At 42.1% G+C, this 57671-nt stretch carries 56 protein-coding genes and 2 pseudogenes (2 of these 58 only partly in view); 30 read left to right on the top strand and 28 right to left on the bottom strand.

Annotation, left to right across the window (positions count from 1 at the left end; all coding sequences use genetic code 11):
- From rplC to FTU22_RS03330, 3 genes are all read right to left on the bottom strand, one after another.
- Window positions 1-256: the beginning of a 50S ribosomal protein L3 gene (gene rplC / locus FTU22_RS03320; RefSeq protein WP_078189280.1), read on the bottom strand. It extends 383 nt beyond the left edge of the window; 256 of the gene's 639 nt are visible here — the first part of the coding sequence; the start codon lies at window positions 254-256; the stop codon falls past the left edge of the window.
- A 59-nt stretch (window positions 257-315) separates the two neighbouring features.
- A complete protein-coding gene (gene rpsJ / locus FTU22_RS03325; RefSeq protein ID WP_000070912.1) occupies window positions 316-627 on the bottom strand; it encodes a 30S ribosomal protein S10 in 312 nt (103 codons plus the stop codon).
- Between the two features lie 268 nt (window positions 628-895).
- Window positions 896-1633 carry a type 1 glutamine amidotransferase gene (locus tag FTU22_RS03330; protein ID WP_180092984.1) on the bottom strand — a complete coding sequence of 246 codons (738 nt, stop codon included), beginning with the start codon at window positions 1631-1633 and terminating at the stop codon, window positions 896-898.
- Window positions 1634-1791: 158 nt separating this feature from the next.
- Between FTU22_RS03330 and FTU22_RS03335 the strand changes: the two genes are divergently transcribed.
- From FTU22_RS03335 to FTU22_RS03365, 7 genes and pseudogenes are all read left to right on the top strand, one after another.
- Window positions 1792-2994, top strand: a complete 1203-nt coding sequence (locus tag FTU22_RS03335) for a PLP-dependent transferase (RefSeq protein ID WP_180092986.1) — start codon at window positions 1792-1794, stop codon at window positions 2992-2994.
- Window positions 2995-3008: 14 nt separating this feature from the next.
- Window positions 3009-4592: a helicase HerA-like domain-containing protein gene (locus FTU22_RS03340; RefSeq protein WP_180092988.1), complete on the top strand. Its 1584-nt coding sequence runs from the start codon at window positions 3009-3011 to the stop codon at window positions 4590-4592.
- A 150-nt stretch (window positions 4593-4742) separates the two neighbouring features.
- A complete protein-coding gene (hmpA, locus tag FTU22_RS03345) occupies window positions 4743-5951 on the top strand; it encodes an NO-inducible flavohemoprotein (protein WP_078192460.1) in 1209 nt (402 codons plus the stop codon).
- A gap of 86 nt (window positions 5952-6037) precedes the next feature.
- On the top strand, window positions 6038-6481 hold the full coding sequence (locus FTU22_RS03350) for an Rrf2 family transcriptional regulator (protein WP_180092990.1): 444 nt from the start codon (window positions 6038-6040) through the stop codon (window positions 6479-6481).
- A gap of 85 nt (window positions 6482-6566) precedes the next feature.
- Window positions 6567-7427: a ribosome biogenesis GTP-binding protein YihA/YsxC gene (gene yihA, locus FTU22_RS03355; protein WP_180092992.1), complete on the top strand. Its 861-nt coding sequence runs from the start codon at window positions 6567-6569 to the stop codon at window positions 7425-7427.
- Between the two features lie 157 nt (window positions 7428-7584).
- On the top strand, window positions 7585-8529 hold the full coding sequence (locus FTU22_RS03360; protein ID WP_180092994.1) for a metal-dependent hydrolase: 945 nt from the start codon (window positions 7585-7587) through the stop codon (window positions 8527-8529).
- 219 nt (window positions 8530-8748) lie between these two features.
- Window positions 8749-9174, top strand: a pseudogene (locus FTU22_RS03365) (VOC family protein).
- Here FTU22_RS03365 and FTU22_RS03370 read toward each other — a convergent pair.
- Together FTU22_RS03370 and FTU22_RS03375 are read right to left on the bottom strand one after the other, a co-directional pair.
- The gene (locus tag FTU22_RS03370) at window positions 9171-10430 is read right to left on the bottom strand and encodes a dicarboxylate/amino acid:cation symporter (protein WP_171525930.1); all 1260 of its coding nucleotides are present in this window, start codon (window positions 10428-10430) and stop codon (window positions 9171-9173) included. The pseudogene FTU22_RS03365 and the gene FTU22_RS03370 sit on opposite strands and share 4 nt — an antisense overlap.
- 249 nt (window positions 10431-10679) lie before the next feature.
- A complete protein-coding gene (locus tag FTU22_RS03375; RefSeq protein ID WP_180092996.1) occupies window positions 10680-11552 on the bottom strand; it encodes an acyl-CoA thioesterase II in 873 nt (290 codons plus the stop codon).
- A gap of 287 nt (window positions 11553-11839) precedes the next feature.
- Here FTU22_RS03375 and plsB point away from each other — a divergent pair, with 287 nt between their 5' ends.
- Window positions 11840-14413 carry a glycerol-3-phosphate 1-O-acyltransferase PlsB gene (gene plsB, locus FTU22_RS03380; RefSeq protein WP_180092998.1) on the top strand — a complete coding sequence of 858 codons (2574 nt, stop codon included), beginning with the start codon at window positions 11840-11842 and terminating at the stop codon, window positions 14411-14413.
- Between the two features lie 111 nt (window positions 14414-14524).
- On the opposite strand, the pseudogene FTU22_RS03385 reads toward plsB, so the two are convergent.
- Together FTU22_RS03385 and FTU22_RS03390 are read right to left on the bottom strand one after the other, a co-directional pair.
- A pseudogene (locus tag FTU22_RS03385) lies at window positions 14525-15097 on the bottom strand (methyltransferase domain-containing protein); the annotation flags it as partial.
- A gap of 152 nt (window positions 15098-15249) precedes the next feature.
- A complete protein-coding gene (locus FTU22_RS03390; RefSeq protein ID WP_180093002.1) occupies window positions 15250-16029 on the bottom strand; it encodes an NAD-dependent epimerase/dehydratase family protein in 780 nt (259 codons plus the stop codon).
- A gap of 59 nt (window positions 16030-16088) precedes the next feature.
- Between FTU22_RS03390 and recG the strand changes: the two genes are divergently transcribed.
- Both recG and FTU22_RS03400 read left to right on the top strand, forming a co-directional pair.
- Window positions 16089-18134 (top strand): ATP-dependent DNA helicase RecG, encoded by a 2046-nt coding sequence (gene recG / locus FTU22_RS03395; protein WP_180093004.1) that lies wholly within the window; start codon window positions 16089-16091, stop codon window positions 18132-18134.
- Between the two features lie 140 nt (window positions 18135-18274).
- Complete coding sequence (locus FTU22_RS03400) at window positions 18275-18907, top strand: ComF family protein (protein WP_180093006.1); 633 nt, start codon at window positions 18275-18277, stop codon at window positions 18905-18907.
- Window positions 18908-18950: 43 nt separating this feature from the next.
- On the opposite strand, the gene FTU22_RS03405 is transcribed toward FTU22_RS03400, so the two are convergent.
- Window positions 18951-19358, bottom strand: a complete 408-nt coding sequence (locus FTU22_RS03405; RefSeq protein ID WP_180021593.1) for an NUDIX domain-containing protein — start codon at window positions 19356-19358, stop codon at window positions 18951-18953.
- Window positions 19358-19963, bottom strand: a complete 606-nt coding sequence (locus FTU22_RS03410; RefSeq protein ID WP_180093008.1) for a TIGR00730 family Rossman fold protein — start codon at window positions 19961-19963, stop codon at window positions 19358-19360. Before FTU22_RS03410 ends, FTU22_RS03405 begins: the two co-directional genes overlap by 1 nt.
- Before the next feature lie 155 nt (window positions 19964-20118).
- Between FTU22_RS03410 and FTU22_RS03415 the strand changes: the two genes are divergently transcribed.
- Window positions 20119-21132 (top strand): CorA family divalent cation transporter, encoded by a 1014-nt coding sequence (locus FTU22_RS03415; RefSeq protein WP_078189297.1) that lies wholly within the window; start codon window positions 20119-20121, stop codon window positions 21130-21132.
- A 75-nt stretch (window positions 21133-21207) separates the two neighbouring features.
- Here FTU22_RS03415 and FTU22_RS03420 read toward each other — a convergent pair whose 3' ends face one another.
- The 8 genes from FTU22_RS03420 to dxs form a co-directional block, all read right to left on the bottom strand.
- Window positions 21208-21468 carry a lipid asymmetry maintenance protein MlaB gene (locus tag FTU22_RS03420; protein WP_218955000.1) on the bottom strand — a complete coding sequence of 87 codons (261 nt, stop codon included), beginning with the start codon at window positions 21466-21468 and terminating at the stop codon, window positions 21208-21210.
- A 39-nt stretch (window positions 21469-21507) separates the two neighbouring features.
- On the bottom strand, window positions 21508-22143 hold the full coding sequence (locus tag FTU22_RS03425) for a phospholipid-binding protein MlaC (protein WP_078189299.1): 636 nt from the start codon (window positions 22141-22143) through the stop codon (window positions 21508-21510).
- Between the two features lie 17 nt (window positions 22144-22160).
- Complete coding sequence (locus FTU22_RS03430) at window positions 22161-22841, bottom strand: outer membrane lipid asymmetry maintenance protein MlaD (RefSeq protein ID WP_180093012.1); 681 nt, start codon at window positions 22839-22841, stop codon at window positions 22161-22163.
- On the bottom strand, window positions 22841-23620 hold the full coding sequence (gene mlaE / locus FTU22_RS03435) for a lipid asymmetry maintenance ABC transporter permease subunit MlaE (protein ID WP_078189301.1): 780 nt from the start codon (window positions 23618-23620) through the stop codon (window positions 22841-22843). Before mlaE ends, FTU22_RS03430 begins: the two co-directional genes overlap by 1 nt.
- Window positions 23617-24435 (bottom strand): ABC transporter ATP-binding protein, encoded by an 819-nt coding sequence (locus FTU22_RS03440; protein ID WP_111885426.1) that lies wholly within the window; start codon window positions 24433-24435, stop codon window positions 23617-23619. The genes mlaE and FTU22_RS03440 overlap by 4 nt, the downstream gene beginning before the upstream one ends.
- 407 nt (window positions 24436-24842) lie before the next feature.
- Window positions 24843-26654 (bottom strand): DEAD/DEAH box helicase, encoded by a 1812-nt coding sequence (locus FTU22_RS03445; RefSeq protein WP_180093014.1) that lies wholly within the window; start codon window positions 26652-26654, stop codon window positions 24843-24845.
- A 456-nt stretch (window positions 26655-27110) separates the two neighbouring features.
- Window positions 27111-27941 (bottom strand): inositol monophosphatase family protein, encoded by an 831-nt coding sequence (locus FTU22_RS03450; RefSeq protein WP_078189303.1) that lies wholly within the window; start codon window positions 27939-27941, stop codon window positions 27111-27113.
- Window positions 27942-28053: 112 nt separating this feature from the next.
- Entirely contained in the window at window positions 28054-29964 is a 1911-nt protein-coding gene (gene dxs, locus FTU22_RS03455; RefSeq protein WP_180093016.1) for a 1-deoxy-D-xylulose-5-phosphate synthase, read from the bottom strand.
- Window positions 29965-30275: 311 nt separating this feature from the next.
- Here dxs and ribA point away from each other — a divergent pair, with 311 nt between their 5' ends.
- Window positions 30276-30878 carry a GTP cyclohydrolase II gene (ribA, locus tag FTU22_RS03460; protein ID WP_180093018.1) on the top strand — a complete coding sequence of 201 codons (603 nt, stop codon included), beginning with the start codon at window positions 30276-30278 and terminating at the stop codon, window positions 30876-30878.
- A gap of 92 nt (window positions 30879-30970) precedes the next feature.
- Here ribA and hemN read toward each other — a convergent pair whose 3' ends face one another.
- Window positions 30971-32344, bottom strand: coding sequence for an oxygen-independent coproporphyrinogen III oxidase (hemN, locus tag FTU22_RS03465; protein ID WP_180093020.1), 1374 nt, complete (start codon window positions 32342-32344; stop codon window positions 30971-30973).
- Window positions 32345-32621: 277 nt separating this feature from the next.
- Here hemN and hemF point away from each other — a divergent pair, with 277 nt between their 5' ends.
- From hemF to aroE, 3 genes are all read left to right on the top strand, one after another.
- A complete protein-coding gene (hemF, locus tag FTU22_RS03470) occupies window positions 32622-33563 on the top strand; it encodes an oxygen-dependent coproporphyrinogen oxidase (protein ID WP_111884196.1) in 942 nt (313 codons plus the stop codon).
- 231 nt (window positions 33564-33794) lie between these two features.
- Window positions 33795-34016 (top strand): hypothetical protein, encoded by a 222-nt coding sequence (locus FTU22_RS03475; RefSeq protein ID WP_180093022.1) that lies wholly within the window; start codon window positions 33795-33797, stop codon window positions 34014-34016.
- Between the two features lie 102 nt (window positions 34017-34118).
- The gene (aroE, locus tag FTU22_RS03480; protein ID WP_180093024.1) at window positions 34119-34907 is read left to right on the top strand and encodes a shikimate dehydrogenase; all 789 of its coding nucleotides are present in this window, start codon (window positions 34119-34121) and stop codon (window positions 34905-34907) included.
- An 85-nt stretch (window positions 34908-34992) separates the two neighbouring features.
- Here the strand turns inward: aroE and FTU22_RS03485 are convergent, their stop codons facing one another.
- Complete coding sequence (locus FTU22_RS03485; protein ID WP_180093026.1) at window positions 34993-37503, bottom strand: hypothetical protein; 2511 nt, start codon at window positions 37501-37503, stop codon at window positions 34993-34995.
- A gap of 230 nt (window positions 37504-37733) precedes the next feature.
- Here FTU22_RS03485 and FTU22_RS03490 point away from each other — a divergent pair, with 230 nt between their 5' ends.
- The gene (locus FTU22_RS03490; protein ID WP_180093028.1) at window positions 37734-39557 is read left to right on the top strand and encodes an acyl-CoA dehydrogenase C-terminal domain-containing protein; all 1824 of its coding nucleotides are present in this window, start codon (window positions 37734-37736) and stop codon (window positions 39555-39557) included.
- 342 nt (window positions 39558-39899) lie between these two features.
- On the top strand, window positions 39900-40202 hold the full coding sequence (locus FTU22_RS03495) for a hypothetical protein (RefSeq protein WP_180093029.1): 303 nt from the start codon (window positions 39900-39902) through the stop codon (window positions 40200-40202).
- 43 nt (window positions 40203-40245) lie between these two features.
- On the opposite strand, the gene FTU22_RS03500 is transcribed toward FTU22_RS03495, so the two are convergent.
- Entirely contained in the window at window positions 40246-40653 is a 408-nt protein-coding gene (locus FTU22_RS03500; RefSeq protein ID WP_111884191.1) for a hypothetical protein, read from the bottom strand.
- Window positions 40654-40786: 133 nt separating this feature from the next.
- A complete protein-coding gene (gene hemW / locus FTU22_RS03505) occupies window positions 40787-41941 on the bottom strand; it encodes a radical SAM family heme chaperone HemW (RefSeq protein ID WP_180093031.1) in 1155 nt (384 codons plus the stop codon).
- Between the two features lie 125 nt (window positions 41942-42066).
- Between hemW and FTU22_RS03510 the strand changes: the two genes are divergently transcribed.
- From FTU22_RS03510 to FTU22_RS03520, 3 genes are all read left to right on the top strand, one after another.
- On the top strand, window positions 42067-42525 hold the full coding sequence (locus FTU22_RS03510) for a DMT family transporter (protein WP_180093033.1): 459 nt from the start codon (window positions 42067-42069) through the stop codon (window positions 42523-42525).
- 41 nt (window positions 42526-42566) lie between these two features.
- Window positions 42567-43925 (top strand): MATE family efflux transporter, encoded by a 1359-nt coding sequence (locus FTU22_RS03515; RefSeq protein ID WP_373886237.1) that lies wholly within the window; start codon window positions 42567-42569, stop codon window positions 43923-43925.
- 123 nt (window positions 43926-44048) lie between these two features.
- Window positions 44049-44480 carry a hypothetical protein gene (locus tag FTU22_RS03520; RefSeq protein ID WP_180093035.1) on the top strand — a complete coding sequence of 144 codons (432 nt, stop codon included), beginning with the start codon at window positions 44049-44051 and terminating at the stop codon, window positions 44478-44480.
- Here FTU22_RS03520 and FTU22_RS03525 read toward each other — a convergent pair.
- A complete protein-coding gene (locus tag FTU22_RS03525) occupies window positions 44477-44689 on the bottom strand; it encodes a DUF1737 domain-containing protein (protein ID WP_078189319.1) in 213 nt (70 codons plus the stop codon). The two genes, FTU22_RS03520 and FTU22_RS03525, sit on opposite strands and share 4 nt — an antisense overlap.
- Window positions 44690-44890: 201 nt before the next feature.
- On the opposite strand from FTU22_RS03525, the gene FTU22_RS03530 reads away from it, so the two are divergent.
- Window positions 44891-46189: an AarF/ABC1/UbiB kinase family protein gene (locus FTU22_RS03530; RefSeq protein ID WP_078192488.1), complete on the top strand. Its 1299-nt coding sequence runs from the start codon at window positions 44891-44893 to the stop codon at window positions 46187-46189.
- Window positions 46190-46293: 104 nt separating this feature from the next.
- Complete coding sequence (locus tag FTU22_RS03535; protein WP_078189321.1) at window positions 46294-46548, top strand: type B 50S ribosomal protein L31; 255 nt, start codon at window positions 46294-46296, stop codon at window positions 46546-46548.
- A 121-nt stretch (window positions 46549-46669) separates the two neighbouring features.
- Here the strand turns inward: FTU22_RS03535 and crcB are convergent, their stop codons facing one another.
- On the bottom strand, window positions 46670-47053 hold the full coding sequence (gene crcB, locus FTU22_RS03540; protein WP_180093037.1) for a fluoride efflux transporter CrcB: 384 nt from the start codon (window positions 47051-47053) through the stop codon (window positions 46670-46672).
- Between the two features lie 168 nt (window positions 47054-47221).
- On the opposite strand from crcB, the gene FTU22_RS03545 reads away from it, so the two are divergent.
- A complete protein-coding gene (locus FTU22_RS03545) occupies window positions 47222-47554 on the top strand; it encodes a HopJ type III effector protein (RefSeq protein WP_078192490.1) in 333 nt (110 codons plus the stop codon).
- Between the two features lie 89 nt (window positions 47555-47643).
- Here FTU22_RS03545 and FTU22_RS03550 read toward each other — a convergent pair whose 3' ends face one another.
- Together FTU22_RS03550 and FTU22_RS03555 are read right to left on the bottom strand one after the other, a co-directional pair.
- On the bottom strand, window positions 47644-48069 hold the full coding sequence (locus tag FTU22_RS03550) for a protease inhibitor I42 family protein (protein WP_257225876.1): 426 nt from the start codon (window positions 48067-48069) through the stop codon (window positions 47644-47646).
- A 72-nt stretch (window positions 48070-48141) separates the two neighbouring features.
- Window positions 48142-48702, bottom strand: a complete 561-nt coding sequence (locus tag FTU22_RS03555; protein ID WP_078189325.1) for a hypothetical protein — start codon at window positions 48700-48702, stop codon at window positions 48142-48144.
- A 305-nt stretch (window positions 48703-49007) separates the two neighbouring features.
- Between FTU22_RS03555 and FTU22_RS03560 the strand changes: the two genes are divergently transcribed.
- The gene (locus FTU22_RS03560) at window positions 49008-49634 is read left to right on the top strand and encodes a class I SAM-dependent methyltransferase (RefSeq protein WP_168378146.1); all 627 of its coding nucleotides are present in this window, start codon (window positions 49008-49010) and stop codon (window positions 49632-49634) included.
- Window positions 49635-49681: 47 nt separating this feature from the next.
- Here the strand turns inward: FTU22_RS03560 and FTU22_RS03565 are convergent, their stop codons facing one another.
- Window positions 49682-50275: a hypothetical protein gene (locus FTU22_RS03565; protein WP_180093038.1), complete on the bottom strand. Its 594-nt coding sequence runs from the start codon at window positions 50273-50275 to the stop codon at window positions 49682-49684.
- A gap of 55 nt (window positions 50276-50330) precedes the next feature.
- The gene (locus FTU22_RS03570) at window positions 50331-50801 is read right to left on the bottom strand and encodes a Holliday junction resolvase-like protein (RefSeq protein WP_078192492.1); all 471 of its coding nucleotides are present in this window, start codon (window positions 50799-50801) and stop codon (window positions 50331-50333) included.
- A 132-nt stretch (window positions 50802-50933) separates the two neighbouring features.
- On the opposite strand from FTU22_RS03570, the gene FTU22_RS03575 reads away from it, so the two are divergent.
- The 6 genes from FTU22_RS03575 to FTU22_RS03600 all read left to right on the top strand — a co-directional run bounded on the left by FTU22_RS03575 (window position 50934) and on the right by FTU22_RS03600 (window position 56817).
- Window positions 50934-51578 (top strand): ParA family protein, encoded by a 645-nt coding sequence (locus tag FTU22_RS03575; RefSeq protein WP_180093040.1) that lies wholly within the window; start codon window positions 50934-50936, stop codon window positions 51576-51578.
- A 150-nt stretch (window positions 51579-51728) separates the two neighbouring features.
- Window positions 51729-52850, top strand: a complete 1122-nt coding sequence (locus FTU22_RS03580) for an AI-2E family transporter (RefSeq protein ID WP_180093196.1) — start codon at window positions 51729-51731, stop codon at window positions 52848-52850.
- Window positions 52851-52966: 116 nt separating this feature from the next.
- Entirely contained in the window at window positions 52967-53515 is a 549-nt protein-coding gene (gene sodC / locus FTU22_RS03585; RefSeq protein WP_180084590.1) for a superoxide dismutase family protein, read from the top strand.
- Between the two features lie 124 nt (window positions 53516-53639).
- Window positions 53640-55790, top strand: coding sequence for a YccS family putative transporter (gene yccS, locus FTU22_RS03590; protein WP_373886236.1), 2151 nt, complete (start codon window positions 53640-53642; stop codon window positions 55788-55790).
- A 15-nt stretch (window positions 55791-55805) separates the two neighbouring features.
- Window positions 55806-56375 (top strand): hypothetical protein, encoded by a 570-nt coding sequence (locus FTU22_RS03595; protein WP_180093042.1) that lies wholly within the window; start codon window positions 55806-55808, stop codon window positions 56373-56375.
- A gap of 142 nt (window positions 56376-56517) precedes the next feature.
- Complete coding sequence (locus FTU22_RS03600) at window positions 56518-56817, top strand: DUF3817 domain-containing protein (RefSeq protein ID WP_078189335.1); 300 nt, start codon at window positions 56518-56520, stop codon at window positions 56815-56817.
- Window positions 56818-56896: 79 nt separating this feature from the next.
- On the opposite strand, the gene FTU22_RS03605 is transcribed toward FTU22_RS03600, so the two are convergent.
- Window positions 56897-57671, bottom strand: the 3' portion of a protein-coding gene (locus FTU22_RS03605; RefSeq protein ID WP_180093044.1) for an MFS transporter. It continues 455 nt past the right edge of the window; 775 of the gene's 1230 nt are visible here — the last part of the coding sequence; the start codon falls outside the window, past its right edge; its stop codon occupies window positions 56897-56899.

A 57671-nucleotide genomic window follows, 5' to 3' on the forward strand; every position in this document is an offset into this window, starting at 1 on the left:
TAGCGCGAAATTCTTGAACTAGACGACCAGCAGCTACACCAGCTTTCGCAAAGTGACCTTTCTGAGCGTTAGTTACGCGAGATTCGCGACGTTCACCAGTAGTGATTTGAATCGCTTGATAACCATCAGTTTCAAGCGTTTTGATTTGTGTGATGCGGTTAGGATCAACCTCAATCACTGTTACAGGTACAGAAACACCAGCATCTGTAAAGATACGTGTCATACCGCACTTGCGACCGACTAAACCAATAGCCATGTGCATAAACCTCTAAAAAAGCGGCCTAATTAACTTAGAGCGTTAATTAACCGAAAGCCTTAACCCAAAGCGATCTGAACATCAACACCAGCTGCAAGATCTAACTTCATCAATGCATCAACAGTTTTATCTGTAGGTTGAACGATGTCGATCAAACGTTTGTAAGTGCGGATCTCGTATTGGTCACGCGCATCTTTGTTAACGTGTGGTGATGTTAAAACGTTAAAACGTTCGATACGTGTAGGCATCGGGATTGGACCACAAACTTGTGCACCAGTACGTTTTGCTGTTTCTACGATTTCTTGAGCTGATTGATCAATTAGACGGTGATCAAAAGACTTAAGACGGATACGAATTCTCTGGTTAGACATACCAGTTAACTCCAAGCCAAATATATAAAGAATCACCCTTGACGCATCTCACCCCACTTTAAAAGAGGCAAGTGTCAAGAGCAGTGAAATATCACTAAGGTCACGATCGATGCCGTGACTGTCACGATGTTAACTACTTTATTCGTAGCTAACCCCCTTCATCAAAGGGTCGCCCATTATAGCTATTGTTTAATGCATAAGCAAATCCCTTTTGCTGTTTTTCTTATATTTTTCATTTTTTATGCAAGATCAATTGCTTAACTTTTAATCAATAGGCATTTTTTCTTAATACATACTCTATTGCTTGGTTTAGTATTTGATTTCCCTCAATAAATTTGTTTTTTGCGCTTTTCCGCAGATCATGTACTGGCTGTACATGTGTTCCTGAAAAAAATGCCACTTCTTCATCATTTTCCAAAAATAAATCGAGTACTTCAGGGGTAATTTCAGGATGAAATTGAAAGCCCAAAACATTTTGTCCAATTTGATACATTTGATTACGACATGCATCATTTTCCGCCAGTAATACCGCTCCTTTAGGAATTTCAAATGTTTCACTGTGCCACTGCATGACTTTAAACTCTTCAGGTAGTTTAAAACAGCCATGCGGTACGTTAGCGACCTTACGGATGGTCGTCCAACCCAATTCTTGTTGTGCATTTCGACTCACCGCACCACCCAAAGCATTAGCAATCAATTGCCCACCTAAACAAAGCCCGATTGCGGGTTTACCGAGGGCTAAATAGCGTCGCAGCCAACGCTTTTCTATTTTTAACCATGGGAAATTTGCCTCATCATTTACGCTCATGGTTCCACCCATAATGATAAGTAAATCGACATCTTCAACATGTGGCAAAGCCTCGAGATCTAAGGCTTGATCGACAGGTAATGCAAAGAATTCTGTGGCCGTAATTTTGGCCTGATGCTGTTTTAAAAATTCATAACAACTGCCGAACCCTTCGCCAGCAATATGCTGAAAATAATGTACTTTTAAATGCGACTTCATGCGCTAAACCTATTGTTGTTGCTCTGATATCGGTTTTGCAAGAATGAAGCCAACTTTGCTTTTCACTTAATTTTCTATACAAAAGCATCGTAAATCCATGCGTTTTAGTCGTATTCTTTTGAACATTCATTATTATTTTGATCATTTCAGAGCGCCACGTGAAAAAGAATCCTCAAACTGAACTCATTCATGCACCAAGAAAGGCACCGCAATACATCAATAGTGTTCAACCTCCCCTGTTTCGTGCATCCACTATAATTTTCGAAAATACAGATGCGCTATTTAATCGCCATTGGACTGATGATTATGACTATAGCTATGGAACACATGGCACACCCACTACATTTACCCTAGGCGATCAGATTTCTCAGATTGAAGGTGGCTTGTATCACTTACTCGCACCAAGCGGTTTGTCTGCAATTAATTTGGTCAATTCATGTTTTTTAAGTCAGGGGGATGAGGTTTGGGTCGCAGATAATATCTATGGCCCGAATATGGAACATTTACGCAATTTAGAAACCCGCTATGGCATCGTGGTCAAGGTTTATAACCCGATTGATGTGAACTCCTTCACACCTTCAGCGCAAGCCAAGCTCATCTGGTTAGAAGCAGCAGGTTCTGTCACTTTAGAGTTTCCAGATTTAGTCGGCTTGGTCAAAAAAGCTCAAGCGCAGAACATTCTCACTGCACTGGACAATACGTGGGGCGCAGGACTTGCCTTTAATGCTTTTGATTTTAGTGCTGAGCATCTGGGTGTCGATATCAGTGTGCATGCCTTGACCAAATACCCAAGTGGAGGTGGCGATATTTTAATGGGCTCGGTAATTACACGAGATAAAAAGCTTCATCACAAACTGTTTCGTGCGCACGCCATTCAAGGCATTAGCATCTCTGGTGATGATGCCGCGCAAGTACAACGCAGTCTGGCTTCTATGCGCCTGCGCTATGAACACCAGTCACAAAGTGCTTTAACTTTATTAAATTGGCTAAAACAGCAGCCAGCCTTTGTACAGGTTTTACATCCTGCTGATGAAACTTCCGCAGGACATCAGTATTGGAAAGAAATTTGTACAGAACAACACAGTGCCGGCTTGGTCAGCGTGATATTTAATGAAAAATATAGTTTGCAGGATGTACGCCGCTTTTGCGATGCGCTGAAACTCTTTAAGCTCGGTTTTAGCTGGGGTGGTCCAGTCAGTTTAGTCATGCTATATAACTTAAAAGATATGCGTATACTCGAACATTCACATATTCAAACCGGCTTACTGGTTCGCTTTTGTATAGGACTAGAACATCCTGCAGATTTAATACAAGATATAGAAAACGCACTACAACATTTAAATAAACAGCAACTCGAATAAATACAGGAACATCTATGGGTACACCAATAATTATTGGAAAAAAAACACAAGACACCACACAGGATGTGGTGCTTCATTCACAATTTGCAAACCGCCATGGTTTGATTGCTGGGGCCACAGGTACTGGTAAGACGGTGACGTTGAAGGTGTTGGCAGAAAGTTTTTCTCGGCTGGGTGTACCTGTATTTTTAGCTGATGCCAAAGGGGATGTTTCTAGCCTTGCCAAAGCAGGTGAAAGCAATCCTAAGTTTGACGAACGAATTAAAAGTTTAAATATCGAGAGCATTCCTTTTGCTGCCTCCCCTGTGGTGTTTTGGGATTTGTTTGGTGAACAAGGGCATCCCATTCGCACCACCATTTCTGAAATTGGTCCACTGCTCCTTGCCCGAATTCTGAATTTAAACGACACGCAAGAAGGTGTGCTATCTGCGGTCTTTCGTATTGCCGATGATCAGGGCTTATTGCTCATCGATTTTAAAGACTTAAAAGCCATGATCAGCTACGTCAGTGAACATGCATCCGAATTTAAAAATGAATATGGCAATTTATCACCTGCAAGCTTAGGTGCAATTCAACGTAATTTGCTCGCATTAGCCGATCAAGGCGGTGACAAGTTCTTTGGTGAGCCTGCGCTCAATATCATGGATTTCATTCAAACGGATGCGCAAGGTCATGGCAACATCAACCTGCTCGCCGCCGACAAGTTAATGAATACCCCTAAGCTCTATGCGACTTTCTTACTTTGGATGCTGTCAGAACTGTTTGAACAATTGCCCGAAGTTGGAGATATGGATAAACCCAAACTAGTGTTCTTCTTCGATGAAGCGCATTTATTGTTTGATAATGCCAGCCCTGCTTTACAAGAAAAGATTGAGCAAGTGGTTCGTCTGATTCGCTCTAAAGGCGTTGGGATTTACTTTGTAACGCAAAATCCACTTGACCTACCTGAGAGTGTTTTAGGACAACTGGGTAACCGTGTTCAACATGCCCTACGTGCATTTACCCCCAAAGATCAGAAAGCGGTCAAGACGGCAGCAGATACTTTCCGAGCTAATCCTGCGTTTAAAGTCGATCAAGTGATTACGGAGCTGGCTGTAGGTGAAGCATTAATTAGCTGTTTAGATGAACAAGGCACACCACAAATCGTTGAACGTGCTTGGGTGATGCCACCCTACTCATCATTTAGCCCAATTGCTGTAGAAGAACGCAAAGCACTCATGACAAATAGCGTTGTTGCAGGCGTGTATGACACCGAAGCAGACCGTGAAAGTGCCTATGAACTTTTACAAAATAAAGTGGCGGAGCGCCAACAACAAGCCGTCCAAGCGGAACAAGATAAAATACAAGCCAAAGAACAAGAAGCGTTAGCCAAACAACAAGCCAAAGAAGCAGATGCACTCGCCAAACAGCAAGCGCGTGAACAAGAACGACTTGCACGCGAACAACAAAAAGAAGCTGAGCGTTCAGCCAAACAACGTGAAAAACTGATTCAAGACACGGTAGGAACTTTTGCAAAAAGTGCTGCACGCAGCTTGGGTGGGTCGACAGGTCAGAAAATCGTACGCGGTTTGCTAGGTTCACTGTTTGGTAAAAAATAATTCGCCATTACGATTATCTATGCTGAATTTATGGGATATTTTAATATCCCATATTTTTTTTATGGTTTTTACTAAAACATGTATTGCGCGGATGTATTTAAAAATGTATTTTAAATACATCTTATAAATAACAGCCATGAGAGATCAGCTATGACTCCGCAGCAAATTGACCTAGTAAAAGCTACTGTTCCTGTTCTACGTGAAAATGGTGTCGCGCTGACTGGTTACTTCTATAATCGTATGTTGGGCAATAACCCTGACCTCAAAGAAACCTTTAACATGGGACATCAGCGCAGCGGTGCTCAGGCACAAGCTTTGGCGGGTGCTGTATTGGCTTATGCTGAAAATATTGAGGACCCATCTGTACTTTTACCAGTTGTAGAATTAATTGCGCATAAACATGTGAGTCTTAACATTCAAGCTCCAGACTATAATATTGTCGGCGAAAATTTGCTGCACTCGATCAGTGAAGTATTAAGCATTTCAATGGAAGATCCACTGATTGCAGCTTGGGCAGCAGCATATGGACAATTGGCAGACTTGTTTATCAGCACTGAAAAAGCGATTTATGAGCAACATCAGCAAACTAAAGGCAGTTGGTTAGGTTGGCGTAATTTCAAAATCGCGAAAAAAGTGGCTGAAAGTGATGAAATCACCTCATTCTACCTTGAGCCTTCTGATGGTGGTGATTTACCAAAATATGAAGCAGGTCAGTACATCTCTGTACGTGTATTGGTCGATGAGCTGGGTCTAAAACAACCACGTCAATATACACTGTCTACCAGCCCACAAGACAACTACTTACGTATCTCTGTAAAACGTGAAGATCAGAAAGGTGACTTGGTTCCAGGTTGGGTATCAAATACACTGCATGGCTTGGAGATCGGTTCAGAAATCGAAGTGTCTGCACCAACAGGTAATTTCTTCCTGATTGATTCACAAAAACGCAATGTCTTTATCAGTGGTGGTGTAGGTCTAACACCAATGATTGCGATGCTGAATCAGTTGGTGACTTTAGACATGCCACAACCTGTAACCTTTATCCATGCCTGCCGTAGCAAACAAGTGCATGCAATGCATAAACACATTCAGGATTTGGAAGCAAAATACCCACGTCTTAGCACTTTTACAGCGTATGAGTTCCCTCATGCTAATGATAAATTAGGTGAAGATTATGATGCTGCTGGTCGTCTAGACTTAGGCAGCATGGATACTGCACTGTTACCGATCAATGCGGATTATTACCTTTGCGGTCCAATGCCATTTATGGCTGAACAACAGAAAGCTTTAATTGCTCGTGGTATTCCTGCTAGCAATATTCACAGCGAAGCTTTCGGCACTGGTGGTGTAAAACACTAACTAAGCTATTCACCTGAAATACAAAGGGTTAGTTTAGTTATGCTAGACTAGCCCTTATTTATTTCTCTCAGACTCACAGTATTATCATGCAACTCAATAAATTCACCGATTATGCATTACGCATTTTGCTCTATATCGCACGCCCTCGTGATGTGCCTTATAACATTGCTGAAATTGCAGAAGACCTGCATGTTTCGCGTAATCACTTGGTGAAAATTGTGCATTTTATGGCAAAACAAAACTGGTTAATCACCAGCCGCGGCAAAGGTGGCGGCATTCGCTTAAACCCTGAAGCACTTGACGCTCAGCTCGGTCAAATCGTACGAATTCTGCAAGGCCATCACCAGATAGTAGAATGCAATGACCCACCCTGCGTACTACGCAGTCAGTGTGGTCTAAAAAGCATCTTAGACCAAGCTTTAGAACAGTTTTATCAAAGTCTCGATCAGTACAAACTTGCTGACGTCTTGCAACCAAGCAGCGCATCTAAATTTACAACACAATCTCCAATTCAAATGATCAATCTCTAATTTCACTTTGCCTGCGACAAAATTCGCTTGCCTGCCCGACTTCCTTTATAATGCATGTCGTTAAATCAGTTATTGAAGTTGGGTTATGCATCAGCACAGAGGAAAATCACGAAACAGTAAAGCGGCCAATGCGCCGAAGCAAAAGATTACTTATGAGAAAAAAGTAGACTCTGCGATTACTGAATATGCTGTGCGCTCGCTCAACTGGCTACGCAAAGCTGAGTTCTTAATGAGTGCGCCTAAACTGAACCTCTGCGTTGAAGATACCGGCTATGAAATTGCCTTTGCAGGTCGTTCTAATGCAGGTAAGTCGAGTGCCATTAATGCGCTCACTAATCAAAAACAATTGGCTCGTGCGTCGAAAAAACCGGGTCGTACCCAAATGATCAACTTTTTCAGTCTAGGAAATCCTGATCAGCGTTTGGTCGACTTGCCTGGTTATGGCTATGCCGCTGTACCTGAAGCGATGAAAATCGTGTGGCAAAAAGAGTTAGAAAACTATCTGATACACCGTGAAAGTTTACAAGGTCTTGTGCTGTTGATGGATATCCGTCATCCACTACAACACTTTGACGTCATGATGTTGGAATGGGCACATTCACGTAAATTGTTCGTACATGTACTCCTGACCAAATCAGATAAATTAAACCGTGGCCCAGCCTCTAAAGCACTACAAGAAGTGAAAGCAGCATTGAAAAAAATGAAGCTAAACTTCTCTATTCAACTGTTCTCATCATTGAATAAACAAGGTTTAGAAGAGTTAGCGAGTGTCATGGCGGGTCGTCTCAACTTCACTCTAGAGCAATCCACAGAGTTTGATCTCGACAGCATACCTGAAGCATCGGAAGATGATATTGAAATCGATGCAGACGCGGAAGCATTCGATGACTTCCACACTACATCTGAAGACTTACCCCAAACTGAAAGTAAAAATTCAGACCACTAATCGAGTAATTTTAAAGTCAGCGCAAGAATGATTGTCTGACAAAAAGTATCTTCTGAAGATAATGAAATGTCCTGTATTGCTAATCACAATGCAGGATTTTTTTTGGATACTGAATACATCAGATGTGCACTCGATCACATAAAAACAAGGATAGGTCATGAAATTACTCTCCCGCTTGAAAAACACAAAACTTGGATCATCAATCGAATATAAAATTAAGCCACGTAAAGTGAAATTTGAGTGGCAAGATACTCAAGTTGACTGGGTGCCTAACCAAGCTTTTGTCAGCTATTTTATTAATGAAATTAATATGATCTTACCGGCTGGTGAGTTTTGGTTTTGCCGTCTGTATAACAAAGTATTGCCACAAATTAGAGATGAAAAACTAGCAGAGGACGTTAAAGCATTTATCCGCCAAGAAGCCATGCATGCTCAGGCACATAACTCTGCTAATAAAGAATACTTATCTCAGCGCAATATCAGTATTCAACGCAACCTTGAGATCATGGACTTTCTCTTTGGCAAACTGCTTGCGGACCAACCTCTAGGGCTCAACGTACCTAAAGCTTTGGATCATCAATGGGATCTCTTTCGTTTAGGGGTGATTGCAACAGTTGAGCACATGACCTGTGTACTAGGCAAATATGCTTTATATAATAAAGAGTGGGAACGCCTCGGTGCTGATCCGAATATGCTCGATCTAGTAAAATGGCATGGTGCAGAAGAAATAGAGCATCGTACCGTGGCCTTTGATTTGTATCGTCATCTTGGTGGGGGCTATATTTCTCGCTATTATCAAAGTGTGATTGTGATTGCTGCCGTACTTGGTCTATGGGTCGATGGTGCAGCACATATCATGCAGCAAGACTCGCGCTATGCATCGATTAAACCTGCCGTATATAAACCGTGGATTTGGCGTGAATGGGCGCGTATCGCGCAAAAAGACAATCGCTTATTGCCACATCCACTTTGGTTAGTGTCACAGCAATTGGGGTATTTAATGCCTTGGTACGATCCTGTACATGAAGCAAAAACTGAAGATGCGATTGCATACCTCGACAACTCTCCTGCTGCAAAACGTGCCGCACTGAAAGTCGCTTAAACACCACTTTAAAATCTGTATTAAGCAGGGTTCGCCCCTGCTTTTTTGTACACATCCATTACGCTCCATTTTTATATTGCGCAATCAACACACTCAAGATGGAAAAGGTCATAAGTTCGAGGTTTAAGGTGCAGTTCTTCCGAACTCCCTATTCTCTTTAAAATGCATTTATATTCAGCCTCATCCTAAAATAAAAATACATCGTTCAGGAGCATCTCCATGCACGCTCACATCTCCGTCATTACACTGGCCGTGAATGATTTACATGCTGCATTTGCGTTTTATCAGGAGGGTTTAGGCCTAAATAGCGCGGGGATTATTGGGACTGAATTTGAACATGGCGCTGTGGCATTTTTTGATTTACAACACGGTTTAAAGCTCGCACTCTGGCCACAAGATAGCCTTAGTCATGACACCAGAATTAGTGCATCAGCGTTTTGTCCAACTTAAATGTCTCTGGGACATAACGTTAAAAGTCCCGCAGCCGTCAATCAAATCATGCACCAAGCCCAACGCGCAGGTGCAAAAACAATTAACCCCGCACAGCCCACGTTTTACGGTGGTTATGCAGGCTATTTTCAAGACTTAGACGGGCATCTATGGGAGATCGTCTACACCCCACATTTTAGCTCTTTATCTGCTTAATTCGACAACGCTGGTTCATCTACATCTCGCGTATGACGATCCACCACCACACTAATCATCATATCACCCTGTACATTCACCACAGTCCGTACCGTATCTAATAAGCGGTCAATCGGCAGTAAAATCGCAATGGCTTCCGCAGGGAGCCCGACCGATTGTAAAACCATAATCATCGTCACCATTCCAGCACTTGGAATACCCGGCGCACCGAGTGAAGCAATCATGGCGGTTGCACAGACAATTAACTGCTGCCCCAAGGTTAAATCTAAGCCCATCAAGTTGGCAATAAATAATGCCGCAGCAGCTTCATACAGCGCCGTACCATCCATATTCAATTGCGTACCCAATGGAATCACAAAACCTGCTGTTTGAGGACGGACACCTAAATTTTCCTGCGCACATTTCATCGAGAGTGGCATCGTTGCTGAACTTGAACTGGTTGCAAAAGCAGTGATTAAGGCAGCTCGTGTTCCTCTAAAAAATGTCAGTGGGCTCATTTTCCCAAAAATCCATAGCAGCAGAGGTAACACCACTGCCCCATGGAAAATCGTCGTCCCTGTGACTACGGCAGCAAACTCCGCGAGGCGACTCAACACCGAAATATCTTCTGTAGCAATCAATTTAGCCAATAATGCAAAAATGCCAATCGGTGCAAGCTTCATCACCCAGCCGATGATCATCATCATGATGTCAAAAAATTGCTGACTGAGCTTTCTCACACTTCGAAATTTTTCACCGCCTTTGACCAAGGCCACACCTAGAAATAGTGAAAACACCACAACTGCGAGTACGTTGCCATCACTAAAGGCTTTAAACGGATTAATCAGTGTATTTTGAATAAAATTGGTAAAGAATGAACCTGCTGTGAGGGTGTCAGGGCTCTGATGCTGTTGCATTGCATCTTGGAACATGACGATGTCCACGCCCTGCCCGACTTTAAAAATATGCGCGCATGCTAGACCCAAGATCAGTGCCAAAGTCGTGGTGGTGACGCAGCACGCTAAGGTAATTTTCCACGTTCGACTCAGCTGACCACCCGCTTGTAAATTCGATACCCCCACCACAATCGAACTAAAGATCAACGGAACCAAGATCATTTTCAGCAAGCCAATAAAAATACTACTGGCAATCCCCAAGCCATACAGGCTGGCGGATAAAAACTGCGTCTCTGGAAACTGAATTAATAAAAACCCAAATGCCACACCCAATATTGCGGCAATTAAAATCTGCGTATTTAAGCTCATTGTGCCTTGCATTTATCATCCTTTATTCAGGCACTATGCCATGCGCCCCATTGGGAATCGAGGAATTTTTTGTCACATGCACTGCTACAATTCTGCAAAGCACGAATTCAGCTCCATTCAACTTATACTGCACCCTAATTAGATAACTCGATTCCGTGAGTAGCTTCATATCAAAAATTGACGGACATAAAAAAACCGAATCAGAAGATTCGGTTTTTTCCAGTATTCAGCTTTTACGACTTAACACATCTTGTTCAAAGCTTATTGGGTTTCAATTTCACGTAAACGAATCAAGCCTTCTTGTGTCGTACTACAGACCAACTCACCGTTTTGCCACATGCGACCGAAATTTAGACCACGTGAACTAGCACTGACGGTGGCATCCATGTCATAAAGCATCCATTCATCCACACGGAATGGCTTATGGAAATACATGGCATGATCAATACTCGCACACTGCAAACTTGGTGATAAATAACTTAAACCATGTGGACGTAGTGCAGTCGTCATCAGCGTAAAGTCTGAATAGAATGCGGCAATGGCCTGATGTAAAGAGATGTCATCAACATCGGCAGCAATCGTGTCATGGGTACGAATATAGTGTGCATACGATGGCGCAGCAGGCTGGGGTTGGTACGGGTTTTGTGGATCAATCGGGCGAATTTCCACATGGCGGTCGCGCATAAAAGATGCACGGACGTTTTCAGGGACAAACTCCACCATCATTCGTTTCAACTCAGCTTCAGATTTTAAATCTTCGACGGCTGGATATTCTGGCTCTGCAACTTGGTAGTTCAACCCTTCTTCTTGCTCTGCAAATGACACCATACACATAAAAATGGTTTTACCATGTTGAATCGCACGAACCTGACGACTCACAAAACTGCGTCCATCGCGAATACGATCCACTTCATAAATGATTGGTGCACTGATATCACCGCCAAATAAGAAATAGGCATGTAAAGAATGAGCAGGTCGATCTGTCGTATAAGATGCCGCACGTAGCGCCTGACCTAAAACCTGTCCACCAAAGACACGTTTCCCGACCAAATTTCGGCTTTGCCCACGAAAAATATTTTCTTCTAATTTTTCAAGGCTGAGTAAATCAACCAACTCTTGTGTTAAGGCATTCATAACAAACCTATCTATCATTCGGGATTAAGCTAACGCAGGCAACATCAACAGATGTTTAAATATATTTTCCATTTTGCCATAAATCCAGACTAAAACCCTAAAGATTCGCTGACTGATCTGTCACCTTGCTGATGCAATATAACTGCTAAAAATACGTTTTTTAACGATAAAATCTTACAATATCTATGCAATTTGTCAGAAAATGACATACAGTTTTTAAGTACAATTACGCAGAATAGATTCCCCTCAGAATCTCTGTGGTTTGGTCATGAAAAGTAGGAGTTTGTATGTCCAAGAGCGGCTTTGGTCAGATGTATCGAAAGCTTTCGAGTAAACTGCTTGACCTTGTGGTAACACCGCATGTTTTAGGTGAAGTCCCTGTAGAACCTGTAGTGACTGAAACCGATACAGATACCGGCGTACAGACAACGAAAATTACCTGCTACGTTCTGCAAAATCATTCACGGAGTAATGCTTTAATTGTCGATGGTGAAACCCGTCGTTTAAAGCTACACCCTGCACTCGACCCAATGACTGTGGGTACGCAAACAGAAAAAGCCTCTGTGGTGTTTTTACAACATCATGATGAAGACAACTTACTCAATCCACCGCCACATGCCTTTCCACCTCGTTTATTACGTTTAATTGAGGTTTTGGAAAAAAATCCTGATGCGGATGTTGAGCTCGTTCCTGTAACCGTGCTGTGGGGCCGTGAACCCGATAAAGAAGATTCTTGGTTTAAATTATTATTTACCGATACATGGTCTACACCAAGCAAAGTGAAGCAGTTGGTGAATATTGGTTTGCACGGTCGTCAATCGTACCTTGAATTCCATGAGCCACAGTCTTTGCGTCGTTTGGTTGAATATGCCAAAACTACACATCCGAACCTGTCACCTGCGACTTATATTGTCAGCACACTGAATGATTATTTAGATGCGCAGCGTGAAGTGGTTTTGGGTCCGGATTTATCTGACCGTCGTAATGTGATGCATGGCCTGATCAAATCTACGGATGTGCAAGATGCGATTCGTCGTGAAAGCATTCGCAGTAAAATCAGTATGGTTGAAGCTGAGCGTCGTGCGATTGGTTATTTAAATGAAATCGTTTCTGACTATTCTGCATCAACAGTACGTTTTGCTGACTTAGCACTGACTCGTCTGTGGACACAGCTTTATGATGGCGTCGAAGTGCATAACTTCAGTACCGTTCGTGAACTGGCCAAAGACTACGAGATCATTTACACCCCATGTCATCGTAGCCATATCGACTATTTATTATTGTCATATGTGATCTATAAGCGTGGTTTGATGGTGCCGTACATTGCTGCGGGTGATAACTTGAACATGCCATTTGTAGGGCAAATTTTACGTGGTGGCGGTGCGTTCTTTATTCGTCGTTCATTCCGTGGCAATGGTCTCTATACCACCGTATTTAAAGAATACCTCTATAGTATTTTGGCGCGTAATACACCACTTGAATACTTCATCGAAGGGGGTCGTTCACGTACTGGTCGTTTATTACCACCGAAGACCGGCATGCTCGCCATGACGGTCCATGGTCATTTACGTAATCCAGCCAAACCAATCGTGTTCTTACCGACCTATATTGGCTATGAGCGTTTAATGGAAGGTGCGACCTACGTTGGCGAAATGAATGGTAAGCCGAAAGAAGGCGAATCGATCATTGGGATTATGAAAACTCTGCGTAAGATCGAACGTATTTTCGGTAAAGTTCATTTGAACTTTGGTGAGCCAGTTTTCCTTGATGATATGCTGAAACAGCACAATGCAAGCAACATCAAAATCGAGAAGAATGACGATCCAATTCCGCCAGAAGTTTCGGATGCCATTAACAGTTCTGCACACGTGATTTTAGAAAATATTAACCGTGCAGCAGTGGTGAACCCAGTTTCATTGCTTTCACTGATTTTATTGGCAACATCTAAACACACTTTAGATGAAGAGATTTGCATTAAGCAGTTAGATACCTATCGCGATCTTTTAAATGCCTTACCTTACGATGAGCGCATGCAAGTAACACCGCTGTCAGGTAAAGAAATCATTGCTTATGGTTTAAAACTCAAGCTGATTAAACGTGTTAATCATGTCCTTGGCGATATTATTGCCATTGCTGATAATCAAGCGGTGCTGTTAACCTACTTCCGTAACAACATCCTGCACGCATTTATTTTGCCATCACTCATTGCCGCTTTGGTTGAACATAATGGTTCTATTCGCCGTGGTGATTTGATTAATGTCATTCGTACACTGTATCCATTCTTAAAAGCTGAGTTATTCCTCAAATGGAATAATGAAGAGCTTAAAGATCAGATCTGTGCGTATGCAGAAGTACTGATCAAAGCCAAGCTAATTTCTGAAGATGCAGAAGGCAACCTGATCTCCCCTGCGCCTAACTCAGAGCAGCACAATCAGTTAGTGGTCTTGGCTGCACCTGTGATGCAAAGTCTAGAACGTTACTACATGACTTTGGCTTTAATCACACAACGTGGTTCAGGCAATATCTCGACGCGTCAGGTTGAAGAACTCAGTCACTTGGTTGGTCAACGTCTATCTGTGTTGTATGAATTTAACTCGCCAGAGTTCTTTGATAAGGCCTTATTCCAAAGCTTTATTAAAGTCTTAACCCAACAAGGTTATATCAGCACCAATGAAAACAACGCCATTGTGTTTGATGAAAATTTCCAAAATGTTGCGCAATATGCCAACCTCGTTTTGGATGATGTGACACTCCAAATGTTGCAGCACATTACAACCTTTAGTGATGAAGAGTTAAAAGAAGCACTTGATAAAGTTGCTGCGGAACAAGCTAAAAAGCGCTTGAAACGTAAGAAAAAATAAACAGTTCTGATTTTTTCGCCATAAAAGCGGAAGAAGATGAGTAAAATCAGGGACAAGTTGTAAAAAGCTTGTCTCTTTTTTTTGGACTATAAAAAAAGTATTTAATATTTTCTTTTTTAAAATTAAGGTATGTACATTCCAAAATTTTGGATTTCCATTGGCTAGCGGTTTATTGCCTTTAAATTCATCGATATAAATAATATCAAAGTCCGCATCAAACAATTGTTTAAGCTCTTCCTGTTCAAAACCTATAAATTTTTCAGAAAAATTATTTACCCAATCATCATCTTTCCCTAACAGTTGTATGAGTAAGATGCCTTGCTCACTTAAGGATTCCTGCATTTTTTTTAAAACACTTTCAAGCGAATCCGTAGAACAAAAAAATAAACTGAATAAAGCAATAATTAAACTAGCTTTAGGAAAGCTATAGTCTTCAAAGGCCTGATTAGAAAATAAAAAATTCTTATTGTCTTTAAATTTACTTAGACAGATATTTTTAGCGTCAACAGATGGATCAAATGCATATACTTTAAAATGATGACGGAGTAGAAATGATGATTCATTTCCTGCACCACAACCACAATCAATCGCGATCTTTGGTAAATTCTCAAAATAACTCAAAGCTTTTTCCAAAATCGGTCTATGGGGTAGATTCTGAGTAAGTTCAGCAAATGATTTTGTCATTATTTAAATTTTATCCTTTGAGATACATTCGAAAATTTGAACAATACATGTTGTAAAAGACCTATTTTATTCATTTATAGAATTTCTTTTAATACTCACCAAGCTACACTGAATTTTATACATCACCCCCAATTTTACACTACACATCACAATCAATCGTGCGCCAACTTAAAACCACTCTCCATCATCCGCATTGCATAAATTTTTTTACCTGTTTCTACTTCACTCTCTAAAACTAATTCGGGTAAATGCATAGCTCTTTGCAAATCCAAGATTCGCTCATGCAAAGGTTGAGGTTGGTTATTAGTACAAATATATGATTTTTCAGGATGTTCCACGTGGAGTAGATGACACAGAAAATTTGCCAAATCATCGATATGTATTCGATTTGACCAATGGATATCGGGATAGCGATGAGTCGTTTCTGCCAGTTTCTGCATTCGTTTTGTCGATGTGCCATAAATCCCAGATGGACGTACAATCACGCATTCGGTAGGAAATGCTTGTGAGTAGCGATGCTCCATTTCAAGTAACAACATCCCCTGCTCATCGATCGGTTGTGGCACAGTGTCATCATCAATGCGCTCCCCCGCATGCTCACCATAGACACGAGTGGACGACACCACGATTAAACGTTGTATTGGATGATGTGCTAATGCTTGAACAATTGGCTGTACAGAATCGACATAAGTGTGTCGGTAAACATCCACAGCATTGAATTGAGCATGGCGTGCAGGAGCCAAAAGAACATAGACAGCATCAATCGGTTGAACCTGCGACAAATCCAGTTGGTGAATATCTTGGATTAAATGTTCTGCAAAATCATCCTCTTTCGCACTACGACTCACTGTGGTAATTTGGTGACCTTGCTGAAATAATTGTTTAGCAACACGTTGCGATGTTTTACCATAACCGATAAATAGAATATGCATCAAACGACCTATTCTCAGAACTGATCCATTTAGATCATAGAAACCGAAGTTGAGGGGACATGGCTGCCGTCCATCAATTGCAAGGGGTTGGCAATGCCGCCGCTGCTTTACTTGAAAAACTAAATATTTTCACGACAGATGATCTTTTGTTTCATCTGCCACGCGACTATGAAGATCGTAGCACGATCATCCCCATGAACCAATTGACCGTGGGTCGAAGTTATTTACTAGAAGGCACGGTCAAAAGTATCGACTTTCCACCCGGAAAGCGTAAATCGATGGCTGCCCTACTGGATGACGATTGTGGCAAAGTTACTTTACGTTTTTACCATATTTACAAAGGCATTACTGATCGGGTGAAACCAGGGAATCGTTTACGGATTTTTGGTGAAGTCCGTGTTGGTGCTCGTGGCTTAGAAATGTATCATCCTGAACTACAGGTAATTACTGAACACACGCCTTTACCACAAACCCAACTCACTGCGATTTACCCTGCAACCGAAGGCTTAACACAGCCCAAACTACGTGAATACGTCAAACAAGCACTACAGTTATATAGTGATGACTTACCTGAATTACTGCCAGAAAAATTCACCAATGGCTATGCACTAAAACAGGCTTTGGACTATATTCATCATCCCCCTGTCGATGCCAATATGTTGCAACTGAGCCAAGGTTCTCATCCTGCACAGCAACGTTTAATTTTCGAAGAATTGGTTGCCCATCAGGTCAGTTTGCTCAGCCGCCGTGCTTATATTCAACAAATCGAAGCACCGTCATTCTCTACAAGTAAGAACTTCACCAAACAACTTTTAAGTACACTGCCATTTGAAATGACCGGCGCACAAAAACGTGTGTCCAAAGAAATTGCGGTCGATCTGAAAAAAAACAAACCTATGCTGCGACTCGTACAAGGTGATGTAGGTGCAGGTAAAACCCTAGTCGCAGGCGTTGCAGCCTGTCATGCGCTCGAGGAAGGTTGGCAAGTGGCCATGATGGCGCCGACAGAAATTTTGGCCGAACAGCATTATCTAAATTTCAAAAAATGGTTTGAGCCTATGGGTCTAACCGTGTCTTGGCTTTCCGGCAAGCAAAAAGGTAAAGCTCGAGCTGCTGCAGAACAAAGTATTCAAGATGGTTCAGCCAATTTAGTGGTCGGCACACATGCTTTATTTCAAGACAATGTACAATTTGCCAAATTGGGTTTAGTGATTATTGATGAACAACACCGTTTTGGCGTCGATCAGCGTTTGGCGCTACGAAACAAAGGTCTCAATGGCATGACACCGCATCAACTGGTGATGACAGCAACCCCTATTCCTCGTACCTTGGCCATGTCGGCTTATGGCGATTTAGATACCTCCGTCATTGATGAACTGCCACCCGGTCGTACACCGATTCAAACAGTCACTATTCCACTTGACCGTCGTGAAGAAGTGCTACAGCGGATTGCCAGCAATTGTGCTGAAGGTAAACAAGCCTATTGGGTCTGCACCCTAGTGGAACAATCAGAAACTTTAGATGCTCAGGCCGCTGAAGCGACTTTTAATGAAATTAAAGAACGCTTTCCAGACCTCAATATTGGTCTTGTTCACGGCAAAATGAAGGCCGATGAAAAACAAGCAGTGATGCAGCAATTTAAAAATAATGAATTGCAATTACTGATTGCAACCACAGTGATTGAAGTCGGTGTTGACGTCCCAAATGCCTCAATCATGGTAATTGAAAATGCAGAACGCTTAGGGCTTTCACAATTACATCAGCTACGTGGTCGTGTAGGGCGTGGTGCCAAAGCCAGTTTCTGTGCTTTGCTGTATAAAAATCCTTTATCGCAAAATGGGCAAGAGCGTTTACGCATCATGCGTGAAACCAATGACGGCTTTATTATTGCTGAAAAAGATTTGGAAATTCGCGGCCCCGGCGAGCTCCTCGGCACTAAACAAACGGGAGATATGGGCTTTCGTGTAGCCAAATTGGAGCGAGATGACCATTTACTCAATCAGGCACACTATGTGGCTCAACAAGTCCTAAATGATTATCCTGCACAGGCTCAAGCGCTTTTAAAACGCTGGCTGCCTGAAGCACCCCGTTATGCCTATGTATAATTAGGATGATGGTTCGATCATCCTAATTATACAGATTGGCTTTAACGAATAAGCTTGTCGAACAGGTTTCTGTGGTGTCGTGATTGCACTTCACAGCAATCTGTGCAAAATACACAAAAAAGAATGATTAGAATAAAAACATGCTCCAATCTATCCAACACTACATCCAAAAAGGGATGCAGAGCGTTTCCCCTTGCTTGCTCTGTGGTATCGATCGACAACAACATCATTCGCTTTGTATTGACTGCTGGGAACAACTGCCTTGGTTTAAACAAATGGTTAATCGCCATGAACACAGCATCTCTTGTGCCTTTCACTATGATTTTCCAATAGATCGCATCATCCAAAGCTATAAGTATGAGCAACAATTGCAGTATCAAAATTTACTGGCACAGAGCCTTTTAAGCATGCGCTTAGCTAGAGTTCAAGCCATCGTGCCGATGCCTATTTCAGTAGAACGCCTCAAAGACCGTGGGTACAACCAAATGCTGCTTGTTGCACAGATGATGGCAAAGCAATTGCGCATCCCTGTTTGGCAACCGGTGATTCGTCAAGCACAGCACGCTCAAAAAGGTTTAAGTCGGCTAGAACGCCTAGAAAATATCGAACAGCAATTTATTATCGACCCAACCGAAAAACGCCGTTTCCGTAAAGTCCTCATCATCGATGATGTGGTGACCACGGGAAGTTCAATCCATGCATTAAGCAAGCTGTTACATCAGCTACATTGCACGCAGGTATATGCCGCATGCATTGCTGCGGCACAGCCTTAGTTTCAAACATCAACCTCTAAAGAAAATGAACACGCGAAGCGGTTTAGCTTTCAGCAAGAGATCGCGCCTGCTGCTTCACCCAAGGAATCACCACCTCACGTGTTAAAGGTGCGAGTTTTGTCTGTGTATCATCCAAGCTGACCCATTGCATTGCTGCAATTTCTGCATCAATTTTCGGTTCACCTTGCAACTGGACCAGATAGACATAACTCACCAGTAGATGATCGGCTTCGTTCGCAGCGGCCGTTTCAAAACGACCAATGAATTGTTCAATCTGCGCAGCGCAGCCAATTTCTTCCTGAATTTCACGTAGCATGGTGATTTCAGGGGCTTCATTGGGTTCTAACTTGCCACCCACTTGCATAAAGAATGCCGTGTGTTTTTTACGAACCACTAAAAGTTCATGCTGTTCATTTAGAATAATGGCTGCGGCAACAGTGATAGTTTTCATCAATCTTGTTCCAAATCGGTGATAAAGGCTGTACATTCAACCATGCCCCATTTCGACTCTGGCGCAGTGAAATGTTGAAACTTTTCAACAATCGTTTCAATATTATCTTCTGTAATTAAGCCTTCGATAAAACGCGGATGGGTAAAGCCTTTTTCTGCAGTTGTTTTTAGAAAATTCAATAAATCGTCATAAAAACCATCTACATTGAGAAAGGCACATGGCTTTAAATGAATGCCCAATTGAGCCCACGTCCACTGCTCAAAAATTTCCTCTAAAGTACCTGCTCCACCTGGAATCGCCACAAAACCATCCGAGAGTTCAGACATTTTGGTTTTCCGTTGTTGCATATTTTCTACCACATGCAATTCGGTTAAATCTGGATGTGCCAATTCTTTATCGACCAAGACTTTTGGAATCACCCCAATGACTTGCCCACCTGCACGCAAAGCACTATCTGCCACAACACCCATCAAACCTGAACGACCACCACCATAGACCAGTGTGATGCCTCGTGCCGCTAAATGACGACCGACTTTTTCAGCCACCTGTAAATAGGCAGGATTGTTACCAAGGGCGGAACCACAGAAAATTGCGATAGATTTCATTTATAATCACCATCAGATCAGGAACGCTATGCTGGAAAAATCAACTTTAAACAGATTTTTTCATAAATTAAGCATTAGAACAGTGTTTTTCAGCAAATCCTTGTCTAAAATACACCCATTCATTTTTAACTTACTGCGTAAGGGGAAAAGACAACATGCTTGAAGCCTTTTACGCCACAGAGCGCGGTAGCCTGGAAGATGTCACCATCAATGGTGACTTCGATTTACATCAGGATTTAGTCTGGCTCGATCTCATTGCCCCATCCCAGGAAGAACAGCAATGGATTATGGATGCCTATGATCAAAATTTACCTACATTAAAATCATTAGAAGATATTTCGTCGAGTGCACGATTCTACCGTGATGACGACGGTATTTTGCACATCAGCACCTATTTTTTAACGAAAAATAAAAATTTTCAGGTCGATGGCGAACCCGAAGAAAATGCCAGCACCTTAGCTACCGTACAAACGGTTGCCTTTATTTTGCATAAAGAGCGCTTATTCACTTTACGGGGTGAAAAGCTGGTGGCTTTCCGTGCCTTTCGTGCCCGCGCGCGTCGTAATGACTATGAAATTGACTATAAAGATCCAACTTGGATTTTATTGGGCCTTTTAGAAGCCAAACTCGATGAGCTTGCGGATATCTTGGAAGATATCCACAAGGATTTAGAAAAGTATTCCACAGAAGTGCTGAATAACCGTCATCGTGAAATGATTTTAGACTTAGATGACATGATTACCCGACTTGCGCATTTAGAAGATATGCTCGGGAAAGCTCAGCTGTGTCTGATCGATTTACGTCGTGTTCTCACCTTCCTATCACGTCCTCGCGCCTTGGGCAGTCATATTTATGATGCCGACATCCGAGAACTCAGTGAAGACGTGCGCTCTCTTGTTGAGCATGATGCCTTCTTGTTCCAAAAGGTTCGATTCTTACTGGATACCACTTCTGGGTTCATTAACACCGAACAGAACGATACGATTCGTCGATTCTCGATTTTACCAAGTATGCTTGCGCCACCGATGTTAGTAGCTAGCGTCTATGGGATGAACACCGATGTACTGCCCTTCGCGCATGGTACAACCAGTTTTATCGTGGTCAGCTTAATCATCGTGGCATTCTTTATTGGCCCATTGATGTACTTCCGCTGGAAGAAATGGATTTAATCCGTTCCTATTGCGTAGACTTGCGAGAGTTTCTTGTCCCGCTAAAATAAAAAAAAGCACCTTACGGTGCTTTTTTTAGATCAATTGCAAGTCATGCTCAAGATGACAGGCTTGAATAATCTTCATCATTTTTTCAGGGACTGCTTTAAACTGTAAACCTTGCGCTTTTGACGTTTGACGTAACCAACGGACCAAAACAGCTAAAGCCAAAGTACTGCCATGCTCAAGCTCAGCAAGATTGACCACTAAGGGAAAAGCTTGCTGTTGTTGAATCAATTTCAAGCCGTCTTGATAATACAATTCGGCATTGTTGTAATCGATTTTGCCTGATACCATCAATTCTTGTTGATGAAGTTTAATCACACATCACCTATCTTATTTTTTCTTGTCTAATGCTGCATCAGCATCAGGTTTGAAGTTCGCAATTGCTTTATCAATGTTACCGCCATTACGTTTTACAGTTGCCGCAAACTGATTACGGAATTGTAAGCCTAGGTCGATACCCGAAACGTTGATATTACGGATTTTCCATTGTGAACCTTTATCCGCCAACTGGAAAGAGACTGGAATTTTTTCACCGTTGTTATGGAAATCAATCGTTACAACAGGGTTCTTACTGTTCGATGCTTTATATGGACGCATGCTATATGTTTGGTTACTAAACTTAGCAAATGCTGAACCATAGTTTTCGATCAGTGTTGCACGGAAGTTACGTTCAAACTGCGCACGTTGAGCCGCTGAGCTGTATTGATTCGTTGCATACGTACCCATCACGATACGTGTGAACGCTTGTGAATCGATATACGGGTCTAGGTTTTGACGAACAATCGTTTTCACAGCCGCAGGGTTATTTTGTAGTTTTGCGTGGTCTGCTTTTAAACGTGTAATGAGGCCATCAGCCACTTTTTTTACAAATGCAGGTGGTGCTTCGCTTGGAGCAGCAAAAGCTGTACCTGCCATCATAGTTGATAAGATACTTGCTGTAAGCGTATGTTTTAACAATGTGTTCACTTAATTTCTCCTAAAAATTATTCAACAAATGCAGGTTCGTCTGCCGTTGTTGTGTCAGCAGCTTCTGTTTTTTGTTCAGCATCTGCTGTGTTGTCAGATTTGTTCCCTGCACCACCGGTCACAAATTTAGACACCAAATCTTCGATTTCCATCGTACCTTGGGTATTACCAATTTGGTCACCACGTTTTAAGAAGTTGACACCACCACCCGGTACAATTTTCAAATATTTCTCGCCCAATAAACCATTGGTTGCCACCATAATGTAAGCATCTTCATCGATATTGGTGATGGATTTCATGTTAGCAATCAGTTGCTGTTCCATTTCTTTTTGTTTCGCAGGTGTTGCTGCTTCATAGTCTGATGTGTAACGCAGTTCTTCGAGTGCATTCTTTTGCACTTCTTTTAACTGTTCTGCGTTATAAGAGGTTAATGAGCCATCCATAATCAGATGTGCTGTCACTAAGCGCGTCACAGGATCGAGTTTCAATGATTCCACTTGACCAACTTTGACACCACTTAAGGTGACTTTGGCACGGGGTTTAATCCCGTTTACATTTTCAAATGTCGCGGTCAATTCATAACTGTCTTCGATGTTATTGCCGACCAAACCACTCACACGCATCGCCAAGAAGAAAATAGCGATAGCAAACAGAATGACAAAAAAACCGACGGCCAGTTCACTCGTACGTGATTTCATTAAATACCTCCGAACATGACCGCAGTCAACACGAAATCTGAACCTAAAACACACAACGAAGAATACACGACAGTACGTGTGGTCGACGTTGCAATACCTTCTGAAGTTGGGACACAGGCATAACCCTGATAGACCGCAATCCAAGTACAAATTAATGCAAAAACAAAACTTTTGATGATGGTGCCATTAAAGACGTCTTTAAAGAATTGCACACTGTTCTCGATGCCACTCCAATAAGAGCCTTCATCTGCACCCAGAAAATCAACACCCACCAATTTACCGCCCATGATGCCGACCGCAGCGAAAATCACCGACAACATTGGTAAGCTAAAAATACCGGCCCAAAGTCGTGGCGAGATCACCCGTTTTAAGGGATCGACCCCGATCATTTCCATACTCGACAACTGCTCAGTGGCTTTCATCAAACCAATTTCAGCCGTTAAAGCTGAACCTGCACGACCTGCAAAGAGTAAAGCCGCAACCACAGGTGCAAGTTCACGCAGTAACGTCAGTGCAACGGCGGTGCCGAGCATTGCTTCACTACCAAAAGTCGACAGAATGCTATACATCTGCAAACCCAGTACCGAGCCAATAAATAAGCCAGATACCACAATAATCAGTAATGAAAGCACACCAACACGGTACATCTGATAAATAAACAATTTCACGCCAAGTAAAGTCGGCATGGAAAAAAGAATCTGCAGCAACATAATGGTTGCTACGCCGATTCCTCGAACACGTTCAATGACGCGTCTACCTAATGCGGCAATAGCATTCATGAACGAACCTCATGATTTAAATAGGGCTGATGACTGAATTGATAATCGACTGGACCTTCTACCGAACCCGTCAAGAACTGCTTCACAAACGGCGAGGCATGTGCTTTTAACTGCTCAGGTGTTCCCTCGCCCTGCACTTTCCCTTCAGCCACCACATAGATGTAATCTGCAATTGATAATGTTTCAGCCACATCATGCGAGACAATAATCGTAGTTAAATCTAAAGCTTCACGTAGCGAACGAATCAAGCGAGTTAAAACCCCCATCACAATCGGGTCTTGCCCTGCAAAGGGTTCGTCATACATGATCAGCTCAGGATCCAGTGCAATTGCACGGGCCAAAGCCACACGACGATTCATACCACCCGATAGTTCAGAGGGCATCATTTGTTCTGCACCACGTAAACCAACCGACTCTAATTTCAACGCAACAATTTCAGCGATCAAATGCTCTGGCAACTTGGTATGGGCACGAATTGGAAAGGCTACGTTTTCATATACCGACATATCGGTAAATAATGCACCGCTCTGAAACAACATCCCCATACGCGCACGCGCAGCGAAGAGTTCCTGACGTGACATCTGTGCAATGTCCTGCCCATCAAGCAACACTTCTCCATTATCGGGAGTCAATTGACCACCAATTAAACGGAGTAAAGTCGTTTTACCTGTACCAGATGGACCCATAATTGCAGTGATCTGACCACGACGAATTTTTAAACTGACATTGTCATAAATGACGCGCTCTCCTCGCTTAAAACTCAGGTTTTTCACTTCGATCAGTGCCTGAGTCTGAGAAGACGTTTGATTATTCATAGCTGAGGATTTTCCTGCATTTTTTTCAGCATGCATACTATAAAGGATTGAAGTTTAAAATGTTACCATTGCATGAGCGCATATCCCTGCATTCCGTCAGGTAAATTGTTTTTTATTATTAATGCGATTTTATAGAGGCTGTCTTCAACCCAATAGAAGAATTTAGTTAAAATAATTGTATATATAGTAAACGATATTACACAATAAGAGTGTCAAACCGATATAAGGCATAAGTACCTCGATCATCACTGTACGCATATTTGCCAACGCGTTTCCATTCATATTAATTATCATTAAACACATAAAGTTTGATCAAGTATACATTTTTCTGATTAAAAAGCTAATTTAAATCCATAAAAAAAACCAGTGTTTCCACCGGTTTTTTCGATATTTCTTTCGAAATTCAATTAGTCATTGAATTTACGACGTGGACGATCTTCACCGAAAGTGCGTTCGCCACGTGGTTTATCATCACCGAAACGTTTTGGACGGTCATCGCCGAAACGTTTTGGACGATCTTCACCAAATGAACGTTGAGGACGGTCACCGTTGAATTCACGACGTGGACGATCTTCACCAAATGAACGTTTTGGACGATCGCCATAACCTTCACGAGCTGGTTTGTAATCTACACGGTTACCACGGTTGTCATCGTTAGAACGACGGTCAAAACCACCTTCACGACGTGGACGATCGCTGTTAAATTCGCGACGTGGACGATCTTCAAAACCGCCTTCACGACGTGGACGATCGCTGTTAAATTCGCGACGTGGACGATCTTCAAAACCGCCTTCACGACGTGGACGATCGTTGTTAAATTCACGACGTGGACGATCTTCGAAACCGCCTTCACGACGTGGACGATCGTTGTTGTATTCGCGACGTGGACGATCTTCGCCACCGAATGAACGACGTTCGCCATCACGGTTGCCTTCACGACGTTTGAAGTTTGATTCACCTTCAAAACGACGACCGCCACCGAAGCCACCACGACCACCGCGACCACCATCACGACGACCACGACCGCCATCACGGCTACCGCGTGCAGGAGGTGGAGATGGCTCAAGACCTTCAATTTCAGACACATTTAAACGTGCATCTAAGAAGTCTTCTAAAGCACGGATTTTACCGCGTTCACGGTAAGTCGCTAAAGTAATCGCGTTACCAGTACGGCCCGCACGACCTGTACGACCGATACGGTGTACATAGTCTTCGTTCTTCATTGGAAGACCGAAGTTAATTACGTGAGAAATAGTTGGTACGTCTAGACCACGTGCAGCAACGTCAGTCGCAACTAAGATTTTTGCACGACCTTCACGAATGCTGCGTAAACGACGGTTACGTACAGTTTGTGGCATTGCACCGTGAAGAGCGACAACTGAGTGACCTGCTTCTGCAAGTTCTTCAGCCAACATATCTGTATCTTCTTGGGTAGATGCGAATACAACTGCTTGATCTACAGACTCATCAGATAACCAGTGAGTCAAAAGTTTTTTCTTGTGTTCGAAACCGTCAGTCCAATGAAGAGTCTGAGTAATGTCAGTATTTGTAGAGTGACCAGTTTCAATCGCAATACGCTGTGGATCATTCATCATGCGTTCTGCAAGTGTAATGATACGCGGCGCAAATGTTGCAGAGAACATTAATGTTTGTTTACGGTTAGCAGCCAAGTCGCTGATCGCTTCTAGGTCTTCAGAGAAACCTAAGTCAAGCATACGGTCAGCTTCGTCAACGATTAACGCATCAACGTTGTCTAGTTTAATTTGACGACGGTTAACCAAGTCAAGTAAACGACCTGGAGTCGCTACGACAACTTGTGCACCTTTAAGCTGTTGAATTTGTTTACCGAAAGGCATACCACCCATAATTGCAGCAATACGAACACCTTTCATATGACGTACTAAAGCAATTGCGTCTTGGCTAACCTGTTGAGCCAATTCACGTGTAGGGCAAAGTACAAGAATAGACGGTGCAGTTACCGCTTTCATGCGCTCTTTGAAAGACATCAAAGTGTCTTGACCAGCCAAAGCATTCACAGTTGGGAGTAAGAATGCAGCAGTTTTACCAGAACCAGTTTGGCTTGATACAAGAAGGTCTTTACCTTCTAATGCAGCTGGAATTGATTGTTCTTGCACTGGAGTCGGAGTAGTAAAACCTAGACCTTGTAATGCTAGTTGTAACGACTCATGTAAAGGAAAATCAGCAAAAGTTTTGCTCATAGAGTATTTCACCCCAAAAATGGGTGCTCCATTAAAAATATAAATTCAGATGGACATCGGCAAAAAGCGGCACAGCAAAAAACGCTGAAAATATAGAATCAGCGGCGATCCGAGAACGACGATGTGTATAACGCACACATGATTACAGCCGCAACCTGAAGGAATCGCTTAGCGATTGGGTGGGGCGCGAAATATCGTCCTCTCTTTGGACCGGAACGCGCATACACAATGATAGAAGAGAATGTTCAGGTAATGAACGAAATTTAGTGCGTGCGGGGATTATAGCAGAAAGTTTTTAAATGTCACCTGTTTTAGTCAACTTCAGAATGTTTTTTGTAAGTAGCTTTAACTTGTAGGTGTTTAAACCTTTATTTTTGACCAATTAGACAAAATAAAGCCCTCATAAAGAGGACTTTATTTCATTATTCTGTCAATAAACTCGAACTAAGCGTTCTATTATTTAGCAGCTTCACCCCAAGCTGGAACAACAGCTTGCATAAGTGGTTTAAGCATTTTCATAGAACATGCAAGTACTTGACCATTGTCCATTGAGTCGTTACCACCACGAGCATCAACCACAGTACCACCCGCTTCTTTTACAATAAGTTCACCCGCAGCGATGTCCCATGGTTTCAAACCAAGTTCGAAATAACCATCGAAACGACCTGCAGCAACATATGCTAGATCAAGAGCAGCAGAACCTGAACGACGGTATTGAGCACCGGCTTCAGTCACATTTAACAATGAGTTGAAATGGTTTTTCGCATAAGAAACCACTTCGCCATTACGAATTTTACGATACGCATGACCCACTGAAAGGAAAGTGTTTTCTAAACTGTCTTTTACATTTACACGAATACGGCGTTGGTTCATCATCGCACCGCGACCACGGCTTGCAGAGAACAACTCATCTTTCACAGGGTCATAAATAACACCGTGCTGAGTTACACCTTTATGTTGAACTGCGATAGAGATGCAGAAATGTGGAACACCATTAACGAAGTTTAATGTGCCATCAAGTGGGTCGATGATCCAACACCAATCAGCATCGTGACCTTTGCCTTCTTGAAGACCAAACTCTTCGCCTAGGAAACTGTGATTTTTATAGCTTTTACGTAGGGTATCGATAGTCAATTGTTCCAAATAACGGTCTACACGCGTTACTGGACCATCAATTCCTTTTTCTTCGACTTGTAGATCGAGTTTATGACGATTTTGATGCGCTTTTAAAAGCTCTTGACCAACTAATTGAGCCGCACGCGCAGCCATAACCACCATAGGTTCCATTGAACACCCACTACAAATTTGAAGATACTGATAAAGAATAATGCATAAAAGCCCTTATATCTTATCAAATATAAGGGCTTTTAGGGAAAAAATGTTTCTAAAAATTAGAAATTCAGCAAACTACAGTTGACTTATGCTTTATCCAGCTTTGTGTCACAGAAGTGATAATGCCTTCAGCATCTAGTCCGGCTTGTTGTAGCATTTGAGCATGTGTCGCCTGATGCATAAATTCATCTGACAAACCTAAATTCAGCATCGGTTTAACAATACTAGCCTGCGCTAAATATTCATTTACCGCACTACCCGCACCCGCCATCACTGCATGCTCTTCAACTGTCACAAATAATTGCGTGCTTGCCGCGATTTGATCGATCAACTGTGTATCTAATGGTTTTACAAAACGCATATTTAGCACACGAACTGCAACATCCAGTTTTTCAGCCAATACTTCAGCCGCCTCAACCGCTGCCTGAACACGGCTACCAAATGCTAAAATCGAAATTGTTGCATCTTGCTGATCATTGAAGTTTGCAAGAACTTCACCACGGCCAATTTCAAGCTCGGTCATCTCTTGCTGAATCTCAACACCCAGTCCATTACCTCGTGGGTAACGTACTGCCGCTGGGCCTTTATACAAATAAGCCGTATGTAACATTTGACGACATTCATTTTCGTCTTTCGGTGCCATGACCACCATGTTCGGCACGGTACGTATAAAGGCATAATCATAAGCACCGGCATGCGTTGGGCCATCTTCACCAACCAAACCTGCACGGTCGATACCAAATGTCACATCGAGATTTTGCAAAGCGACGTCATGAATCAGTTGATCATAACCACGTTGTAAGAAAGTTGAATAGATTGCAACAACCGGTTTTACCCCTTCACAGGCCATACCCGCAGCCAAAGTCACCGCATGTTGTTCTGCAATAGCAACATCAAAAAAACGCTCAGGGAACTGCTTTGCAAATTGCACCATGCCTGAGCCTTCACACATCGCAGGAGTAATCGCTAATAAACGATCATCCTGTGCAGCTTCATCACATAACCACTGACCAAAAACATCTGAATATTTCGGTGCAGTTGCCACAGCAGCAGGTGCATTCAGTTTACTGATGGCATGGTATTTAATTTGATCTGCTTCGGCAGGTGCAAAGCCTTTACCTTTTTTGGTATAGACATGCACTAACCGTGGGCCTTTGCGTTTTTTTAAGGCTTCAAACACATGTGTTAATTGTTCAACATCGTGCCCATCAAAAGGACCAAAGTAGTCAAAGCCAATGGCTTTAAATAGGTTGTCTGCAGCATCGGTCGCAGCACAATGTAGGCGTGAGTTATACGCCCATTCAGGATGAGGTTGAATATAGGCTTCGCCATTTTCAGAAATATTCACCGATTGACCACTTTCCCATATCGCAGCCAAATGCTTTGCAAAACCACCAGTACTGCATGAGATCGACATATCGTTGTCGTTCAATACCACCATGAGGTCAGCATTGTGTGCCACCGCATCGTTCATGGCTTCAAAAGCCATGCCCGCTGTCATCGCGCCATCACCCACGATTGCAACCACATGACAGGGATCTTGCTTGAAGCGACGTGCCAATGACATCCCAAGACCAGCAGAAATCGCTGTTGATGAATGTCCTACACCAAAAGTGTCAAATTCAGATTCTTCACGGGCAGGAAACGCAGCCAAACCATCTTTGGCACGAATCGTCACTAATTGTTCACGACGACCAGTTAAGGCTTTATGCGGATAGGCTTGATGACCCACATCCCAAATCAGACGATCACGTGGCGTATCAAAACAGTAATGCAATGCCACGGTTAATTCGATCACCCCAAGATTGGCACCAAAATGCCCACCACTTTGTCCGGCCGCATACAAAATAAATTGACGTAACTCATCCGCCACTTGCTCTAATTGGCTGCGCTCGAGTAAACGAAGTTGTTGAGGATGGTTAATCGTATCCAGCAACGGTGTTACAGGGCGTTGAAATGGTATTTCTTTATACAGCATAATGTGGCAAAGCCTTCTAAAGCCTGGCAAATTCCTAAGCTCGGTCTAAATGGGTAACTCGATCATATCGTCGAATTGTATCACCTTACAATCAGCCAAACTTGTAGCGATGTAATTTTTAGCAATGATCTCGTTGGGGAGATTTTGAATGAGTCAGATTATCCTGAATAATCTTCCTATTTATCAACTATTATCGTTCGCTTTATACAAAAAAGAAAATGTTCTGCATAAATTCGTCGTTGCAATTCTACCAATGTCCAAGCATTACGCTATACTTTAGCCAATTTATAATCGAATAAACGGGTTAAGCAGTGCCTATAGAATTTGTCGCAACGTCAAGATTACCGACCGCTTTTGGTGAATTCAATATTACGGTTTTTCAGGATCCTGAAACCGGTGAAGAACATGTCGCACTCTCTAAAGGACTAGAACAAGCTCCCACTAAACCTGTTTTAGTACGTATCCACTCCGAATGCCTGACCGGTGATGCCTTTGCTTCACTCAAATGTGACTGCGGCCCACAACTTCAAGCCACCCAAAAATTAATTAATGAAGCAGGTCAAGGGGTGATTTTATATTTACGCCAAGAAGGTCGCGGTATTGGTTTAACCAATAAAATCCGTGCTTACGCCCTACAAGACCAAGGCCATGACACAGTGGATGCCAATTTATTATTGGATCTTCCTGCCGATGCACGTCGTTATGATATGTGCCCTATCATGTTGAATCATCTCAACATTACGGCTGTGCGTCTCATTACCAATAACCCATTAAAAATTGAAGCGCTCCAAGAGCAAGGCGTGAATGTCGTTGATCGTGTTCCGCTGACTGTGGGTTTAAATCCCTTTAACGAACAATATTTAAAAACCAAACATGATCGTATGTCGCATATGTATCAAAAGGACGATTTTTAAAAGTCCTTTAAATTCTCCATCTATAAATCCCTCCAAACCTCCCTTTACAAAAGGGAGGCTTTCCCCTCTTTAAAAGAGGGGTTAGGGGAAATTCAAATCGTCATCGAAAAAATACGATTTTCCGGCACACGGCGTTTTAACCTTAAGTCAAAAGCCATGCAGATATTACGTACAAAAGGTTTGCCTTTTTCGGTAATTTGGATGCTCTGATCACCCAACTCTAATAATCCATCCGCCTGCATTTCTGTTAATTGTGCAACCACTTCATCAATTTCTGGAAATTGCATGTCTGTATTTGCCCACGAAGTATGGAATGTACACATCAAATTCAGAATATGTTTACGAATGATTAAGTCCTCATCTGTCAGCACATGACCTCGATAAACAGGAATTTGGTTTTGCTCTAAACGTGAATAATAGTCTTCAATTTTCTTTTCATTTTGTGCAAAGCTGTACCAACTATCACTGATCGAAGATAAGCCGAGTCCAATCATTACTTGGGTTTTCGATGCGGTATAGCCCATAAAATTTCGGTGCAAACTGCCCTGCTGAAAAGCTTGATACATTGGATCTTGGGTTAATGCAAAATGATCCATTCCAATTTCATGATAGCCTTGCGCCAGTAGCTGTTTTTTACCTTCTTCATAGCATTGACGCTTTAAATCATCTTTCGGGACATCGGCATCTTTAAAACCACGCTGACCATTGCCCTTAATCCACGGCACATGCGCATAGCTATAAAAGGCTAAACGATCTGGCATCAAACGATTGGTCTGTTCAATGGTATGCAACACGTCGTTTAAATCCTGAAATGGCAAACCAAAAACCAAGTCATGCGAAATAGAGGTATAGCCAATATCACGTGCCCACTGTGTCACTTGTTCAACATGTGCAAAAGGCTGAATACGGTGGATGGCTTTTTGCACCTTCTCATTATAATCCTGCACTCCATAACTTACGCGTCGAAAGCCAACATCATACAAAGCTTGTAAATGCTCACGTGTGGTATTGTTCGGATGCCCTTCAAAGCTAAATTCATGTGTATCGGCAATATCAGCATGCACTAGAATGCCTTGAATCAACTGGGTGAGATGCTCAGGAGAAAAGAAAGTAGGCGTTCCCCCGCCCAAATGAATTTCTTTAATTATTGGCCGGTCAACCAAGAGCTGACAATATAAGTCCCATTCTTTCAGCACCGCCTGAATATAAGGCAGCTCCATCTCATGTTTTTTCGTGACTTTTTTATGGCAACCACAAAACGTACATAAGCTTTCACAAAATGGTAGATGGATGTACAGACTGATGCCTTCGAGGTGATTGCTCTCATTAAAAGATCGCTTCAAGCCCTGTTTCCACTGTTGTAATGAAAACTCAGCTTCCTCCCAATACGGCACGGTTGGATAACTGGTATAGCGTGGACCTGGTACATTATATTTTTGAATTAAAGAACTCGCCTGCTGAGACATCGATGCACCATTTCAATCAATGAGATTCAATTTAAATCTACCTTATGATTATTGTGCTGAGCTTCAGAAGTGAATTCAACCTAGCAAATTTGTCGGAATAGGCACAATTTCAGCCGGAGCAATTGCTGCTAACTTTGCATGATCTTTTGGTTTAATCACTAGATTTCCAGATTTAAAGCAAAGATCCGATGCTGAGTATCGGGAAAAATGCCTTAAGTTTTCACGTAATTTATGCTTTGATGACACTTATCTTTAAATTATTTTAATAAAGGTCACCATGCAGAATCCAACTTCAGCCGATATTCAACGTGTAGATGAATTCCTTCGCGATTTACAGGCACGGATTTGTGCCGCATTGGAACAGCAAGAACGTGCTGGTGGCGGAAGTGCCGAATTTGCGATCGATGACTGGGAACGCCCTGAAGGTGGTGGTGGTCGCTCACGTGTTCTTCAAAATGGAACGGTGATTGAAAAAGGCGGGGTGATGTTCTCGCACATTAACATTTCAAAATTACCGGCCTCTGCGACTGAACGCCATCCCGCTATTGCGGGTGCAAAAGCGCAAGCCATGGGCGTGTCGTTGGTAATTCACCCGAAAAACCCTAACGTCCCAACCTCACATGCCAATGTGCGTTTATTTGTCGCCGAAAAAGAAGGACAAGATCCGATTTGGTGGTTTGGCGGAGGTTTTGACCTCACTCCATTTTATCCAAATGATGAAGATGTCTTGTCCTGGCATCAAACTGCCCATGATCTTTGTGCCCCATTTAGCGATACGCTCTATGATGAACATAAAAAATGGTGTGATGACTATTTTTATCTAAAACACCGTGATGAACAACGTGGTGTGGGTGGTTTATTCTTTGATGATCTCAACCAATGGGACTTTGAAACCTGTTTCAAATATATGCAGGCCGTGGGTAATGGTTATTTAGAGGCGATTTTACCGATCTTCCAAAGAAACCAAGACAAAGCCTATACCGAAGCACAACGAGACTTCCAACTTTACCGTCGTGGTCGTTACGTTGAATATAACCTAGTGTATGACCGTGGCACCTTATTTGGTTTACAAACTGGTGGGCGTATTGAATCCATTTTAGTAAGTATGCCACCTTTGGCGGGCTGGTCGTATCGTCCTGAATGGGAAGAAAATTCTGCCGAGAAAAAGCTCACCGACTTTTATTTAAAACCGCATGATTGGCTTAATATATTGAAATAAAATAGATAGACATGTATTTGCCTCTGTCCATCAGGGGCTTTTCATTGCCTTTTAATTAAAGTATTTATATTTCTAGGTAATATCTTGATGCATAAATAAATTTTTTAAGCATTTACTTTGTAATCATATTGCTCAACAATGACACATCTTTTAAACAGCTTTACGCTATGTCATTGCACAATGTGTCAATAAACTCATGGCTGTAACTTTCTTGTACGGAGTACAACGCACATGACACATCAAACACTCAATAAAAAAGCAGTCAGTCTTACTGCCTTGGTGTTTTGGAGCTTTGCTGTTGTGCTGATCAGCGCTATCAGTACTAATATTTTTTCCGAAACGTCTTTAAATGATAATTTGGCTATTGGCTTCATGGTGGTTGCCTTGATTGGTTTAGTCATCAGTGCTTCCAGCATCTTGATTCAAAGCGTCTTAGATATTTGTAATCCTTAATTTTCCGCCTTTATTTCACGATTTTGAGACTGCCCGAACTTTAGCCATCTTCGGTTTTGGCGTATATTGTCTGCTCTTTCACATCTACATGGACGCTGTGCAATGAGCAAACAATTTGCCGTGATTGGCAACCCGATTGAACAATCACGCTCACCTGAACTTCATCATGCCTTCGCTGAAAAAACAGGCCTCGACATTCAGTACAGCAAACGACTTGCGCCACTCGATGGTTTTCAGCACAGCGTCGAATCCTTCTTTGCCGAAGGTGGCATCGGTATGAATGTCACTGTTCCGTTTAAAGAACAAGCCTATGCACAATGTAGCGTGCTTACTGAACGTGCCAAAATTGCAGGTGCGGTCAATACATTATGGATGCAAGATGGTCAATTACACGGTGATAATACTGATGGTCAAGGCTTGGTGAATGCCATTCATGCCTTAGATTGGAATTTAGAACAGAGCGATATATTGATCATTGGTGCAGGTGGTGCAACACGTGGCGTGATTTATCCGCTGGTACAAGCTGGGGCCAAAAAAATCGTCATTGCCAACCGGACTTTAGCGCGTGCTGAACAATTGGTCGCTGACTTAAAAACTGCCGTACCGAATGCCGAACTTGCAGCTATTGCACTCACTGACTTAGCAGGTCAATTTGATCTGGTGATTAATGCCACATCGGCAAGCTTAACGGGTGATCCGCTAATTTTGCCTGAAGCTTTACAATTCACCCACGCCTATGAAATGGCCTATGGCAAACCATCGACATTTTTGGATCAAGCCAAAGCACGCCATGTTCCAACCTCAGAAGGTTTTGGCATGTTGGTTGGTCAAGCAATTGAATCTTTTTCCATTTGGAATGGCATTAAACCTGATCTAAAAGACTTTCTATAATTCAAAATGATTTGCTCAATTCACTTTCTGAGCAGGCTAAACACCTAAAAAAAGAACCTCAATTGAGGTTCTTTTTTTATCCAACTTACTTCTTGTGTTTTTGAATGGCCTTATAGGTTTCATAATAAGCCGATTGACTGAACAACTCTTCGTGTTCTGCTGTTAGGCCTTGTAATGACGCTTCTGATAATTTTCCTTTGATATCATCAGCAAAGGCTTGCGCATAAATTTTTGATGCTTTCACCAAATGCGCTTTTTCAGTTCCTTCCAGTTCATAACTGGCTAAAAAGTTTTGTTGATATAAATGTGCAAAAATCGCCTGATCAGTTTTATAAGTTTTTTGCAATTGTTTCCACTCAACCTGAGCTTTGTACTCACCAATCCCCGACTGCACATAATGATTGACTGAAGAACCTAAGTCATCAAAGTCTTGATAGCGATGCAAAGCATGCTTATCACGTAATTGATTTAAACGTTTCAGCGCATTGCCTGTTGGCTCTTTTAAGCCATCAACAAATCGATATGCATAAACTTCAGCAATTTCATTCAAATCATTGGCTGAGTAATAACGCACATACTGAGCGCGATAATTAGCAAATGCCACGACAAATGCCGCTTGATAGGCTTTCACTTCAGATTGATGACGTTTATAACTTTGCAATGCCACAGTACTGAGATATTCAGGAAGTTCGATTTCTTCATTTGCAGCACGGACATCATCAACCGATGCAGTTTCTGCTTCAACAAGCAGAGGATCATTTCCCGTGATTGGTGCAAGCAGACCTTTCAACATATTTTCAAAGAGTGAATCTTTACTGACTTCCTCAATGGATTTTGCCTGTTTCATGGCTTGACGATCAATTTTAGTCGCATTGCCATAATTCAAAATTTGGTTGCTACTTTTCAGCTTTAATTGACCTAAACGTGGCTCATTAAAGGCCAATTGATAGTCCATTACTTGGACGCGGCCTTTGTGATCTAAGCCTACATCCATCACCACATTCGAAGATGATTTATCCTGTGCATTCAGCACCTGCGCAATTTCAGCTTGATGCTTTTGCCATAATTGCTGAAATTGTTTTACATCGATAAGTTGTTCACTTTGATATTGCTGGAATACTGGTTTTAACTGCTCAACAGCATCCGAAATCTCTGAATCTGTATTGGATGCGTCCGCAGCAGAGGCCGATGGTACAGAATCTTCTTGCAGCGGTATCACCCGAACATCTTGATAATCCTGACACAGTGTGACTTTACCAATCGGCACCTGTTTGGTGTTCATCAAGGCTTGACAGACTTCCTCAGATAAGTTCGCTGTTTCATCATCTTCTTCTGAAGCCGCATAAGCTTCGGTTACTTCAGTATCCGAACTATAGGCTTCTTCGTCATCATCCGCGGTCGCCTCCGCATATGCACTTGCAGTATCGATCGCGTATTCAGCAGATTCAGCGGCAGAAGACGTTTGTTCTTCTTCCGTTTCATGTTGGTGATACATCAGGCCATGCATTTTCGCATTGAGCAGCTCATTCACACGTTCTACAGATGCATAAGCCGCATCATAGTCTTCATCCTCAGCTGCTGCCGCTACTGCAGTCCCTCCCGCCGCTTCAGCTGCAGCCATGGCCTCTTCGGAAGCACTGTGATGCACAGCAGCATCCACAGATTCATCTTGCTCAGCGTCACTATTGCGCTGACCTTTGATTTGCGTGGTGTAATAGTTGGCGTTCACAAAATCAAAGAGTTCAAGTTGGGTGTATAGCGCATTAAGATCACCCACATAGCGGATTTTTTTAGTCAGCCCTGCATTTTTTTCATCACGTGTTAAAGCAATATTTTGCACTTGATTCGGCTCTGCCAAGACATAAGGTAAAGCATTCATTTGTTTTAAATAGTCAGCAAATTTTTTCAAATCGTACTGAGCAATCGTGTCTTTATGTTTTGAAAAATCCACATAAGCCAAGCTGCTTTGGCTTTCACGATTTACCATAAATGGCATGAACGCAAAGTAGTTGGTATAAAATTTATGTTGATTAAAATCAATGATCATCGGCAACTGTGCATTCACCTGCAAAGTCGGTTTTTGATAACTCAATTGCAAGGTTAAGGCAGCAAGTTTTTCTCTAAAATGTACTGAACCGCTATAGCTAAACTGTAAATCATTCAACACATTCAGCAGTGATTGTGCAATTTTAGATTGCGGAGAAATGCCATCCTCTTCATCGCTATAGCGCGCTGATGGTGGGATCGATTCATTGGCAATCGCTTGATAGAGCTGTTTCTTTTCTTTTTGGCTAAATGGAATATTTTGGGTTTTAATCAACTGATCCAGTTGTTTTTTAAGTTTAGGATCCAGCTCTGGCTGTGTGCTTATCGCAGGTTTTGACTTGGTTTCAGGCTTTTTTTCATCGAACTGAATATCGGTCTGAATTGAAAATTGCCCTTTCATGTCATAACTGGCATTTTCAAACATTGCGTTTAAGCCTTGAGTGGCTTGTTGCCCGAGAGACTGATCCGTTGAATTGGTTTTTATGACATGTTGAGCACACCCAGTAATACTCAAACCCAGTAAACAAAGTGTTATATATTTTAATCGCATAATTGTACGAAAGACCTAAGTTCTTTATGATTTATTAAAAGAAAAAAATGATCAAAAGATCAACATCCAGTTTATCAGAAGTTTACTTTTCACATGTTGGTTAAATATTACAATTCGCCTTTCTGACATTTTTTAAGGGCGTATTCATCAATGTTTTTTGGATGAAATTATGAATAATCAAATCATCAATACAGATAATCCAAAAAAATTTAGATATTAGGATTAAGACTATGCCTGCATATAAAGCGCCTTTACACGATATTCGTTTCTTAATGAATGAAGTGCTCGATTACCCAGCACACTACAAAACTTTGTCTAATGGTGATGCTGCTGATGCAGATACTGTCGACATGATTTTAGAAGGTGCAGCGGATTTTTGTGAAAACATCCTTTCACCTTTAAACCAAACGGGTGATGAAGAAGGCTGTCATTTTGAAAATGGTGATGTGAAAACACCAAAAGGGTTTAAAGAAGCCTATGACCAATTTGTACAGGGTGGCTGGCAAGGTCTGTCTTTCCCTGAAGAATTTGGCGGTCAAAACTTGCCACAGTCGTTGAATCTCATCAAATCTGAAATGATGGGTACAGCAAACTGGTCATTCCAAATGTATCCGGGTCTCAGCGTAGGTTGTATCAACACCATTCTACAATTTGGTTCAGAAGAACAGAAAAACCAATATTTACCGAACCTTGTTGCTGGAACTTGGTCAGGCACCATGTGCTTAACTGAACCTCAATGCGGTACCGACTTAGGTCAGGTAAAAACCAAAGCGGAACCTCAAGCTGACGGTAGCTATGCAATTTCTGGTACAAAAATCTTCATCTCTGCGGGTGAGCATGATTTAACAGATAACATCGTGCATATCGTACTTGCACGTCTTCCAGATGCTCCTGCAGGTACTAAAGGGATTTCATTGTTCATCGTTCCAAAATTCCTTGTGAAAGCAGACGGTTCAGTAGGCGAACGCAACCCAGTGACTTGTGGTTCGATTGAACACAAAATGGGGATCCGTGCTTCAGCAACAGCCGTACTGAACTTTGACAATGCCATTGGTTACTTGATCGGTGAAAAACACAAAGGCCTACATGCAATGTTCACCTTCATGAACACTGCACGTATTGGTACAGCAATTCAAGGTATTGCACATGCTGAATTGGCATTCCAAGGCGCACTTCCATACGCGAAAGAACGTATGTCTATGCGCGCACTTTCAGGTAAAAAAGATCCTGAAAAAGTAGCCGATGCGATTATTCACCATGCAGACGTACGTCGTATGCTTTTAACTCAGAAAGCGATCGCTGAAGGCGGCCGTTCAATGATTTACTATGCAGCTCAAATTGCGGACAAAATGACTGATGCTTTAACCCGCGGTGATACAGCAGCGTTTGAAGCACATGATGACCACTTAGGCTTCTACACACCGATTCTCAAAGGTTTCTTAACCGAAATGGGTTATGAAGCTGCAAACCATGGTATGCAAGTATACGGTGGTCATGGTTATATTAAAGAATGGGGCATGGAACAAATCGTTCGTGACTCACGTATCTCTACTCTCTACGAAGGCACAACCGGTGTTCAAGCACTAGACTTGATTGGTCGTAAAGTTCTGTTGACCTCTAAAGGTAAAGTGATTCGTGACTACACAGCAGAAATCTTGAAGTTCTGTGGTCAACATGCACGTAACAAATACATGCGTCGTTTTGCGTGGGACTTAACGAAGCTTTGCGCACAGTGGAATGCATTAACTGTTCGTATCATGCTTGCTGCACGTAAAGACCGTGACATCGTATCTTCTGCATCTGTAGATTTCTTGATGTTCTCTGGCTACGTGATGATGGCTTATTTCTGGGCACAACAAGCTGCCGTAGCTTCTGAAAAATTAGCAGAAGGCAATGGTGCAGAAGTTCCTGAGTTCTATAAAGCAAAAATCAAAGTGGCAGACTTCTACTTTGAACGTCTATTACCACGCTCACAAGGTCACGCTGAAGCAATGGTCAACCCATCGAAGACCATGACTTCTTTGGCACCTGAACACTTTAGCTTTGACTACTAAGCTTTAAACCGAGTTAAATGACTCTATAAAAAGACCGCTTCGGCGGTCTTTTTTGTCTTCTCTTTTAATTTTGATCTATAAGAATTACGAGTAGTATTCTTAATTTCTTCATGAGGTAATAACAATGTATAACGATGAACTTTATATGGAGAAATATTGTTGTATTTCTCAACAAAAATAGAGTACTTTATCGCCAAAAAATAATTTTATTTAATAAATATTAAATACTTAAAGTGAAGTTCACTCGATGATTTTAGCTTTATATTTGTATCTCATACAACTTCATATCTTCTCCATAGCCTCCCCCTATGATGACTTCATTGATTCATAAAGAGCGTAACCATGAAAAAATTGATGTCTTCATTAATGATTGGTCTAATTGCAACAACTGCGACACTATCTGCAATGGCAGCGCCTGCATTCGATCATAAAAATCCACCACCTGCTCCACACTTTGATAAAAAACCTGTACCGCCTAAAGCAATACATCACAAATCTGCTGGGCCCCACATGGTGAAAAAAGAGCATCAAAAAGTTCATGCAAAATTTGCCAAACAAAATCATAAAGCAGTAGCTTTTAAAGCTAGTCAACCTAAGCCTGTTCCGCATCATAAGTTACCGCCTATGCCACCGAAACATCGTTAAGCTAAATTAAAAAAAGACCGCTCATGCGGTCTTTTTTTAATATTTACTTTGCTTTATCAGCAATAAATTCTTTAATCTCTATGGGTTTATCTTTTACCAACTCAACTGTGCCTTCATTCACACCATTAAAGTTCTTAAAGTGAATTGAAACACCTTGGTCGTTGGCAAGTCGTACACCACTTCCTGAAACTCCTCGTTTCAATTCATACACACGATCAGAATTATCAGTCAATTGTGCGGTTTCAAAATTATCTTTGGTTTTTAACTCAAGGCTTAGATCTTGTGGCCCTGTAAAGTGAATCACTTGCTCATCTTGAGCTACTGCAACATCGTTTGTTTGTGCAGTTGTGGCCGTTGCCTCTGTTGCAACATTTTGTTCTGATGGTGCTTTTTTATCGGTGCAACCCACCAAAGCTATAGTTAATAACGTCGCAGTTAAAATATATTTCATTTTCTGAAGTTCCTTTATGCCATGTAAATTCAATTATCAACTGAATAATTTCATACACATTCTGCAAATTACATTCGAAATATGAAAAATTACTTGTCGCTCAAATTTTAAAACAAGTTTGACATAGCTTTCATTACAGGAATTCTTCCAATACGGAATTTAAAAAGATATGCCCCTGCTCGGTACAAGACAAACGTGTTGGATCACTGACCATCAATTTACGTTCACGTAATGAGTTCAATAACTCGGCAATTGGCTCTAAACTTTCCCCTGTACGCTCGCTATATAGCTTGGCTTCCACCCCATGATTTAACCGAAGCGCATTCATCATAAATTCAAAAGGCATGTCGGCTGCTTCGATGCGCTTAAACTGAAGATGTTCAGCAGGTACTTTGGCTAAATAGTCTTTCGGCAATCGGGTTTTTTGGAAACGATACACCCCGTCTGGCATGGTCACTTTGCCATGTGCGCCTGCGCCAATCGCCAAATAATCGCCAAACTGCCAATAATTTAAATTATGTGCCGACGGCTTTTCTTTACGCCATGCCGATACTTCATAATTGATAAAGCCTTGCGCTGTTAAATAGGCTTCGCCCTGTTCTTGAATATCTTCAAGCACATCATCGACAGGTAAAATCGGTTTTGTGCGGAAGAAAACCGTATTAGGTTCAATGGTCAACTGATACCACGACACATGCGTTGCGCCATTTTCAACAGCAAGTTTTAAATCCAACAGTGCTTGCTCAATGGTTTGTTCAGGCAGGCCATGCATCAAATCGACATTTACCCGTTCAAAACCCGCCTCTTTTGCATGTTGAATGGCAGAAATCGCATCATCATTCGAGTGAATCCGCCCCAGTTTTTTCAGCTGCTCAGTATTAAAACTTTGCACCCCAATGGATAAACGATTGATCCCTGCCTCTAAATAACCGGCAAAAGGATCGTGCTCAACCGTACCGGGATTGGCTTCCAAGGTGATTTCACAGTCCGCTTCAAATGGCACTAACGCTTTGAGTTGAGCAAATAACCATTGATAGCCTTTGGATGAAATGAGCGATGGTGTACCCCCACCAATAAATACACTATGAATCAAGCGACCCTGAGTAAAATCGAGTTGCGTTTTAAAGTCTTCAACCAACGCCTGTAAATATTCTTGTTCTAAGTCTAAAGACAATTCACCATTCGGCACCGCATGCGAATTAAAATCACAGTATGGACATTTGCGCACACACCACGGCATGTGAATGTATAAAGATAACGGAACAACTGCAGGATTTAATTCAGCCAAGGAAAATGCTCAAAAGGAACAAAAGAAGTAAGCGCATTTTAACATGACTGCATCAGAGCGCTTATGAAAACTCATCCACAATACAGTAGACTAATAAAATTAAAGAAGAATTAGATGATTAGAAGATGAAAATAAGCAGCCATTTATTGTACTTACTGCCGCTCGCGATGGGTGTTGGTATCGCTATGACTATTCAAACAGCGATCAACAGCCAATTGCGTGAATATTTATATTCACCGCTGCAAGCTGCCCTTTTTTCTTTTTTGGTTGGTACAATAGTCCTCGCCTTTATGGTGTTTTTTCAATCGGTCGAAAAACCGGACTTTGCAAGTTTTGCTCAAATCCCTTGGTATTTATGGCTGGGGGGATGTTTGGGTGTTTATGCCATCAGTATCAGTATTTATACCGCACCGAAACTGGGTTTTTTATCCCTCTCCGGTCTGATTATTTTTGGACAGATCTTAATGTCGATGGTATTTGACCATTTTGGCTTGCTCGGCACTGAAAAAACCCCGATTAACTGGCAACGCTTATTGGGTGGCGTGGTGATTTTTATTGGTGTGCTTCTCACTTTCCAACGCTAAGACCTCATTCCTAAGCACCTCACAAGAAATGAGTACATTCTGTGTCTACTGTCACGGCTGTAACAAGCAGCAAGTATGAATTAAAACAACTGTTTCATTTAATGATCCCGATATTGATCACGCAGTTTGCGCAAGCGGGATTTGGTCTCATTGATACCATCATGGCTGGACACATGTCCGCCAATGACCTTGCAGCCATTGCGGTCGGGGTCGGTTTATGGATACCGGTCATGCTGCTGTTCAGCGGCATTATGATTGCAACCACCCCATTGGTGGCCGAAGCCAATGGTGCTCGCACGCCTGAAAAAATTGCCACCATCGCCCGTCAGTCGTTATGGGTCGCATTATTTTTAGGGATCATTGCCGCATTAGTCTTACAAGCCATGCCGCTGCTTTTACCGTTATTGGGTGTCCCTGAAGCATTGCTGCCGAAGGCGAGTTTATTCTTACACGCCATTAGTTTAGGTATGCCTGCTGTCACCATGTACGCAGCTTTACGTGGCTACTCAGAAGCTTTGGGGCATCCGCGACCAGTCACTGTGCTGAGTCTGCTAGCTTTATTGGTGTTAATTCCACTAAACTTTATTTTTATGTATGGTTTAGGCCCAGTCCCTGAATTGGGTTCTGCAGGATGTGGTTTTGCCACCGCGATTTTACAATGGTTGATGTTCTTTGCTTTGGCGATGTACGTTTTCAAAGGATCGGCCTATCAAAAGACCCAACCTTTCGCTGCTTTTGAAAAAATGAACAGTGAATGGATCAAACGTATCTTAAAACTTGGCTTTCCCATTGGCTTAGCCATTTTCTTTGAAGTCAGTATTTTTAGTACAGCCGCTATTGTTTTGAGTCCTTTGGGCGAAGTCACCATTGCCGCGCATCAAGTCGCCATTTCGATTACCTCGCAATTGTTTATGATTCCGATGTCACTAGCGATTGCGCTGACCATTCGGGTCGGTACCTATTATGGGGAAAAGAACTGGCTGGCTATGCGAAAAGTCCAGAAAGTCGGTATGTTGACAGGGACGGTATTTGCCCTGATTACCATGTTGCTGCTTTGGCTTTTACGTAATGAAATTGTGTCACTCTATACCAATGACTATGATGTGACTCAGCTTGCCGTGTATTTGGTCTTGTTCGCGATTGCCTATCAGTTGATGGACGCATGGCAAGTCAGTGCCGCAGGATGTTTACGCGGCATGCAAGACACCAAAGGGCCGATGTGGATCACCATGATCGCTTATTGGATCATTGCCTTCCCTGTCGGGATCTATCTTGCACGCTTCACCACGACTGGTGCTGCAGGCGTTTGGATTGGCCTAATTGTGGGTCTGACTGTCGCATGTATACTGCTACTTACACGTTTATTTATGATGAATAAACGTTTAGCACAAGTGGGGTAAGCCCTAAAAAAGCATCTAAAACATTACTTAAAAAGACGGCTAGGCTATGCAGAAGATTAATGCAAATTAACACGCTGCATAGCAACGCCATAAATAAAAAGCACGAAGAAGAGGAAAATAAACATGTCCCATGTATTTCGCTCGATCAGTCTCTGTCTGAGCTTAGGCTTTTCCATGTCACTACAGGCTGAACAGTCAATCAACCGACATGAATTTCCTTTATATTACGCACCCATCAAAGTTCAATCACAACCCGAATTTGATTACATCAATCAAGCACTTTGGACAGCCTTTCGCTTTTATCATGAACAACAGGCGGACTCATATACCGCACGTTTAAAATTAAGTTGTCAGCAGTCTGGTATGGCGTATACCTATCAGGACTTCATCAAGGCCAATCAAAAGTTTGCCTCTGCGGACGATCAGGATTTTATCGTGACGCAAAACCTCATCACATTGAATGAAAATTTACACCATAACCAATGCAGTAAATATCTCGGTCCACATTTAGAACTGGAAAAAACTGAATCTAGCGAAGCAGCAAAAGCCAACTAATTAAGCGCCTCGATGGCATTTTTTAAACCTTGTGGCACTTGGCTGTCGTCTTCTACGTCTTTCACGATCGCCTGCCCGACGATCACATCTGTCCCATTAAAACTCATGGTTGGTGATCCATACAATTCATAGCCTTCATTTAAAGCTTTGGTCACACGGGCACAGAAATTGACATCATCTTTACCGGTTAAATAGCGATACACTTTCATCGTTCAGTTCTCTTCTCGCGACACAATATGTTAAACCATTCAGCGCGTGGCTTAAATTTGCCTGAATTATTTTCAGTATTTACATTTTTGCCCATCATTTTATCAATGGAAATAAAGTCTTAACAATTTAAAGTAGGCAGTTTGTGTTTTGTCGCCTATGATCGGTATTAGATAATAAATGATGATCTTGAGGAACATCACATGGCAAAAACGGCTAGCACACCGGGTCGTCGCTTTATGAAACTTGCCAGTATGACGGCAAGCATTGCTACTAAAACCGTTTCCAATTCCATCCGCAATATCACTGCCGATGAAGAACAGAAAAATGCATCTCGCAGTAAACTTTTTCAGGACATCGGTCTGCAAATTGCAGACACTTTGGGTGAAATGAAAGGTGCGGTGATGAAAGTCGGACAAATTGCCTCGCAGTACAAAGACATTTTTCCACCTGAAGTCGCAAAGGCCATCAGTAAATTACAACGCCAAGCGCCAGCCATGCCCTTTGCTGAAATTAAGGCTCAAGTAGAACAAGAACTCGGCAAACCCCTCGCGCAAATTTTTAAAAGTTTTGAAGAACAACCTTTTGCCGCTGCATCCATTGGGCAGGTGCATAAAGCCGTGTTACCTAATGGTCAGCAGGTGGTGGTGAAAGTGCAATATCCGGGTGTCGAAGAAGCCTGTGAAAGTGACTTAAAACAAGTTCGCCTTGCACTTCGTCTGATGGGCGTATTAAAAATTGATCGGAAGTTACAAGACAAGCTATTTCGTGAAATTCAGGACAGTTTGGACAACGAACTGAACTATGAAATTGAAGCGCAAAACTTAGATGTTGCGCGTGCGTTTCATAGTGCGCTGGATGACAAAATCATTATTCCACAGGTCTATAAAGATTATTCTTCACGTCATATTCTGACTCTAAGTCTAGAGCTTGGCGACAGTATAGAAACTGCCAGCACATGGTCACAAGAAACACGAAATGCCTTGGGAAGACGGTTATTCCGTGCCATTGGCCGTGAAATTTTCTTCCTTAAACGTTTCCACTGTGACCCACATCCGGGCAACTTCGCCTTTCGTGAAGATGGTTCAGTCATCGTATATGACTACGGCGGTGTGAAAACCCTGTCTCCTGAAATCGTGTCGCACTTTAAGCAATTGATCAATGCTGCACGCAAGCACGATATTCCACTGATGGAACAGCAACTCGATGCCTTACATTCACTCAATGAACTCGGTAAATTCCCTACGGAGTTGTATGAGCAATGGCTTGAAGTACTGATGCGTCCGCTAACCACACAATACGATTTTGCTGAAAACTCAGCACACCATGACGGGGTAGAATTAATTAAGCCTTCTCTTAAATACTGGGATGTGTTTAAACCATCACCGGATACCCTGATGGTGAACCGGACTGTTTCAGGACATTATTGGAATTTGATTCATTTGAAAGTGAATGACAATCTCAATGATCTCTTTGATGAGTTGGTCCCACCTAGCGCTTAAGAGAACATGAAGCGCTGATTGCCTGATGAATTTCGGGCAATATTTGCATTTTTAATTGTTATGTTATAACATCTCTTTAATCAATAAATTTAAGGAACAGAAGAATGCGTGCCAATATCCATCCCGAATACCGTGAAGTGCTCTTTCATGACACCAATGCAAATGCCTTTTTTGTGATTGGCAGTACCTTAAGCACCAATCAAACCAAAGAGTTTGAAGGCAAAACTTATCCATATGTGACGCTCGATATCTCAAGTGCATCACATCCTTTTTATACAGGTGAACAACGTCAAGTGAATAATGAAGGACGTATTGCGAACTTTAATAAACGCTTTGCGCGTTTCAAACGCTCACAATAAGTTCAGTTTCGATTAAGTTTTTGCTTTTAAAATTAAAGCATTGAAGAAGTACAGGGTTCCCCTCCTCCAACCTGAACTTCTTTTTTTTATGTCTGAAATTTTGTGGATTTCAAGCGTTGTTTTAAACATCTATTTTTAAAATAGACTGAAATAAGTAATATCCCAGCCCCAATACGATGATACCAATCACCACACTGGAAATGGCATAACTAAATGCCAGCCCACTTTGCCCTTGTCTAAGCAGTTGAAAGGTTTCTAAGCCGAAACTCGAAAATGTGGTAAAGCCACCTAAGATCCCGACCATAAGCAATAAGCGTGCTTCATTTTGTAGAACGGGATATTTTTGGCTAAATGCAAAAAACACACCTGCACAAAAGCAACCTAAAATATTCACCCACCATGTAGCCCATGGAAAGAGTACGGTTGGCTTGGCCAATAACAGTCCTGCTGCATAGCGAAGTGTTGCCCCAATTGCGCCGCCACATGCGACCAAAAGCCAGTTCATAGTTGTCCTACTTCAATATCATTGGTATTTACAGTTTAGGCAACAGACTGCCTAAGGTCGCCCTTCAATATACACGCATTTAATTTACGCAAATAGTGTTAAATGTTTGGGCCAAAGCTTGCTATAGTCTGCAACACTTTGCGGTATTTTTTATTGAAAGAGGACATTATGGCTCAGGAATTATTAGATCAACTTCAAGCAGGGACTGCGAAATTTTCAGATGTGATTGCATTTATTGAAGCGCGTTATAACCACACACCAACTGCTTTTACCAATGGCAAACAAGCCAATGCAGCGACTGAAAACCAAGGCAGTGCCAAAGTATTTTCTTTTGCCCAATTGAATGGTCTAAACCAAGCTGAAACATTAAGTCTTTTTGCTGAACATTATGCTGCTGTTTTGGCGACACCAGACGCAACTGACCACCAAAACATTCGCCAATTTATGCAAAATGGTTGGGAAGGTATTCAATTTGACGGTCAAGCGCTCAGCGCGAAATAATACATACGTGGACGTTTTAAATCAGTTCGTCTGCGATAAAAAAGCCAGTATAAATACTGGCTTTTTTTATCGTTCATCATCGGTTCAAATCAAGACACTCGAACTCTGCAAGTCCATTCAGCCATCGCGGTTTTTTCCCAAGCCCGTGCATGCTTCAAATGTAGTAATTCTTCACCTGCAGTTGTTGCAGTAAAACGATAAGTTTTTTGACCGCCTGCGCCTAGTACTGGTGTAGTATCCGCAGCAGCTTGTTGTTGAGCTGACTGAAACACTTCTTCAACTTTAAAAAGTTTCGGTTGCTCAGCCAAAGACCATACATATCCGGTACTTGGATTTTCGTTTAACAGTACTTCTAAAGTTTGTCCACGATCCATCTCAAGCAAGGTCGGACAACTTTGCTGTTCAGTAAATACATGGGTTTTCCCATCTACAGTTGAACTCATACTGGTACATCCACCAAGCGCCAAACCACTCGCCAACATTAGACTCAAAATAAGCTGTTTCTTTATCGTCATTTTCATCATCAAATTATTTTACCTTGAATCTAATGCACACCGATTTCAATACGATCTCGATGTAATCGAAGTTTAGCCTTTGACTTTTTCAATCCACTGAATCGAACTTACACGAAAAACTTCACAAGCCCCATCACCCGTATCTGTTGGGGTCAAAGATGAAGTCCAAACCAAATCTTTGTCTTTCACCTCAACCAAATCCCCTTTTAAACGCACGAGATCGCCACGTTTTACTTGAGTAATTTGTTTAGCAATTTGCGGGTTTGCAGGAATAATGTGCATATTCGACACCATCATCATGGCTTGCTTTTGCGGTACAGGAACACGATCCATTTTCCAGTTTAAGAAACGGTCATATTGATTGACTGAAATCGTACGAGCAATTTCTGGCTCTGCAAATAAGCCCCAACTGACTGCATAATCAATCGGAGAAAATTTTGCTTGTTCATCTGTTTGATAGGTTTTAGAACCTAAAATTCGGAAATCACCTTTAAATTCTTTCAAAGTGGAAATCGACTGACCTTTGGCAGCAGGTGCTAAGCCTTTGGCAATATTATAATCTGAAGACGCTTGGACACCGACATTCAATAAAAAGCCTGCAAGCACAGTACTTAATGCAATTCGCTTGATCATCGCGTTATCCTCTTACCCTGTAATACTTCACATTACTCAATTTTTAATTCTGCAATTGAGCCGACTTCATCTATTCATAATGCCCCAACCTGAACATGAGCTTAAAATCGCATTGGTTGAGCCTGATGAATGTCGTTTTCACTAGTTGTAACTCTATATTACGCACACAGTCTGCATAAACCTTATGAACTTGGTAACAAAATGCTGTTATTCAGTCAATTGGTCCATATCCACGCCCTAGCACATGATTTAAAATTAAAAAGACATGATTTACACTTTAAAAAAAGCCAACAACAATACTCGCTATGATTTATAAATTTTATCAACAACACATTTTTCCGCATCTTTTAAATCAAGTCATGCAAGTACCAAGCTTGATGGATAAACGACGCGAACTCCTGTTAGCCGTATCTGGTGAGGTGCTCGAAATTGGCTTTGGTACAGGTTTGAATTTAGCGTTTTATCAAAATGTTGATACGGTTTTTGCCCTAGAACCCAATCCTGATATTTTTCATTTAGCTGCTGAACGTGTACATGCAGCGCCCTTTGAGGTACAGCATATTTTAGCCGGTGCTGAAAAATTACCCTTTGCAGATGAAAGTCTAGATCATGTCGTGAGTACATGGACCTTATGCAGCATTGCCGATATTGAAACTGCGCTTGAAGAAATCTACCGTGTCCTGAAACCAACAGGAACATTTCATTTGGTTGAGCATGTACAACACAATGAAAATCGGAAAATTAAGCAGTTACAACACTTACTGACGCCCATTCAAAAGAAAGTCGCAGATGGCTGTCATCTGGATCGTCATATGCAAAAGTTGCTTGAAGATGCCCAGTTTGAATGTTTTGAAACGCAGTATTTTGATGCTGAAGGCATTCCAAAAATTGGTCAGCGCATGTTGCTCGCCCGCGCACGGAAGTTGAGTTAAAGCGTCCAAGGCCATGTTTAAGCAAAATCAAATCTAGATAAAAGTACCTAGTCTTTGATTAGTCGAATGGCATTAATTTTTAGGATATGGCAGGGCTTTTTATTCAACACATTATAGGTGTTATACGACTTCCCTGTTTTGATGGAATGTACATCCACCCATTTACCCAAAATCTCCACACGATCCCCTGATTTTAAACGGCGAATACGATTTGCGACATCTTCGGATTGAGCAATCACACTAACATTTTGCAATTCGGACTTGAGCTGTTCAATTTGTGTCGAGGGCGCGTCTTTCGCTTGCACACTAAAACAGCGGTTCTGCTGAGACCATTCAAGATGGTATTTTAAAGATTGGATATCATTTGCGCCTGAACTCAGTAGCAGATCAATATTGCTGACATAGGCCAAGTCTTGAAAGCCACCCACCACGGTCGGTGCGGCCGGATGTAATGTACGACTACTCGCACTGTAGTAGCGTTTATCCAACAGCAAATATTCACCGGAAAATGCCTGAGTCGGTGTGACCTGAAAATTTTTCAGCACACCAGTTTGCTCTAAATGTGGAATGGCACGAAAATATTCAGACCATATCCACAGCATGAGCGCAAAAACGGCTGCAGTCGCTAAGAGTTTGTCCATGTGGATATTCTGTCCTTATTACTTTTCGACGGTTCTGAGGCTGAGTCACGCGAGCTTAAATATGCTCAAAATCAATTCGGATGGTTTCAAAACGCACTCGCCCTTCAGCAATGGCTTGAGCAATCGCTTGTTGCCCTTTGGTCAAACGTGCCCCACCACTTTTAATATCAATCAGCACCACTTCGATGTCTTCAGCGAGTCCATCACCATCACGAAAGTCGGTATAGCCATCAAAAACCACATAATCGATCGGGTCACCGAGAAACTTTGCATCGCTAGGTAAATACTGAAATTCAGGCATGATCGGCGCCATTTGTTCGGCCATTTTGCCTTTTAAAACAGCACGACTGGTATTTACACTGCGTTTTTGTGCATGGGCCAATGCCTGCTGATGTTCCAATTCTAGTTCTGCAATATATTGCTCGTATTCTGCCTTAATCCTTCCATTGCGACTGCCACTTAATATTAAGGTGGTCAGTACAATCCCAATACACGCGCCAATGAGCATGGCCATCCAGACAGACATTTAAAATTCCTAATCTTTTTAATATATTACAGCGAAACCTATAGAAAAAACTTAGACTTTGGTTCTTTGTCATATTCCCCGCATTAAACAATGATATGCTAGGGACGAGCAGAATAAAATCTATTTAGGTCGATGAAAACGATATTAATTGCCAATCAAAAAGGTGGTTGTGGCAAAACCATCACAGCAATCAGTTTAGCCTCTGCACTTGCGCAAAAAGGTTATAAAGTAGCCTTGGCAGATGCTGACAATCAAAAGTCTGCACGTCAATGGCTCAAACAGCGCCCAGAGACTGCAGCCCCAATTCAGAGCCTAGATTGGCGTCATGAAAAGTCGATTGGTGATGTGCCGAAAGGGATTGAATATCTAATTATCGATGCACCGGGTGCGTTATCGGGTGAACATGCAGATCAGTTGGTGAGTGAAGCTCATGCCATCATTACCCCGCTACAACCATCTTTCTTCGACATCGACTCGACCCGTCGTTTTTTAAAGCATTTGCAAGAAATTAAGCGGATTCGTAAAGGTAAAGTCCAAATCCTATTGTTGGCCAATCGTGTCAAACCCAATTCTGCTCATTCCAAAGAAATTCAAGATTTTTTCAATAAAGTTGAACAACAGCCCATTGCTTGGATTTCTGAACGTACCGCTTATGGTCAACTTGCCATGCAAGGTCTTTCGGTTTTTGATAAAACGCAAAAATTGTACCTCGGAATGCAACAACAATGGCAACCTGTGCTCAATGCCATTATTGAAGACGAAGCCGAGTGGTTTTAACCCATCATTCCACATTTTGTTGATATAAAGGCCAATCTTGCAAGGATCTAGCCTGAAAGATATTCACCATAAGTTAACAAGCTCTCGTTTTCGGGAGCTTTTTTTTCGGTTAAGATTGAACACAACATGATGAAAAAATCAGAGCACGCATTGCCAACGTTCGCACCTACATTACAAAAAGTCTTATTGTTCGGATTATTTTTTATCCTGATTTTTTTGAGCTTTAGCGTACTCAAATACTTTATTGTGCCTGTTGTTTGGGCAGCGATTATTGCCTATATGACATGGCCGCTGTATCAATCGGTGCATCGTTTTTGTGGCAATCGTGCAAATCTAAGTGCGGCGCTGATGATCTTACTGGTGGTGCTCGTGGTAGGTCTGCCGGTGATTTTTGCGATTTTCTTGCTACAACATGAAGGCCGTAACTTGTATTTTGAATTACAAAAGCAAGTTTTCTCTGGTCATGTCAATGTGCCTGATTTTATTCGCCAACTGCCATTTATTGGCAAAGAAGTCAGTCGTACCCTGCATGAGCTGAACAATGACCCAAACAGTATTATTCAATCGGTACAAATTTGGATTCAGGGGCATTTGAACTACGGTAAAGTTTTGGTCGGCGAAGTCAGTAAAAATATCTTTAAGCTGTGTTTTGCCGTGATGTCTTTATTTTTCTTCTATCGTGACGGTCAAACCATTTTAAGTCAGGTCAGTAAAGCCCTCGAAATGGTCATTGGGCCTCGTATTCATCATTATCTTGCCACCATCTCGGATACCACACGTGCCGTAGTATATGGCATCGGTCTTACCGCCATTGCCCAAGCTTTACTTGCCGGTGTGAGCTATTTTGTCGCCGATGTGCCTAACCCGATGTTATTAACCATCATTACCTTCATGTTGGCACTGATTCCTTTTGGTCCACCGATTTCATATACCGCTGTGTCGTTGTGGTTATTTTCACAAGGTCAAACCATTGAAGCCATTGGCGTCATGGCTTGGGGTATTTGTGTGGTGAGTACGGCCGATAACGTGATTCGTCCTTTAGTGATTTCAGGGGCAACGCAGATTCCATTCTTATTAATCATGTTCGGTGTTTTGGGTGGGATCGCCAGTTTCGGTCTTGTCGGTTTATTTATCGGTCCAGTGATCTTGGCGGTATTGTTGGCGATTTGGCGTGAATGGTTGCATGAAACCCAAATTGAAGCCGTCATGATGCCCAAAGCAACATTGGCACATGACTTAGACAATATGGATGATAAGCCTGAACAACCTTAATTCAGGCTTGAATTCATTAAACAAATATTACAATCAAATACTTAAATTATCTGTCATCCTGTATCCGCATCTGTTTCAATGGTTGAAATTCCATAAAAACAGACAGGATGCCAAACATGTCTTCACTATTTAAATTCGGTGCGCTTGCTGCGGTCAGTGCTCTGATGTTTACAGGCTGTGCGAGTACCTCGACTTCAACAGGTCTGAATGCAAAAACCGTGACGGTCAATGCCGTGACTGCTCAAGGTATTGGTCAAAGCATCGGTCAAATTAACTTGGTTGATAGCCCTGCTGGCTTGGTTATTCATACCAATTTAACCCAGCTTCCTCCGGGTCCACACGGTTTCCATATTCATGAAAAAGGCTCTTGTGCCCCAGCTGAAAAAGATGGAAAAGCGGGTGCTGCTCTTGCTGCAGGTGGTCACTTTAACCCTAAAGCTGCACCTCACCACGGTACGCCGCTAACAGGTCACTTGGGTGACTTACCGATCCTTCAAGTTCAAACCGATGGCACAGCAAAAGTGAATTTAATTGCACCACGTTTGAAATTGGCGGATGTACAAGGCTTAGCCATCATGATCCATGCTGGTGGTGATAATTACTCTGACGACCCTAAACCTCTAGGCGGTGGCGGTGACCGTATTGCCTGTGGTGTGATTCAATAATCGACCTTGCACATAGATTTGAATAAGCGGACTTTAAGTCCGCTTTTCTATTGAATAAAAATTGACAGTTCACTGAAAAAAGCTCAGTCTAATTTACAAAATCATTCGAATACTTCGTAACTCTGTGAACACGCGACTCTCTTGGTTTCAACAGTTTCAATCCAGTGCAATCATTATGTATTGCCTGCAAATTTGTATTGTTTTGAGTGGCACCACGCTCGGATTATATTTTCTCGGTTTTCATAGTTTTATTGTGCCCGTCACCTTAGGTGCGATTGCCACTGCACTCACCGACTTTGATGACCGACTCAGCATCCGACTGCGTAATTTGCTCTATGTCTGCGTACTCTTTTTTAGTGTCAGTAGTATTTTAGATTTTCTCTATCCCTATAAGCTGCTGTTTATCTTATATCTTTCACTGTCCAGTGCAGGATTTATTTTATTGGGGGCTTTGGGACAACGCTATGCCACGATATCTTTTGGCACGATTTTACTATCGATCTACACCATGTTCGGCTTGGGCGAATATGACACCTGGTATTTTCAACCCAGTTGCTTTGTTCTAGGGGCCTTATGGTATGGCTTCACCTCGATTCTCTTTTACTTGATTAAACCCACCCTACCCGTACAAGACAATCTCTCGCGTTGTTTTTTACAAATCGCCGAAGTACTGAATGCAAAAGCACGCCTATTTGACCCAGATAATGTCGACAATGTGGAACACTTACTGTATGAATTATCACTCAAAAACAGTGATGTCATCCCAAGTTTAAACACGACCAAAGCTTCTTTACTCACCCGTTTAAAAGCCTCAAGAGCAAATAAAAACACCATCTACTGGCTGAATTTATATTTCTTGGCACAAGATATTCACGAACAGGCCAGTGCGAATTATTTACACTACGAACAAATTCATCAAAATTTTAGCCGTACCGATTTAATTTTTCGTTTTCAAAAAAATATTCGATTACAAGCGCAGGCTTGCCAACAGTTGGCCTACTGTATTTTGCATCGGCAGCCCTATCAGCCTGATCCCATTACTGCGCAAGCACTGGCACATTTGCATGCCTCTTTGCAGGAGTGGATGGCCAATAATCCGCAAAATATAGAAGTGAAAAATCTACAGCTGATCTTGAGTAATTTGGACAGTGTGCAAGAACGCTTTTCGCATGTGCAGGATTTAGATCATTCACAGCAACAGGCCTATCAGCAGCATATCGACAACCTCAATTTACTCGATGACGATATTCACGGTTTGCACGATTTATGGCTCAAACTGAAACAGCATTTGAGTCCAGAATCTGCCTTATTTCGCCATGCTGTTCGCATCGCTTTTGTCTTTGCTATGGGTTATGCCATTTCACTACTGCCCTTTGCCAAAAATGGCTACTGGATATTATTGACCAGTTTATTTGTCTGTCAGATGCGTTATTTTGCGACCAAAAGTCGTTTAAAAATGCGGACTTTGGGAACCATATTAGGGGTCTTACTTGGCATTCCTATTTTGTATTTTGTGCCGAGTGTCGAAGGTCAATTGCTGTTAACGATTATTTTTGGCGTATGCTTTTTCTATCTGAGTGCCAAAAAATATGCCATGGCGACTCTCATGGCAACCTTAATGGTCTTACTGATTTTTAATTTAAAAGGCGCAGGTTATGCGGTTATTTTACCGCGTATCGTTGATACCCTACTCGGCTGTTTTATTGCATGGTTCGCGGTCAATGTGATTTGGCCAGATTGGGACTTTCGCAATATTTCCAAGACCATTCAAAAAAGCTCTGCTGCGACCCTGCATTATTTTGATGCCGTAGTTGAGCAATATCTCCATGGGAAAACCAATAGCATTGATTATCGGCGTGCCCGTCGTTCAGCCCATAATGCTCAAACTGAGTTGTCGAGCATGATTTCTAGTTTAAGTACCGAGCCTGAACCCGACCAAACTTTGATTCAACATGCTTTTCGCTATTTGGTCTATAGCCATAGTCAGCTCAGTTATATTTCGGCATTGGGGAGCCACCGTGAACAGGTACAAGACCAACAAGTCCTTGAACTGCTGCAATGGTGTCAAAGCACGTTGGACGACGTCTTAATTCAGCAAAAACCGCTCAACCCTGAGAAAATTCAGCAAAAACTTTTCGAAATTCAAACACTCAGCACTGAAGAAATGCGGTCTAATCACCTACAACTGGTGCTCAAGCAGATCAGTTTATTACTAGAAACATTAGCCGAACTGATTCAGCTTCGAACACAACTAATTCAGGCGGAAATTAAATAAAATCATTTGAGACTCATGATGAAAATGCTTAGTTTAGGTTTTAGACGCCTCATATTACCTACGATTGTGGCGACCTCATGTTTAGCTGCGTCTTCTGTTTTTGCAGCACTGACAGCACAAGATTTGAAGCGTATTTTGGAATGTCAGGCCGATTACGACACCTACCATGACACTTTGCTCGACTATGATAAGGCTTTGGGGCAATTGGGTTGGAAACGCCATGATGACCCACATCAACCGTTTATTTATATCTATAAAAATAAGCAGCCTGTTGAATTTTTTGGCATGCCAACCCAAGAAATTGGCCTGTCTTCCAATGCAGTATTCGCGATCTATCGCCAAGCCGATGTGAAAAAATTTGCCCAAAAATATGGTATTGAACAGCATCCGATGTTTGCCAATATGCCGTTTTTCCGTGGTGAAAAAATCCTACGTACGGAAGCTGAAACGGATGATCTACATGCCATCAATCACAAACTAAGCCTGTCTGAAATGACCGGAAAAAGCCCGATGATTTTACTCGGCTGTAACTATGAATTTGATCAGGGTTCAATTGAGGATGCCTTAGCGGATCTAGAAAATTAATCCGAGCAGACGACTCAGAATTAACCTTAAAAACATCAACTTAGATTCAATATGCGGATCAATTATTTCAACGGGAATGCTTCGTTCCTGCAGTGCTTTCAGGTAGACTCAAGGCTGAAATCACTTTGAATTTAAACTTCGCATGAATATCAAGACCTTACGCTTTGTGGGCCTACTCGAAGGCATCTCCTTTTTATTATTGTTGTTCATTGCTATGCCAATGAAGTACCTGATGGATAATCCAATATTGGTCAAATACGTCGGTATGGGACATGGCGTCTTGTTTATCGCCTTCTTGGTGGTGCTATTTGTGGTCTGTGAAAAGCAAAAATGGTCGCTTAGCGTATTTCTAATGGGCTTAATTGCATCGATTTTGCCTTTTGGCCCGTTTATTTTCGATCGCAAATTAAAAAATGCAGAACAACCTGCAACATCAAATTAAGACGGTATACAGCAAATAAAAAAGCCCAATGTTGTTCTACACAGCATTGGGCTTTTTCTATGATGGCATGAACTCGAATTTAAAATTCACCCGTCAATTTACGTTGTCGCATAATATCTCGCACCACTAAGCGTGGTAGGCTGAACCACAAGATAATGAGGGTAAATCCTGCCAAACTATAGGCCCAAAGGCCAAAATTTTCATACAGCACACGCACGATTTCAATCACGGCAAAGAACGTCAGCATCATGATCACAGACACTGCCGCAGCCACTGTGCCCTTCGACATTTCAGACGACATTAAGGCAAATCGATAGAGCACAGAAAAGCTAATCCCTTCACCAAAACTGACCAAACTCATACCAAGAATGAGCAATGTCAGAAAATAACTTTCAGTCATCGTCCCAATCACCACGAGGCTCGTTCCGAGTAACATCAGCGGTAGCCCGATCATCACAGACTGACCTAGAGGCAATTTGTCGATGATTTTAATCAGCACAATATTACCGATGATCAGCCCGCCCAAAACAGGAAACTGTGCCATGCCGTATTGCATACTACTCAGTCCAAGCTGCTCCACCAATATCACCGGAGATAGCGCAATCCAGAGCATCAGTGGCATTGCCACCATCGGTAGGCCCAGTGCCAGTGCCAAAAAGCGTTTGTTTTTTAATACCTGTTTAAAGTCATCAATGATATAGCCCACCGGTTGCTTTGGAATGCTGATGTGCTGAGTCGGCATCTTGGCTTTTAAACCAAACCAACTCAGAAAAGATAGAAATGCGATTCCTATGAAGCCCCAATGCCATGACACGTGATCAATCATAAAGGCACCGAGGACGGGTCCGATCAGT

Source organism: Acinetobacter sp. YH12076 (genome assembly GCF_013419525.1).
Taxonomy (GTDB): Bacteria; Pseudomonadota; Gammaproteobacteria; order Pseudomonadales; family Moraxellaceae; genus Acinetobacter; species Acinetobacter amyesii.

Coding starts and splice junctions, on each gene's coding strand:
- rpsJ (WP_000070912.1), bottom strand. CDS start 627: ATGTCTAACCAGAGAATTCGTATCCGTCTTAAGTCTTTTGATCACCGT.
- FTU22_RS03330 (WP_180092984.1), bottom strand. CDS start 1,633: ATGAAGTCGCATTTAAAAGTACATTATTTTCAGCATATTGCTGGCGAA.
- FTU22_RS03340 (WP_180092988.1), top strand. CDS start 3,009: ATGGGTACACCAATAATTATTGGAAAAAAAACACAAGACACCACACAG.
- hmpA (WP_078192460.1), top strand. CDS start 4,743: ATGACTCCGCAGCAAATTGACCTAGTAAAAGCTACTGTTCCTGTTCTA.
- FTU22_RS03350 (WP_180092990.1), top strand. CDS start 6,038: ATGCAACTCAATAAATTCACCGATTATGCATTACGCATTTTGCTCTAT.
- yihA (WP_180092992.1), top strand. CDS start 6,567: ATGCATCAGCACAGAGGAAAATCACGAAACAGTAAAGCGGCCAATGCG.
- FTU22_RS03360 (WP_180092994.1), top strand. CDS start 7,585: ATGAAATTACTCTCCCGCTTGAAAAACACAAAACTTGGATCATCAATC.
- FTU22_RS03370 (WP_171525930.1), bottom strand. CDS start 10,430: ATGCAAGGCACAATGAGCTTAAATACGCAGATTTTAATTGCCGCAATA.
- FTU22_RS03375 (WP_180092996.1), bottom strand. CDS start 11,552: ATGAATGCCTTAACACAAGAGTTGGTTGATTTACTCAGCCTTGAAAAA.
- plsB (WP_180092998.1), top strand. CDS start 11,840: ATGTCCAAGAGCGGCTTTGGTCAGATGTATCGAAAGCTTTCGAGTAAA.
- FTU22_RS03390 (WP_180093002.1), bottom strand. CDS start 16,029: ATGCATATTCTATTTATCGGTTATGGTAAAACATCGCAACGTGTTGCT.
- recG (WP_180093004.1), top strand. CDS start 16,089: ATGGCTGCCGTCCATCAATTGCAAGGGGTTGGCAATGCCGCCGCTGCT.
- FTU22_RS03400 (WP_180093006.1), top strand. CDS start 18,275: ATGCTCCAATCTATCCAACACTACATCCAAAAAGGGATGCAGAGCGTT.
- FTU22_RS03405 (WP_180021593.1), bottom strand. CDS start 19,358: ATGAAAACTATCACTGTTGCCGCAGCCATTATTCTAAATGAACAGCAT.
- FTU22_RS03410 (WP_180093008.1), bottom strand. CDS start 19,963: ATGAAATCTATCGCAATTTTCTGTGGTTCCGCCCTTGGTAACAATCCT.
- FTU22_RS03415 (WP_078189297.1), top strand. CDS start 20,119: ATGCTTGAAGCCTTTTACGCCACAGAGCGCGGTAGCCTGGAAGATGTC.
- FTU22_RS03420 (WP_218955000.1), bottom strand. CDS start 21,468: ATGGTATCAGGCAAAATCGATTACAACAATGCCGAATTGTATTATCAA.
- FTU22_RS03430 (WP_180093012.1), bottom strand. CDS start 22,841: ATGAAATCACGTACGAGTGAACTGGCCGTCGGTTTTTTTGTCATTCTG.
- mlaE (WP_078189301.1), bottom strand. CDS start 23,620: ATGAATGCTATTGCCGCATTAGGTAGACGCGTCATTGAACGTGTTCGA.
- FTU22_RS03440 (WP_111885426.1), bottom strand. CDS start 24,435: ATGAATAATCAAACGTCTTCTCAGACTCAGGCACTGATCGAAGTGAAA.
- FTU22_RS03445 (WP_180093014.1), bottom strand. CDS start 26,654: ATGAGCAAAACTTTTGCTGATTTTCCTTTACATGAGTCGTTACAACTA.
- FTU22_RS03450 (WP_078189303.1), bottom strand. CDS start 27,941: ATGGAACCTATGGTGGTTATGGCTGCGCGTGCGGCTCAATTAGTTGGT.
- dxs (WP_180093016.1), bottom strand. CDS start 29,964: ATGCTGTATAAAGAAATACCATTTCAACGCCCTGTAACACCGTTGCTG.
- hemN (WP_180093020.1), bottom strand. CDS start 32,344: ATGTCTCAGCAGGCGAGTTCTTTAATTCAAAAATATAATGTACCAGGT.
- hemF (WP_111884196.1), top strand. CDS start 32,622: ATGCAGAATCCAACTTCAGCCGATATTCAACGTGTAGATGAATTCCTT.
- FTU22_RS03475 (WP_180093022.1), top strand. CDS start 33,795: ATGACACATCAAACACTCAATAAAAAAGCAGTCAGTCTTACTGCCTTG.
- aroE (WP_180093024.1), top strand. CDS start 34,119: ATGAGCAAACAATTTGCCGTGATTGGCAACCCGATTGAACAATCACGC.
- FTU22_RS03485 (WP_180093026.1), bottom strand. CDS start 37,503: ATGCGATTAAAATATATAACACTTTGTTTACTGGGTTTGAGTATTACT.
- FTU22_RS03490 (WP_180093028.1), top strand. CDS start 37,734: ATGCCTGCATATAAAGCGCCTTTACACGATATTCGTTTCTTAATGAAT.
- FTU22_RS03495 (WP_180093029.1), top strand. CDS start 39,900: ATGAAAAAATTGATGTCTTCATTAATGATTGGTCTAATTGCAACAACT.
- FTU22_RS03500 (WP_111884191.1), bottom strand. CDS start 40,653: ATGAAATATATTTTAACTGCGACGTTATTAACTATAGCTTTGGTGGGT.
- FTU22_RS03510 (WP_180093033.1), top strand. CDS start 42,067: ATGAAAATAAGCAGCCATTTATTGTACTTACTGCCGCTCGCGATGGGT.
- FTU22_RS03520 (WP_180093035.1), top strand. CDS start 44,049: ATGTCCCATGTATTTCGCTCGATCAGTCTCTGTCTGAGCTTAGGCTTT.
- FTU22_RS03525 (WP_078189319.1), bottom strand. CDS start 44,689: ATGAAAGTGTATCGCTATTTAACCGGTAAAGATGATGTCAATTTCTGT.
- FTU22_RS03530 (WP_078192488.1), top strand. CDS start 44,891: ATGGCAAAAACGGCTAGCACACCGGGTCGTCGCTTTATGAAACTTGCC.
- FTU22_RS03535 (WP_078189321.1), top strand. CDS start 46,294: ATGCGTGCCAATATCCATCCCGAATACCGTGAAGTGCTCTTTCATGAC.
- crcB (WP_180093037.1), bottom strand. CDS start 47,053: ATGAACTGGCTTTTGGTCGCATGTGGCGGCGCAATTGGGGCAACACTT.
- FTU22_RS03545 (WP_078192490.1), top strand. CDS start 47,222: ATGGCTCAGGAATTATTAGATCAACTTCAAGCAGGGACTGCGAAATTT.
- FTU22_RS03550 (WP_257225876.1), bottom strand. CDS start 48,069: ATGACGATAAAGAAACAGCTTATTTTGAGTCTAATGTTGGCGAGTGGT.
- FTU22_RS03555 (WP_078189325.1), bottom strand. CDS start 48,702: ATGATCAAGCGAATTGCATTAAGTACTGTGCTTGCAGGCTTTTTATTG.
- FTU22_RS03560 (WP_168378146.1), top strand. CDS start 49,008: ATGATTTATAAATTTTATCAACAACACATTTTTCCGCATCTTTTAAAT.
- FTU22_RS03565 (WP_180093038.1), bottom strand. CDS start 50,275: ATGGACAAACTCTTAGCGACTGCAGCCGTTTTTGCGCTCATGCTGTGG.
- FTU22_RS03570 (WP_078192492.1), bottom strand. CDS start 50,801: ATGTCTGTCTGGATGGCCATGCTCATTGGCGCGTGTATTGGGATTGTA.
- FTU22_RS03575 (WP_180093040.1), top strand. CDS start 50,934: ATGAAAACGATATTAATTGCCAATCAAAAAGGTGGTTGTGGCAAAACC.
- sodC (WP_180084590.1), top strand. CDS start 52,967: ATGTCTTCACTATTTAAATTCGGTGCGCTTGCTGCGGTCAGTGCTCTG.
- FTU22_RS03595 (WP_180093042.1), top strand. CDS start 55,806: ATGATGAAAATGCTTAGTTTAGGTTTTAGACGCCTCATATTACCTACG.
- FTU22_RS03600 (WP_078189335.1), top strand. CDS start 56,518: ATGAATATCAAGACCTTACGCTTTGTGGGCCTACTCGAAGGCATCTCC.